A 54,570-nucleotide genomic window follows, 5' to 3' on the forward strand; every position below is an offset into this window, starting at 1 on the left:
CCGCCTGACCTCGGCCGTCCGTCGGTAGCCCGGTGGCACCGAGAAGGTCATCATCTTCGCAACCGTGTCACGCGAGATGTTGAACACCCGCGCCGCTTCCCGCTGGCTCATGCCTTCCGCGCAAGCCTGGCGAACTCTCAGATATAGGTCCACGCTGTAAATCCTCACGCCCTCCCTGCCGCCGCAGAAAGGGAATAGGTGGACGACTTTTACGCCGCCCGCAGCAGCACCAAGCCACCGCTACCGTGGACGAATTTCTCACCGCCGTTCTCAGCCTAGGCAGCAAGGCAGAGATTTCCGCCTATCCTGTTGAAATACAATGATATATTTAAACTGGTGGAGCCAAGGGGAGTCGAACCCCTGACCTCTTGAATGCCATTCAAGCGCTCTACCAACTGAGCTATGGCCCCACCGGAGGTCTCGGGCGGCGTCTCCGGCGCCCGTGTGAGGCGTCGTATAGGAGGGCGCGTCGGCGGGCGCAAGCGGAAAAATACAGCCGTCGGGAAAATTTCTCGGGGCCGGCGCAGCGCCTTTGAAAGCCCCGGTTCCGCCCCGGAAATCACCTCCCTCCGGCCTCCCATTCCGGCCGGGCCCTGTTCGGCCTGCTCGTCATCCTCCGCGCGGACGCCGATCGACATCTCCAGATCCAGGAACGGCGACCGGCGCGATTATCGCCTGGCTGGTGCGGGCAGACTTGTCAGTCCAGGGGAAAACCCTGCGGCGCCTCGTCTCAACCCCGGCCGTGCGGCTCCTCCCAGTCGATCAGAGGATTGATCGGGACGATGCGATGCGGGTTTATCGTGACGTGGCTGTAATGGTAATGCCGCACGATATGGTCGAAATGCACCGTCTCGGCGACGCCGGGCCATTGGTAAAGCTCGCGCGTCCAGCCCCAGAGGTTCGGATATTCGCGCAGCCAGCGGCGGTTGCATTTGAAATGCGTGTGATAGACCGGATCGAAGCGCAGCGCGGTGGTGAAAAGCCGCCAGTCCGCCTCGGTGATCCGGTCGCCGCACAGGTAGCGGTTGGCGCCCAGATGGCCCTCGAGCCAGTCCACCGTTTCGAACAGCGGTTGCACGGCCTCGTCATAGGCTGCCTGCGAGGTGGCGAATCCGGCCTTGTAGACGCCGTTGTTCACCCGGTCGTAGATGCGCTCGTTCATCGCGTCGATGCGCTCCCGCAGGTCGGCCGGGCAATAGTCGTCGCGATTGCCGGTCAGCCCGTCGAAGGCCGAATTGAACATGCGGATGATCTCGGCGCTTTCGTTGCTGACGATGGTGCCCTGCGCCTTGTCCCACAGCACCGGCACCGTCACCCGGCCCGAAGCCTTCGGATCCACCTTCAGGTAGATGTCGCGCAGGTAGGGCAGGCCGAACAGCCGGTCTCCGGTCGCGCCGGGGAAGTCGGTGGCGAAGGTCCAGCCTTCGGACAGCATGTCGGGATGCACGGCCGAGACGTCGATATGCGGCGCCAGCCCCTTGATCGCGCGAAAGATCAGCGTGCGATGCGCCCAGGGGCAGGCATAGGAGACATAGAGATGGTAGCGCCCGCTTTCGGGGCCAAAGCCGCCCTTGCCGCTGGGACCGGGACTCCCGTCCGGGGTGATCCAGTTGCGATAGGCGGTCACGCTGCGCTGGAAACGTCCACCGCTGCTTTCCGTGTCATACCATTCGTCATGCCAGATGCCGTCGATCAGTTGGCCCATGTCGTCCTCGCCCGTCTTGCTCCGGCCTCCAGCTTAACCGAGCGTGCCGCCGGGGCAACCGCGCCGCCCTCAGCCGCGCAGCCGCGCCTGGGCCCAGCCGGCGATCGAAGCCGCGTCCATGGCGCCGGATTGCCGCGCGATCTCGCGCCCGCCGCGATAGAGAAGCAGCGTCGGGATGCCGCGGATGCCAAGGGCGGCGGCGGCCTGCGGCTCGGCCTCGGAGTTCAGCTTGATCAGCCGCATCGCCGGTTCCAGAAGGGCGGCGGCGCGGGCGAATTCCGGCGCCATCATCCGGCAGGGGCCGCACCAGGGCGCCCAGACATCGACCAGAACCGGGATCGAACTGCGGCCGATCTGGCGCTGGAACATCCGTCCGTCCACCTCGGCCGGCTGGCCGGAAAACAGCGCCTTCCGGCATTTGCCGCAGCGCGCGGCGGCCGGATCGCGCGCGGGCGGCAGGCGGTTCACCGCGCCGCAGGCGATGCAGACGATCTGGCTGTCCGGGCCGGGCATGGTCGAACCTCGTTGTTCCGGGCGGGCAGCTTGACCATATATTCGGAATCGTGTAGGTATGCAAGAATGACCAGCGACACCCAGCCAGACTGCTCCCGACCCGATGCTGCCGGGATCGACCCGGAGGCGATGCGCGCGGCTGCGGCCGAGGCCAGCGAGTTCCTGAAATCGCTGGGCAACCAGCACCGGCTGATGATCCTTTGCGCGCTGAGTTCGGGAGAAAAGTCGGTGGGCCAGCTTGCCGCTTTTCTGGGCATCCGCGATTCGACGGTCTCGCAGCATCTGGCGCTGCTGCGCCGCGACCGCATCATCGCCGGGCGCCGGGACGGGCAGGTGATCTGGTATCGCATCGAAAGCGAGCCGGCGCGGCGGGTGATGGCGGTGCTTTACGCCAGTTTCTGCACCGGCGGCTGATCGCCGGCCGAGGCCGCCGCTCTTTCTCCGCATCGATTCGGGCATTCCGCGCGCCGCGGGGCCGGAAACGGGGGCGGCATTGCGCCAATCGGCTTGACGATGGAAGGATCTTCGATTCTTCTCGCCATCCGGAGGGTCCTGTTCCGTTCGGGCGCGCCAGCCGGGGCCATCTTCGCAACAGCTTGCGGGCCAAGCAGGGCAGACTGGTCGCGCACCCGCACCGAAACCAGCGCGAGGAGAGGAGATGAGCATGAAGATCGGCTGCCCCAGGGAAATCAAGCCGCAGGAATTCCGCGTCGGCCTGACGCCGGCCGCCGCCGCCGAAGCCGTGGCCCACGGTCATCAGGTCCTGGTCGAGACCGATGCCGGGCTGGGCGCCGGTTTCGCGGATCAGGACTATCTGGCCGCCGGGGCGCAGATCGCGCCGGACGCGGCCTCGGTCTTTGCCGCCGCCGACCTGATCGTCAAGGTCAAGGAACCGCAGGCCCAGGAACGCGCCATGCTGCGGCAGGGGCAGGTGCTCTTCACCTATCTGCATCTGGCGCCCGATCCGGCGCAGACCCGCGACCTGCTCGACTCGGGCGTGACGGCCATCGCCTATGAGACGGTGACGGATGCGCGCGGCGGCCTGCCCCTGCTTGCCCCCATGTCCGAGGTGGCGGGGCGCTTGGCGCCGCAGGTCGGCTCATGGGCGCTGCAAAAGGCCAATGGCGGGCGCGGCGTGCTGCTGGGCGGGGTGCCGGGGGTCCGGCCGGCCAATGTGCTGATCATCGGCGGCGGCGTGGTCGGCGCCGCGGCGGCGCGGGTCGCGGTCGGCATGGGCGCGAACGTGACGGTGATGGACCGCTCGCTGCCCCGGCTGTCCTGGCTGGACGACCTGTTCATGGGCAAGCTGACCACCCAGCACGCCAGCGCCGCGGCGACCGCCGAGCTGATCCAGACCGCCGACATGGTGATCGGCGCCGTGCTGGTGCCGGGCGCGGCGGCGCCCAAGCTGGTGTCGCGGGCCCAGCTGGAAACCATGCCGCGCGGCGCGGTGCTGGTCGATGTCGCCATCGATCAGGGCGGCTGCTTCGAGACCTCGCGCCCGACCACCCATCAGGACCCGATCTACGAGGTCGATGGCATCGTCCATTACTGCGTCGCCAACATGCCCGGCGCGGTGGCGCGGACCTCGACCCAGGCGCTTGGCAATGCCACGCTGCCCTTCCTGCTGGCGCTGGCCGACAAGGGCTGGCGGCGCGCGCTGGAACAGGACCCGCATCTGCGCGCCGGGCTTGCCACGCATGAGGGGCGGCTGACCTCGCCGCCGGTGGGCGAGGCGCTGGGGCTGGCGGCGGTCACTCCGGACGAGCTTCTGGCGGGCTGAACGCGGGCGGGGCGGCCGTTTCGGCGGCCTGCGGGAACAGCGCCTCGGGGCGCAGGATGCGCAGGAAGCGGCGGCCGCTCTCGATCACGCCCTCGCGGCCAAGCTTGGCCAGGTTTCGGCTGATCGCCTCGCGGTTGGCGCCGACGATATTGGCGATCTCGGCATGGGTCGGCAGGTCGCGCAGCACGCGGCCGCGCTCAAGCCCGCCGCGCTCCAGCGCGATGCGCAGCAGATAGGCGCGCAGCCGCTCCTCGACGCTGAGCGAGATCAGCGCATGCACCCGGTCGGTCAGGCCGTGGATCTGGCGCACCAGATGGCCCATGATCGCTTGCCGCACCGAGGGATGGGTCCCGATCAGCTCCAGCAGCAGCGCGCCGGGCATCTCGAACAGCGTGCAGGCGCTGCGGGCGTAAAGCGACAGCGAGCGCGGGCTGCCCGACAGCACCGACAGCTCGCCGCAGGCGCAGCCGGGCCCGATGTCGCTATAGACGATCTCGCGCCCGGCCTGCGTCCAGTGCACGGCAAGCACGCGGCCCGACAGCACGAACAGCACCGTATCGCCCGGATCGCCGCGCTCCAGGATCAGCTGTCCCTGGTCGAACTGCCGCCGCCTCAGGGCGGCCTCGATCGGGGCCAGATCCCGCGGCGTCAGCCCGGCAAACCAATCCAGATCGCCCAGCCCCAGCGTTTCCGTCATCACCCGCGCCCTGTTCCGGTGTCATGGCCTCGATCCGGCCGGTTGCAGGTCGAATATGCCGGCTCTGTGCGTTCGCGCACTGATTGTGGCCGATCGATACGGCAGGAGCAAGGCGCAACCATGACAGCCCGAGAGCCGCCGCAATGTCCAAGCCGCCATGCACAGCCGTCCATGCCCCCGATCTTCCGGCCCTGACCGGGGCGGCCCTGCATCGGCTGGCGATGACGGCGCTGCTTTTGCAGGTCCGGGCCGGCTTGCAGGGCGGGCAGCCGGGCCCGGTCTGCGGGCGCGGCACCGGCGCCATGGAGGGCGCGGCCGCCAAGGCCGAGGCCGATCTGCGCGCCATGTCGCGCTATTGCCTGGACCATCTGCTGCCCCGCACCCGCAGCCTGCTGGTCCAGGCCGGGACGCTGGCCCGCGGCCTGGCCGCGCCGCCCTGCGAGGCCGCGCAGCTGCCGGCGCTGCTGAAGGCCGCCGCGGGCGATCTGGATCGCTGCCGCTCCATCCTGCGCGGCCATACCCGCACCGCGCCGCGCGGCGCCGGGATGATCCGGTTCAGCGCGCAGCGGCTCTGGGGCGCGCTGGCGGCCGAACTGCACCGGACCGAGGGCTCCGACGGGCCGATGATACAGGCCTGCACCCGCATCGAGGAACTGGCCCAGAAGCTGGCGGCGGCGGTCGAGGCGCTGCTGGAAGCCGGGACCGAGATGCCCTTGGCGCAGCGTCACCGGCTGGGCCGGGCGCTGATCGGCGCCGCGGCCCGGGCGGCGGCGGGGAACTGGCGCGGCGAGGCGCTGCTGGGGGCGGCGGGGCCTCATGCCGGCCGGCTGTCGCGGCCGGCCGCGCTGCTCGACCGGCTGGAATTGGACTATCGCGGGCTTCGGGCCGGCAGCGTTCCGGTGGCGGCGGCGCTGGCCATCGCCACGCAGGCCAGCGCGCAATCCGCGGTCGCCGCCCGGCTGGAGCAGGACCTGCAAGAGCTGGACCGGCTGCTGGGCGGACTGGCCGCCGATTACCGCGCCATGGTCAAGCTGGCGCAGCGGGGGCAGGGCAGGGCGGCGGTGCTGCGGCGGCTGGACCTGGATGCGCCCGCCTGGCGCGAGGCGGCCCGCGCCCTTGCCGAACCGCTGGCGCTGCTTGGGCCGGCCGCCGAAGCGCCATCGCAGCCCGGACCGACGCCTGCGCCCCCGCCGATGGCGCGGGCCTGACGGGACGATCCGACAACGGCAAGGCGGCGTCGCTTTCGGTCCGGCCGGTCCGGCGCGCACCGCCGGCGCGATCCCGGTTCCGGCCGGCTGCTCCGCGCGCGGCGGCACCCGTCCGGCCGGTTCCGCCTGTCGGGGAGCCGCCCGCTTCCGGGGTTTCCGCACTTGACAGTTCAGTTCAGGGCGGATTTCACGGTCTCCGGCAGGCATTGCCGCCATGCAGGAAAGCCGGGAGCCGATGTCAGGGTGATGAGCGCGCAGTCCGATCTGTCCGGTCCCCGGCTGCTCACCGTGCTTTATGCCGATGTGCACGGCTATACCGGGCTGGTCGAGCGGGACGAGGCCGGCACCGTCGCCCGGCTGGCGCGCTCGCTGCGCCTGATCCGCCGGCTGGCCGGCGATTACGGCGGCTCGGTGGTGAATACCGCCGGCGACGGGCTGGTGGCGGTTTTCGAAAGCGTCCACCAGGCGCTGCATTTCGCGCTCGAGATGCAGCAGGAACTGTCGCAGGACGCGGCCTGGACCGGCGGGGCCGAGCCGATCGCCTATCGCATCGGCATCTCCATCGGCGAGGTCTTTGCCGGCAGCGACGGGGTCTATGGCCACAGCGTCAACCTGGCCGCGCGCATCCAGAGCTTCGCCGCGCCCGGCGGCGTCTGCATCACCGAAGCGGTCTATCGGCTGGTGCGCGGCCATCCCGACCTGGTCCTGCGCTCGCTGGGGCGCAAGCGGCTCAGGAACATGACGGCGCCGGTCGAGATCTATGCGGTCGGGCTCGCCTCGGCGGCGGCGGGGCCCCGCGCGATCCCTGCCGCGCCACCGCCTGCCGCCGGGACGCTGGCCTTGCCCGATGCCTCGCTGGCGGTCTTGCCGCTGGAAAACCTCTCGGGCGACCCGAACGACCTGCATCTGTGCCGGGGCCTTGCCGCCGATCTGATCACCAGCCTCAGCCGGTTCCGGCACCTGATGGTGATTGCCCGCCATTCCGCCTTCCTGGCGGCGGCCGAGGTCGCGTCGCTGCGCGAGATCGGCCGGCGGCTGGGGGTGCGCTATCTGCTCGCCGGCAGTTTCCGGCGCGTGGACAGCCGCATCAGGATCACTGCGGACCTGATCGAGGCCGAGACCGAGAACACGCTCTGGTCCGAACGCTACGACGGGGCGATGGCGGGCATTCTCGACATCCAGGACGATATCGCCGCCACGACCGCCGCACGCGTCGCCCTGCGCATCGAGGCGGCCGAACGGCGCCGGCTGGCCGAGCAGACCCACCCGGCGCTTTACGCCTATGGGCTGGTGCTGCGCGGGCTGGAACTGGACTTCCGCTTCCGTCCCGAGGCGAACCTGCACGCGCGCCGCCTGTTCGAGCAGGCGCAGGAGCTCGATCCGCTCTATGGCCGCAGCTATGCGGCGATGTCGCGGACCTTCAACGTGGAATGGCGCTACAACTGGAGCAGCGATCCGCAGGCGGCGCTGGACCGGGCGCTGGACCTGGCGAAGCGCGCGGTGGAATGCGACGGGTTCGACGCGCGCGGCTTTTCCGAGATGGGGCTGGCGCATCTTTACAAGAAGCAGCACGCCGAGGCGACGTCGGCCTATGAGCATGCGCTGGCGCTGAACCCCAACGACGCCGACCTGCTGGCCTATACGGGGGATTGCCTGGCCTATGTCCGGCAAGGCGAAAGGGCGGTGCGGCTGATCCGGCGGGCGATGCGGCTGAATCCCTATCACCCGGACGCCTATCTGTGGTTCCTGGGTGACGCCCATTTCCACATGGGCGAATATGCCGAGGCCATCGAGGCGCTTTCCCGCATGCGCGACGGTTCCGAGGCGCATCGGCTTCTGGCCGCCAGCCACGCGCTGCTGGGCCAGATGGACGAGGCCCGCCACCATGCGCGCGAGGTGATACGCGTGCACCCGAACTTCACCATCGCGCATTGGCGCAAGGTGCCGCCGCTGCAGCATCCCGAGGATCTTGAGCTTTATGTCGATGCGCTGCGCATGGCCGGGCTGCGCTGAACCGGGGCGGTTTTCCGGCCGGATTCCGCCGACCCGGCCGCCCGCGTCTTGAGCTTGCCCGGCGGCTTGCGCCTTAATTCCCGCATGACGGGTAAGCAACGGGCCTCTCTGCTGCGGCGTCTGAGGGTGCGCATGGCCGCCTCGATCGGGGTCGCGGCCGCGGTGCTGCTCGGCCTTTGGCTGAAGGTCGAGGAAGCGCGGGCGCCGCAGGAGCCGCCTGCGGTGGCGCTGGGGCAGCCGGTCGATCTGGGCCGGACCGAGATCACGCCGCTGTCGCTTTCGCTGGCACCGCCGGAACGCGAGGGCGAGCCCCGGCGGCTGCTGTTGCGCGCCCGGCTGCTGAACCTGACCGGAGAGACCCAGTCCGCCGTCTTCGGCTTTCCGCCGCACCCGCCCGAACTGGCTGCCGCAGGCGTGGCCTGGCCCGAGCCGGAGGTCACGCTCGACCGCGACGGCGAGCTGCTCTGGCACCTGCAGCCGCGGCTGGCCGAGCGGGTGACGCTGGCCTGGCGGGTGCCGCCGGGCTGGCAGCCCGGGCCGGTCTCGCTGACCTTCCAGCGGCAGACCTTCAAGCTCAGGGACAATCTCTATGGCAAGTCGAGCTGGCTGCTGTTCCAGCCCGCCGGCCGCATGGCGACCACGCCAGAGGGGGCGCCATGATCCGGGCGGGGCGCGTCCTGATCGTTCTGGCCGGGGCGGCGCTGCTGGGCGCCATGATGCAGAGCGCGCCGGATTATGACAGCACCGTGCAGCCGTTCCGCAGCCCTGTCGCGGCCGGCGAAACCGGCGAGGCGCGCAGCTTCCGGGCCCGCTTCACCGGCATGCGGCTGGCCGAGCGCATCGCCTTTCGCCGCTATGGCCGCGATCTGGTCCGCGACAGCGACGGCCTGTTCCTGATCGCCGAGATCGAGGCCGAGGCCAGGCTGGCCTCGCAGCGCCTCGACGCGGTCTGGCAGGGGGCGAGCGGGCGGCGCTATGCGCTGTCGCACCGCGCCGAGGACATTCCGCGCGGGCTTGAAAGCCGCTGGTTCCAGCCCGGCCTGACCGACCGCGCCATCGCCGTCTTCGAGCTGCCCGAGGACGAGGTCGCGGGCGGGGCGCTGGTGCTGACGGGCAGCACCAGCGCGGTCTTCGACAGCGCCCTGCACCTCGCCCCGCCGGCCTTGCCCGAGCGCCAGCCGATCATCCGGTTCGCGCCATGAAACACCTGCTATGGATCATCCTTGCCGCGGTGCTGCTGCTTGCCAATGTGGTGGTCGCCGGCTGGACCGAGATCGCCGACCTGCGCCGCGCGCGCGAATGGCAGGTGACGCAGGCGGGCGGGGCGGGGGCCGAGCTGCGCGGCGTGCATGTCCGGGTCGATCAGGTCTGGGCGGGAACCGCGCCCAACCTGCCCGAGCGGGCGCTGGTCCTGGTCCGCCTGGCGCTGCGCGGTCCCGAGGCGGCGCGGCATGGCTGGGCCGGCTGCGATGTCGGCCTGCGCGACGCCGCCGGCCGGCAATGGCTGCCGCTGACAAGCGCCGATGCCGAAGGGGCGGTCCGGGTGATCGCACCCGACGGCGAGAACATGGGCCGTTGCAACCCCTTGCCCCATGACGCGCCGCCCGAGGGGCAAGAGATTCTGTCGGACCAGCTTTTCCTGGTGCCTGCCGAGTTGCTGAAGGGGGCGCGGCTGCGCGTCTCGGCCTTGGGAACGCGGCCCGAGGCGCTGGAATTCCCGGTCAGGCCGGTGCTGCGCGATCTGCGCTAGCGGCCCGGGCCGCCTGCGCCCGCCCGGCCAGCTCCAGCCCGGCGGCGAGGATGCAGAACTGCAGGACGCAGACCAGCACCCCGTCCTGCTGCTGGCCCGGCGCACCGAACAGCAGGTTCAGCGGATATTGCGCCACCTGCCAGACCCGCAGGTCCTGCGGCCCGATCAGCTCGGCCAGCCCGATCCAGGCCCAGCGGCCCGCCCAGTCGGCCAGCCGCCACAGCACCAGCACCGAGACGGTCAGCGAAAACCCCGCCGATCCGGCCAGCAGCACGCCGTTTGCCACCGCATGCCAGCGCCTGACCAGCCCGGCCCAGAAATGCCCGAGAAAGTCGGTCAGCGGTTTCGGCAGCCCCTGCCAGCGGTCCAGCACCTTGCCGGCCGAGCGCCGCGTCTCCTCGGTCATGAGGTTCAGGTCGTGGCCGTAGACGATGGCACCGAGGTTGAACCAGATCAGCGGCAGCAGCGCATACCAGAACAGCCGCACCAGCCAGGGCCAGGGCTGGAAGGCGGGCGGCCAGTCCACCGGGCGGCGCGCGGCATCGACGACCTCGGCCGCGGCGGGCGGGAACAGGCTCTGCCACAAGGCGCCGGGCGAGGGCAGCTGGGCCAGCCATGCGACGAAGCCCTCCTGCCAGCCCGCGATGACGTAAAGGCCCAGCACCGCCCAGCTCGCCTCGCAGGCGACGACCAGCAGCGGCCAGATCCCGGCCTCGCTGCGCTTGTGCATGGCTTTCGCGCCGCGCCGGATCGCCCAGATCAGCAGCACCGCCGCCACCACCCACAGCGTGCTTTGCACCTCAAGCGCGGTGGGCGCCCGCTCGGGCGAGACCTCCGTGAAGTCGATGCGCTCCATCGAGGTCGAAAGGAACGCCTTGGAATAGTCGCGCAGCGTGTTCCCGAGCAGGCCCCAGCCGGCATAATAGCCGTAGAACGGGATCAGCACCGCCAGAAGCGCCCCGGCCAGCATGCCGATGCCGGGCCGGCCGTCGGCCGCCTCCGTTCCGGCGGCCGGCGCCTCGCGGCGGCGTCTTGCGCGAAAACGCAGCACCGGCAGCCCATCGCGCAGGATCACGAACATGGCGACGAACAGCACCAGTTGCAGCAGGATCACCGGCACCAGCGCGATCAGCCCGGCCAGCCGGTCGGCGAAGCCGATCTCGACCGCCAGCATCATCAGCAGCGCGCCGAGCAGGGTGCCGGCCAGCCAGGTGGCGGCCAGCACCGCGCCGTAGTTCCGAAACAGCCGCGCCGCCAGCAGGACATGCTGGCGCAGGATCTTCAGGTCCCCGGTCATGGCCGCAGGATCGCAGGATCGCCCGCGCATCGCAAGCCTGGCGCTGGCGGCGGTTCAGGATCGCGCGTCGTCGGCGTGGCGTCCCAGCCCGCCAAGACCCATGCCCATGCCCATGCCGCCGCCGCCCATCGCGGCACCGCCGCCGCCGCCCCCGCCGGTCTTGCCGCCGCCTTCGCCGCGCCCGCCCCGGGACGAACCGCCCTGCTGGCGCGCCGGGCCCTGCAGCGGAATGGTCACGTCCCCGGGCACCGGCGCCAGGTCCAGCGCCTTGCGGATGAAATCGCGCAGCGAGACGACCAGCTCGGCGGTATGGATCGGCCGGCCGGCGGCCATTTCGGCCGCGGCATGGCTGGCCAGGCGGACCTGTTCCTCGGTGCCCAGCAGGATGATGTCGGACAGCGCCGCCTCGACCGCGTCGCGGATGCGGCGGGCGCGGTCCGAGCCGCCGGCCTCTTCCGCGCCGGCGGTCTGGGCCTGCTGCCGCAGGTCGCGCAGATGCGCCGGATCGACCAGAAGCTCGCCGGTGAAAGAGCCGCCGAGCACCTTGTAGGCCGCGATCAGCGTGCGCAGGCGCTCGTTGATCTGGCGGTTCATGCGCTGCTGGCGCTGCTGGATGGTCAGCAGCATCAGCACCCGGATGCCCACGCCGATCAGCGTGAACAGCGCAAGGCCCAGCAGCGTCGTCAGGATCCCCTGCCACGAGCTGAAATCGAAATAGCGCATCATCCATCCCCCTTTGGCCCGGCACGGACCTTTATCCCATCGCTTCGGGGCGCTGCGCCAGAGGGTTGTCCGCGCCGCCGGTTATTCCAGCTTGCGGCGCAGGTCCGTCTCGCGGGCGCGCAGATCGGGGGTCGGCTCCTCGCCGCATTCCTCGCTTTCGAAGATCGCGCGCAACTCCGGCTCGCCGCTGCGGAGGGGGCCTGCCTCGCCCGGTCCAGCGCCTCCTGCCGCGAGCCGACCTTCCAGAGCCAGAAGCCCGCCACCGGCTCCCTGTCCCGGCGAAAGGCCCGTCGAGCACCACCGGCCCGGCGGCGCCGAAGCGGATGCGGTGGCCGCGGCTGCTGCGGTGCAGCCTCTCGCCGGCATCACCCCCGCCTCGGCAAGCCTTTCGTTGAAGCGGGTCATTTCCTCCAGCTCCCGGCTGGTCGGCCTCACGCCGGCCTCGCTGTCCTCGTCGGCCCTGACCAGTGCCATGGCGCGCATGATCGTCTTCTTTCTTCGATCGCAGCGGATGCAAGGGCCAACGCATGGCCGGCCAGCGCGGGAACCGACATGCGAGCCCGATTTTTTGCTCCGCTCCTTTCGGATATTCCGGCGGCCGGGCCAGGAACCGGGCGGTCAGCCAGCGGCCGGGCCACCTCTTGGATCCTCGTTCAGGCCAAGCCTGCGCATGCGGCGATAGATCGTGCTGCGGTCCACCCCCGCCTGCCGCGCCACGGCCGAGATATTGCCCTCGCATTCCGCGATCAGCCGGCGCAGCCCGGCGCGCTCGGTCCCGTCGGGGCCGGGTCGGGCGGTCGCCTGCGCCGCGCCGATCTCATCGGGCAGATCCTCGGGGCCGACCGTGGCGCCGTCGCAGAGCGCCGCGCAAAGCGTGCAGAGATTGACGATCTCGCGCACATTGCCGGGCCAGTCATGCGCCAGCAGCAGCACCATGGCCTGCGGCGAGAAGCGCGGCCTGCCCTCGGTCGCGGCGGCGATGCGGGCGATCAGCCATTCCAGGTCTGCCCGCGCCCGCACCGGCGGGATGTCCAGCACCAGCCCGTTCAGCCGGTAATACAGGTCCTGCCGGAACCGCCCCTCGGCCACCAGCCCGGCCAGGTCGCGATGCGAGGCCGAGATGACCCGGATGTCCACCGGCTCGGCGCGGGTGGCACCGACCGGCAGCACCTCGCGCTCGGACAGCACGCGCAGCAGCCGCGCCTGCAGGGCCAGCGGCATGTCGCCGATCTCGTCCAGGAACAGCGTGCCGCCATGCGCCTCGCGGATCAGGCCCTTCTTGCCGCGGGCATGGGCGCCGGTGAAGGCGTTCGGGGCATAGCCGAACAGCTCGCTTTCGATCAGCGCCTCGGGCAGGGCGGCGCAGTTGATCGCCACGAAGGAACCCCGCCGCCGGGACGAGGCATGCATGGCGCGGGCGATGAATTCCTTGCCGGTGCCGGTCTCGCCGCGCAGAATGACGCTGATCTGGCGGTCCACCACCTTGGCGGCGCGCTCGGCCAGGCGCTGCATGGCCGGGTCGCCGCCATGGATCGCGCGCAGCGGCTGGGGCAGGCTGGTCTCCGCGGCCCGGCGCGGCGGCGCGGTGGGCGGCACGGCGCGGGCAAAGATCAGCCCGCCGGCCTGCATCTCCAGCGCGCCGTCGACCGGGGCCATGGCGCGCGACAGCTTGGGCAGGTCGTCCAGGTCGCAGGCGAAGATGTCGTCGAAGCGCCGGCCGATCAGCGCCTCGGCCGGCCCGCCGGCCAGAAGCTCGCGCGCGTTGTTGGTCATGCCGCTGATGCGGCCCCCTGCGTCGATGGCGACCGCGGCCATCGGGTCCACGTCCAGGAATTCGGGCGAGGGGTTCAGCCGCAGGATCCAGTCGGCGCGGTGCCGGCGCACCAGATTGGCCATCTCGATGCGGCGGGCGCAGGATTTCATCACCTCCAGCGTCAGCGCCTGGCTCATCTTGTCCTGCGGCGCCTGCAGATGCGACAGGTCCAGCACCCCGATCAGCCCGCCGCGCGTGTCATGCACCGGCACGGCGGTGCAGGACAGCGGCGTCAGCGCCAGGTCGAAATGGTCGGTGCGATGCACGGTGATCGCCCGCCCGGTGGCGAGGCAGGCGCCCACGCCGTTGGTGCCGACATGGCTTTCATGCCATTCCGAGCCGGCGATCAGGCCGGCATGGCGCAGCTCGCGGTCCAGTTCCGCGTCGCCGATGGCATCGACGGTCACGCCGCGCGCATTGGACAGCAGCAGGACATAGCCCATCGTGTTCACGCGGCGGTAAAGGTCCTCCATGCCGTGCCGGGCCATGCCCAGCAATTCCTCGGATTCCTGGCGGTGCTGGCGCAGTTCCTGCTGGGTGACGATGCGCGGCCCGGCATGGCGGCCGGGGTCGAGCTGGTGTTCGTTCACGCAGCGCCGCCACGAGGCCAGCACATCGGCATCGCGGCGCGGCGAAGGTTCGCCCTCGGCCACGCGAATGACTTCAAGGACATGCGTCCCGGTATCCGGCATTCCCCGCATCGGCTCCTCCCAAAGCCCGGCGCGACCATAGCACGGGCCGGGCCGCGCCGGGGCAGAAATCTTGCCGCAGGCGCGGGCCGTCAGCGCGACAGGTCGATCAGGATCTTCAGCTGGCTGCCGGCCGGGTCCAGCAGCGCCTCGAACCCCTCGGCCACCGCCTCGTCCAGCGCGATGCGCTTCGTCACCACCCGCCTGGCCGGGATCGCGCCCGAGGCGATCAGCTCGATGGTGCGCGGCCAGCCATGGGTCGGATAGCACCACGAGCCGCGGATCTCGGCATCCTTGAAGGTCAGCTGGAAGAAATCCACGCTGCCCTTGCCGGGATGCAGGCCGGTCTGCACGATCACCCCCTGCTTGCGCACCGCGTCCAGGCAGGATTGCAGCGCCCGTTCATTGCCGACGCATTCCAGCGCCACGTCGCAGCCGATGCCGCCTTGGGTGCCGGCGCGCACCCGCTCGCCCACATCCTCGCGCGCGGGGTTGATGGCGACGACACCCGGCACCACCTCGGCGGCGAGCCGCAGCCGCGTGTCGTTCACGTCCGACACGAACAGCCGCGTCGCGCCGAAGGCCCGCGCGGTCAGCAGCGCCAGGATGCCGATGGGCCCGGCGCCCGTCACCAGCACCGAATCCCCGGCGGTGATCCGGCCCCGGTCGCAGGCATAGACGCAGACGGCGGTCGGCTCGACCAGCGCCGCCTCCTCGTCGCTCATGCCGTCGGGGATCTTCTCGACATTGTAATCGTTGAGCAGCGCCATCTCGGCCATGCCGCCCGAGACCCAGGACAGCCCGACCAGCGCCAGACTGCCCGAGAGGTTGTGCCAGCCGCGGTCGGCGAAATGCTCGCCGCCGCGCGGCATGATCAGCGGCTGCACCGCCACCCGGTCGCCGGGCGCCACCTTGGTCACGCCCTCGCCCACCGCCAGCACCTCGCCGCCGAATTCGTGGCCCAGCACCTGCGGGCCATGGGCGCCGGAATAGGGATGCGGCGCGGTCGGAATGAAGATCGGCCCCGAGGCGTATTCGTGCAGGTCGGTGCCGCAGATGCCGACATGGCGGTTGCGGATCAGCACCTGCCCGGGACCGGGCCGGGGCGGTTCGGGAATATCCTCGACCCTAAGGTCCCGCGCGGCATGGAAACGCAAGGCTTTCATGGTGTTCCCCCTTACAATTCGTCAAAGGCGGCCAGCGCCTTGGCGGCATAGACCGTGCCCGGCCCGCCCGACATCTCGATGGCGACGGCCAGCACCTCCAGCAGTTCCTCGCGGCTGGCGCCGTGGGCCTTGGCCTCGCTGGCGTGAAAGACGATGCAATCCTCGCAGCCGCGCCCGATGGCGACGGCGATGGCGATCATTTCCTTCATGGCGGGGCTGACCTTGCCCTCGCGGTTGGCGGCGAGCATCAGCCCGCGGAATGCGGACATGGTCTTGCCGTCGGCCTTGTAAAGCGCGGCGGCGCGCGCGTTCATCTCGGCCAGTTTCTGTTTCGCGCTCATAGCAGCACCATGCCGCCGTCGACGACCAGGCTTTGCCCGGTCATGTAATCCGACCCGGCCGAGGCGAGGAAGATCGAGACGCCGGCCAGATCCTCGGGGCGCGACGGGCGGCCCAGCAGGATGTCGGCCGAGAAGCCCTCGAAAGCCTCGTTGTCGCGTTGGGTCAGCCCCTCGTCCTTGAAGCCCTTGTCGATCAGCTTCCACATGTCGGTGGCGACCACGCCGGGGCAGATGGCGTTGACGCAGATGCCGTGCCTGCCGAAGGCGCGGGCCGCGGCCTGGGTCAGCGCCACCACGGCGAACTTGCTGGCCGAGTAATGCGCCAAGGGCTCGTAGCCCTGCTTGCCGGCAATCGAGGCGGTGTTGACGATCTTTCCGCCGCCGCCCTGGGCGATGAACTGCTTCGCCGCCTCCTGGATGCCGATCAGCACGCCCATGGCGTTCACGTCCATGACGCGGTGCCAGTCGTCCTCGGTGATGTCGTTGAACGGCTTGACCTGGGCGATGCCGGCATTGTTGAACATGGCGTCCAGCCGGCCATGTTCGGCGGCGGTGCGGGCGATCAGCGCGCGCGTGCTGGCGCGGTCGGTCACATCGACGGCAAGGCCGATGGCCTGCCCGCCCGCCTCGCGGATCTCGGCGGCGGTGGATTCGGCGGTATCGGCGGCGATGTCGGCGATCACCACCCGGGCGCCGGCCTGCGCCAGCCCTTCGGCGATGGAACGCCCGATGCCGCGGCCCGCGCCGGTGACGATGACCACGCGGCCTTCGACGGAATTGCTCATCTCTCTCCTCCCATTGCAAAGGGCCGCCCGCGAGGGGACGGCCGGATTGTCAGGCGATGAAGTCGCGGATCAGGCGGTTGACCTCGGCCGATTGCTCCATCTGCACCATGTGGCCGGCGTCCGGGATGACATGGCGCGACGCCCCCGGCAGGCTTTCGGCATGGGCGGCGGGAATGATCGCATCGGCCTCGCCCCAGATCACCTGCGCCGGCACGCCCGAGGCGGCCAGCGCCTCGGCCAGTCGCTCGGCCTGCCGGCCCTCGCGGAACAGGTTTCCGGCCAGTTCGGCCAGGAAATCCTGCACCCCGTCGAGGCGCTTGTATTTCAGCAGGTCCTCGACCATCGCGCGGCTGACCAGCGACTGGTCCCTGAACAGATGCGCCAGCACCGGCTTCAGGTCCTTGCGCCCGGCGGCCTGCACGAAGCCGTCGATGTATTCGGCATTGATCTCGGACCCGAGGCCCGCCGGACAGATCAGCGTGACCGAGGCGGCGCGCGCCGGGTGCTGCGCCGCCAGCGTGCCGGCGACCAGCCCGCCCATGGAATGGCCGGCCAGATGCGCCCTGTCCGCGCCGATATGGTCGAGGAAGGCCAGGACGGTTTCCACCATCAGCCCCAGCCCGGCCGGGCGCGCGGATTTCACCGACTGGCCATGACCGGGCAGGTCCAGCGCATAGACCGGCGCGGCTTCCGCCAGCGCGTCGATATTGAACAGCCAGTTGTCCAGATCGCCGCCGAAGCCGTGGATCAGCACCAGCGGCGCGCCCTCGCCCGGACGCTCGGCATAGCGGATGCGGCCCATGGGCAGGTCGGCATATTGATAGGCGGGTCCGGCATTCTCGTCCTCGTCGCCGGCCGAGGGCGCCTGATAGGCGGCGACATAGGCGTCGATTTCCGCGTCCGGCACCGATTCCGGCGCCATCACCGCCAGCAGCGCGCGCACCGGATAGGTCTCGCCCTCGATGCCGACGCGGCGGCGCAAGAGGCCCCCGTCGGCGGCCTCGACCACATTGGCGATCTTGTCGGTCTCGACATCCATGATCTCGTCGCCGGGCTTGATCTCGGCGCCCTCGGCCACGTGCCAGGCCGCCAGCTTGCCCTCGCGCATCGAGAGCCCCCATTTCGGCATCAGGATCGGGGTGATGTCTGCCATGTCAGTTCTCCAGCGTCTTGCGAACGGCCGCGGCGATACGCTCGGCCGAGGGCACATAGGCGTCCTCCAGCGAGGGCGAGAAGGGCACCGGCGCATGCGGCGGCGTCACCATCTGGATGGGTGCCTTGAGCGCGCCGAAGGCGTCCTGCGCCACGGTGGCGGCGATGTCGGCGGCGATGGAACAGCGCGGGTTCGCCTCGTCCACGCAGACCAGCCGGCCGGTCGCCTCGACGCTTTCCAGCACCGTGTCCATGTCGATGGGCGACAGCGTGCGCAGGTCGATCACCTCGACATCGACGCCGTCCTTCTTCAGCAGCTCGGCGGCTTCCAGCGAGCGGCCGACCATCTGGCCATAGGTGACGATGGTGGCGTCCGCGCCCTCGCGGACGATGTTCGCCTCGCCGAAGGGGATGGCATAGGGTTCCTCGGGCACGTCGCAGGTGCTGGCGTAAAGGTTCTTGTGTTCGAGGAAGATCACCGGGTCGTTGTCGCGGATCGCCTGGATCAGCAGACCCTTGCAGTCATAGGCGTTCGAGGGGCAGACCACCTTCAGCCCCGGCAGATGCGTGAAAAGCGGCGTCAGCATCTGGCTGTGCTGGCCCGCCGCGCGAAAGCCCGCGCCGCACATCGCCCGGATCACCACCGGGGTTTCCGCCTTGCCGCCGAACATGTAGCGAAACTTCGCTGCCTGGTTGAACACCTGGTCCAGGCAGACGCCGATGAAATCGACGAACATCAGTTCCGCCACCGGCCGCAGCCCCGCCGTCGCCGCGCCCACCGCCGCGCCGACATAGGCGCTTTCCGACAGCGGCGTGTCGATCATCTGCTTCGGATGCTTGGCGTAAAGCCCCTTGCTGACACCGAGGACGCCGCCCCAGGCGTCGTCCTCGCCCTGCGCGCCGGCGCCGCCGACGATATCCTCGCCCATCATGATCACGGTGGGGTCGCGGCTCATCTCCTGATCCAGCGCCTCGTTCACCGCGTCCTTCATGCTGATGATGCGTGCCATGGTTTCCCCTCCCTCAATAGGACACGTAAACGTCGGTGGTCAGTTGTTCCGGGCCGGGCAGCGGCGCGGCGATGGCCTCGACCACCGCCTCGTCGATCAGCGCCGCCACCTCGGCGTCGATGGCGTCCAGCTCGGCATCCGAGATCACCCCGGCCTCGGTCACTTTCTGGCGGAACAGCTTCAGGCAATCGTTGTGCGCGCGGTTGTATTCGTTCTCGCCCGGCGCCTTGTAGGTCTGGGCGTCGCCTTCGAAATGGCCGAAGAAGCGGACGTTCTTGCACTCCAGCAGCGTCGGGCCGGCGCCTTCGCGGGCGCGGCGGATGACCTCGCCCGCCGCCTCGTGGACGGCGAAGAAATCCAGCCCGTCCACGGTGATCCCCGGCATGCCGAAGCCGGTCGCCCGGTCCACGTAGCTGTCCGAGGCGGTGGCGTAATCGACCGAGGTCGATTCGGCATAACCGTTGTTTTCCACCACGAAAATCACCGGCAGGTTCCAGATCGCGGCCAGGTTCATGCTTTCCAGCACCGTGCCCTGGTTCGAGGCGCCGTCGCCGAAGAAGGTGATGCCGACGCCGTCATGGCCCAGCTTCTGCGCCGCCAGCGCCGCGCCGCAGACCAAGGGCGCGCCGGCGCCCAGGATGCCGTTCGCGCCCATCATCCCCAAGGACAGGTCGGCGATATGCATCGAGCCGCCCTTGCCGGCGCAGCAGCCGGTGGCCTTGCCATAGATCTCGGCCATCATCGCCTTGACGTCGACGCCCTTGGCGATGCAATGGCCATGGCCGCGATGGGTCGAGGCGATGCGGTCGCGGTCGTGCAGATGCATCATGATGCCGACCGCCGTCGCCTCCTCGCCGGCGTAAAGATGCACGAAGCCCGGGATCTCGCCGCGGGCGAAATCGACATGCAGCCGTTCCTCGAAATCGCGGATGGTGCGCATCTTGCGATAGGCTTCAAGCAGCCGCTCCTTGGGCAGCGGAAACGGATTGGACATGAACTCCTCCCTTGTCTGGTTCAGTCTGGGTTGCGGATGAACAGCCCGGCCTGCGCGGCATGGGCCATGCAGGCGGGCACGTCGATGGTGCGGAAGGCGTCGGGCACCAGCCGCACCGAGACCTGGTCGCTTTCGGTGAATGTCAGCTCGCGCTCGCCATCGAAGGCCAGCGTGCCGGCGGGGATCGAGGGGCGATGCGCCCGGCCCGGCGCCATGCGCGCGATGCCGGCGATGCCCACCCGGTCGATCAGCCCCGGCGCGATGGGGGCAAGCAACTGGCGCGGCGCATCGGGCGACAGGCGGACATGCCGGCCCTCGGGCGTGGCGCGGTCCACCGGGTCGCAGAGCCCGACGATGGCCGACATGCCGATGGCCTGCGGCAGGCCGAAGGTCACGAACAGGTCGCGGAACCCGGCGGCCTTCCAGATGGCGCGGGCCCCGACGAAGCGGTCCTCGACCACGGCGACATCGACCAGCGCGATCTCGCGCCGCTCGCCCAGCGTCACCTCCAGCCATTTGTTCGGCCGCAGCGCCACGGCCTCGGGCACCTGCCCGGTGACGGCCAGCCCCACGGCGAGGCCGGTGATCGTCGGCTCGCGCAGCTCGGGAAAGGCGTTGTTGGTGCCGGTCGAGACCCCGGCCACCGGCACCGCGCCGCAGGCCCCCACCACGACGCGGCTGGTGCCGTCGCCGCCCAGAACCACGATGGCGCCCACGCCGTCCCCGGCCATCATCCGCGCGGCGCGGGCGCTGTCTTCGGGCGTGGCGGTGACGGGCATGTCCAGATAGCGCAGGCGCGGGAAATTCCCGTGGCCGAGTCGAAGCTCGCGCTGGATGCTGCGTTCCAGGTGAAAGCGGATGCCGCCGTTTTCCGGCATGACCACCACCTCATCGACGCCGGACGCGGCCAGCCCGGCCATCATGCGCAGCACGATATTGGCGCGGTCGTTGATGGGCAGGTTGCCCGCATGCGAGATCACCCGCCGGATGTCGCGGGCCGAAATCGGATTGGCGATGATGCCGACCTTGACCATGTCTGTCCTCCCTGCCCATCATGCAAGCAACGGCCGTGCCAATTTTCTGGCGCAGGGTTTGCCGGGGTTTTCGCGCCGGGCTGTTGCATGGCCGTGCAACACTGTGGCGCCACAGGGGTGGGGGATGCAGAACCAGCAGCAGCGCCAGATCCGCGGCCTTGCGCTGAGCCAGCAGATGCGGCTGTCGCTGGACCTGCTGCATATGGATGGCGCGCGCCTGCGCCGCCGTCTGCGGCTGGAGGCGGCGCGGAACCCGTGCCTGGACCTGGTCGAGACGCCCGAGGCGCTGACGGCAAGGCAGGCGCTGGCCGCGCAGATCGGGCTGCTGCGCCTGACCCGGGACGAGGCCGATCTGGCCCGGGCGCTGGTGCATTGCCTGGACGAGCGCGGCTGGCTCGCCGACCCGCTGCCCGAGATCGCCGGCTGGCTGGCGGTGCCGGCCGCGCGGATCGAGGCGCTGCTGCCCGTCCTTCAGGGCCTCGACCCGCCCGGCATCTTCGCTCGCGATCTGGCCGAGTGCCTGCGGCTGCAATTGCGGGCGCGGGGACGGCTGGACCCGATGATCGAGCGGCTGTTGCAGCGGCTGGACCTGGCCGCCTCGGGCGATCTGGCGGCGATCCGGGCGCATTGCGGCTGCGATGCCGAGGACGCGGCCGGGATGCTGGCCGATCTGCGCGCCCTGTCGCCCTTTCCGCTCTCCGAGGACATGACACCCTCCATGGCGCCCGAACTGGAGCTGACGGCGGACGGCCGTGTCCTGCCGCTGGACGCACCGGCCCCGACGCTGCGCGCCGGCGCGGGCGCCGCCGGGCAGGCCGCCCTTGCCCGTGCCCTGATCACGGGTTGCGAGGCACGCGGCGCCAGCCTGCTGCGCATCGCCTCGGCGCTGGCCGAGGCGCAGGCGGATTGGCTGCGCGGGCAGGGGGCCTTGCGGGCGCTGACCATGGCCCAACTGGCTGGACGGCTGGGGCTTGCGACAAGCACCGTCAGCCGGGCGGTGGCGGGCGTGGCCATGCGGACACCGCGCGGCACGGTGCTGCTGCGCCAATTGCTGCGCATCCCGGCCAGCCCGCGCAATCCCGATCTGAGCCGCGGCGAGGCGCAGGAGGCGCTGCGCCGGCTGATCGCGGACTGGCCGGCGGGACAGCGGATATCGGACGCGGCGCTGGCGCAGCGGCTGGCCGGGCATGGCATCGCCCTGTCGCGCCGCACGGTGGCGAAATACCGCGCCGAGATGGGGCTGGCCGCCCGGGGCCGGCGCTGATCCCGGCCTTCAGGCGGGGCGCGCGCCGCGGTCAGCCCGGCCCGGCATGGTCCATGGGGCGGGACAGCTCGTGGCCGCGCTCGGCCAGGCTGGCCGACAGAAAGCCGATCACCGCCCGCACCCATTGCATCACCCGCAGGTCGCGATGGCAGGTCAGCCAATAGGTCCGGGTCAGCCGGACCCGGTCGGGCAGCACGATCTGCAGCTCGGGATATTTCGCGGCGATATACCAGGGCAGCACGCCGATCCCCAGCCCGTTGCGCACCGCCGCCAGCTGGTTGAAGATGCTGGAGCTTTTGACGCTGGCCCGGATGGCGGGATGGATCTCGCCCAGATAGTCCAGGCCGGGGGCGAAGATCATCTCCTCGATATAGCCGATGAAACGCAGCTGGCGCAGATCCTCGGGGCCGTCGATGGGCGGCAGGCCGCGCAGATGCTCGCGGGTGGCATAGAGATGCAGGGTGTAATCCGCCAGCCGCTCCGAGCGATAGGGGCCGCTGGTCACAGGGTCCAGCGTGATCGAGATATCCGCCTCGCGCCGCGACAGCGACAGCACCTGCGGCATGGTGACGAGTTCCAGCGAGATCAGCGGGAAGCGCGCGATGAAGGCGGGCAGCAGATGGGTCGAGAACAGGCTGCCGAAGCCTTCGGGCATGGCCAGCCGCAAGGGCCGCGCCTGTCCCGGGGCGCTGGCCTGGTCCAGCGGGATCAGCCCGGCGGCCTCCTCCATGCGCTCGGCGGCCTCGATCAGGCGCTGGCCGGCGGGCGTCGGTTCATAGCCGCGGGGGTTGCGCTCGAACAGCCGGGTGTTCAGCGCCTGCTCCAGCCGGTCGATGCGGCGCGAGACGGTGACATGCGAGGTGCCCAGATGCCGCGCGGCGCGCGACAACTGGCCTTCGCGCACAACCGCCAGAAAGAATTGCAGATCGTCCCAGCTGAGATTGGCCATCTGTTCGAAAACGCACAGGTCCTGTAAGAAATTAAACCGATCTGAACACTTGTGTCAAAGCCGAATTACCTGCATCGTTCGGATGAGCGGGCGCGGGAGTCGCCCCTCGTCATGGACAGGACAGCGTTCCCACCCGGCCCGCCAAAGCGGCCGGCGGAAGGAGCGCGCCTTCGGGAGGACATAATGCGAAAGTTTCTGCTGTCGGCCACCGCGGTCGGCCTTGTTGCCACGCCTGCCTTGGCCGAGATCTCGGACGGCAAGGTCAGGATCGGCATCCTCAACGACCAGTCGGGGGTCTATGCCGATTTCGGCGGCAAGTTTTCCTATGAGGCGGCGCGGATGGCGGTCGAGGATTTCGGCGGCACGGTGCTGGACGCGCCCATCGAGGTCGTCACCGCCGACCACCAGAACAAGCCCGACATCGCCTCGAACATCGCCCGGCAATGGTATGACACCGAACAGGTCGATGCGATCATGGAGCTGACCACCTCCTCGGTCGGCCTGGCGGTGCAGGCGCTGAGCCAGGAAAAGAAGAAGATCACCGTCAACACCGGCGCCGCCACGACCGAGCTGACCGGGGCGCAATGCACCCCCTACGGCTTCCACTGGGCCTATGACACCCATGCGCTGGCGGTGGGCACCGGCGGCGCGCTGGTGAAGGAAGGCGGCGACAGCTGGTTCTTCCTGACCGCCGACTATGCCTTCGGCTATTCGCTGGAGGAGCAGACCGGCAATTTCGTCAAGTCGCAGGGCGGCACGGTCGCGGGCGCGGTGCGCCACCCGCTGGCGACGACGGATTATTCCTCGTTCCTGCTGCAGGCGCAGGCTTCGGGCGCCAAGGTCATCGGCCTGGCCAATGCCGGCATGGACACGCAGAACGCCATCAAGCAGGCGGCGGAATTCGGCATCACCGCCGGCGGCCAGCGCCTTGCGGCGCTGCTCTTCACCCTGGCCGAGGTGCATGGCATCGGGCTGGATGCCGCGCAGGGGCTGACGCTGACGGAAAGCTTCTACTGGAACCGCAACCCGGAATCGCGCGAGTTCGGCGAACGCTTCAAGGAACGCACCGGCGTCATGCCGAACATGGTCCATGCCGGCACCTATTCGGCGGTCACCCAGTATCTCAAGGCGATCCAGGAGGCGGGCACCGACGAGACCGAGGCCGTCGCCGCCAAGATGCACGAGATGCCGGTCGACGACGTCTTCGCCCAGGGCGGCAAGGTCGGGCCCAATGGCCGGCTGATCAAGGACGTCTACCTGATGGAGGTCAAGGCCCCCGGCGACGTGACCGAGGACTGGGACTATTACAACGTCCTGGCCACCATCCCGGGGGACGAGGCCTTCCTGAAGCCCGCCGACAGCGGCTGCCCGCTGGTCCAGTGATGGCGGCATCTGTGGCAACGCAGGCCGAGCCGCGGGTGGTTTTGTCCGCCCGCGGCCTTGGGAAGGATTTCGCCGGTTTCACGGCGGTGAACAACGTCGACCTGGACGTGGAGCACGCGCGCATCCATGCGCTGATCGGGCCCAATGGCGCCGGCAAGACCACGGTGTTCAACCTCTTGACCAAGTTCCTGCAGCCGACGCGGGGCCAGATCACGCTGCTGGGCCAGGACATCACCAATACCAAGCCCGACAAGGTGGCGCGGATGGGGCTGGTGCGGTCGTTCCAGATCTCGGCGGTGTTCCCGCATCTGACGGTGCGCGAGAACGTCAAGGTGGCGTTGCAGCGGCCGGCGGGGCTGGCGGTGCAGTTCTGGCTGCCGCTCTCGTCGCTGGACCGGCTGGACGCGCGCGCCGACCAGCTGATCGAGCAGCTGGGCCTGGCGCGCTGGCGCGACCACCGCGCCGCCGACCTGTCCTATGGCAGGAAGCGCGTGCTGGAGATCGCGACGACGCTGGCCTTGGACCCCGAGGTGCTGCTGCTCGACGAGCCGATGGCCGGCATGGGGCAGGAGGACGTGGCCATGGTCGCCGGGATCATCCGCGACGTCGCCGCCGAGCGCGCCGTGCTGATGGTCGAGCACAATCTGAGCGTCGTGGCCAATATCTGCCACCACGTCACCGTGCTGCAGCGCGGCGAGATCATCGCGGCGGGCGACTATGCCGCCGTCTCGGCCGATCCGCGCGTGCGCACCGCCTATATGGGGTCCGAGGCATGAGCGCGCCGCTTCTGAACGTCCGCGACCTGCATGCCTGGTATGGCGAAAGCCATGTCCTGCACGGCGTGAACCTGACCGTCGCCGAGGGCGAGACCATCTGCATCCTGGGCCGCAACGGCATGGGCAAGACCACCACGCTGCGCGCGATCATGGGCATCCTGCGCAAGCGCACCGGCAAGATCGAATTCGCCGGGCGGGACATGACGGCGCTGCCCCTGCACCAGACCGCCCGCGCCGGCCTGGGCTTCGTGCCCGAGGAGCGCGGCATCTTCGCCAGCCTCTCGGTCGAGGAGAACCTGATGCTGCCGCCGAAGGTCGCCGAGGGCGGCATGTCAGTCGAGGAGATCTACGCGCTGTTCCCGAACCTGCAGGAACGCCGCAATTCGCAGGGCACCAAGCTGTCGGGGGGCGAGCAGCAGATGCTGGCCATGGCGCGCATCCTGCGCACCGGGGCGCGCTGCCTTTTGCTGGACGAGCCGACCGAGGGGCTGGCGCCGGTCATCATCCAGGCCATCGGCGAGGTGCTGCAAAAGCTGAAAAGCCGCGGCATGACCGTGGTGCTGGTCGAGCAGAACTTCCGCTTCGCCGCCAAGGTCGCCGACCGCTTCTACCTGATGGATCACGGCCGGATGACGGCGGAATTCCCGGTCGCGGAGCTGCAAGCGCAGATGGACATGCTGCATCGGGAACTGGGGGTGTGACATGACGATGATCTTCGGCGTTCCCATTCAGGCCCTGATGGGGCAGTTGCTGGTCGGGCTGATCAATGGCTCGTTCTACGCGCTGCTGTCGCTGGGCCTTGCGGTGATCTTCGGGCTCTTGCGGGTCATCAACTTCGCCCATGGCGCGCAATACATGCTGGGCGCCTTCGTGGCGCTGCTGCTCCTGACCGTGGGCGGCATCAACTACTGGCTGGCGCTGCTGCTGGCGCCGCTGGCGGTGGGCCTGTTCGCGGCGCTGGTGGAAAAGACCATGCTGTCGCGGCTCTACAAGCTCGACCATCTCTACGGGCTTCTCTTCACCTTCGGGCTGGCGCTGGCGATCGAGGGGACGTTTCGCTATTTCTTCGGCGCCTCGGGCAAGCCCTATGCGCCGCCCGCGCAGCTGACCGGGGCGGTGAACCTGGGCTTCATGTTCCTGCCGATCTATCGCGGCTGGGTGGTCATCGCCTCGCTGGCGACCTGCATCGGGGTCTGGCTGCTGATCGAGAAGACCAAGCTCGGCGCCTATCTGCGCGCCGCGACCGAGAACCCGATGCTGGTGCAGGCCTTCGGCGTCAACGTGCCGCTGCTGCTGACCCTGACCTATGCGCTTGGCGCCGGGCTTGCGGGTTTCGCGGGGGTGCTGGCGGCGCCGGTCTATCAGGTCAGCCCGCTGATGGGGTCGAACCTGATCATCATCGTCTTCGCCGTGGTGGTGGTCGGCGGCATGGGCTCGATCCTGGGCGCCATCGTCACCGGCTACATGCTGGGCGTGGTCGAGGGGCTGACCAAGGTCTTCTACCCCGAGGCCTCGAACATCGTGATCTTCGTCATCATGGCGATCGTCTTGATCCTTCGGCCCGCGGGCCTTTTCGGAAAGGATGCCTGACATGGCCGCAAAATCCGAAACCGTCGCCTCGGACCATGTCGCGGCCCATCCCCGCGCCGGGCAGGTCCGGCTGCTGCTGGTCGCCGTCGCGCTGGCCGGGCTCTTGGTGGCGCCGATGTTCCTCTATCCGATCTTCCTGATGAAGCTTCTGGCCTTCGCGCTCTTCGCCTCGGCCTTCAACCTGCTCTTGGGCTATACCGGCCTTCTGTCCTTCGGCCATGCCACCTTCTTCGGGGGCGCGGCCTATTTCACCGCCCATGCGGTCAAGGTCTGGGGCTGGTCGCCCGAGGCCGGCATCCTGCTGGGCGTCGCCGGCGCGGCGGCGCTGGGGCTGGTGATGGGCGCCATCGCCATCCGCCGGCAGGGCATCTATTTCGCCATGATCACCCTGGCGCTGTCGCAGATGTTCTTCTTCTTCTGCCTGCAGGCGCCCTTCACCCATGGCGAGGACGGCATCCAGTCGGTGCCGCGCGGGCATCTGTTCGGGCTGATCGACCTGAACCGGCCGATGAACATGTATTACTTCGTGCTGGCGGTGTTCGTGATCGGGCTGCTGATCATCCGGCGCTTCGTGAATTCGCCCTTCGGCATGATCCTGAAGTCGATCCGGGAAAACGAGAGCCGCGCGATCTCGCTGGGCTATTCGGTGCAGCATTACAAGCTGGGCGCCTTCGTGATGTCGGCGGCGCTGGCCGGGCTCGCCGGCGGGGTCAAGGCGCTGATCTTCCAGTTCGCGACGCTAACCGACGTCACCTGGCAGATGTCGGGCGAGGTGATCCTGATGACGCTTCTGGGCGGCATCGGCACGCTGCTCGGCCCCATCGTCGGCGCAGGGCTGGTGGTCACGCTGCAGAACTACCTCGCCACCTCCGACTTCCCGGTCACCATCATCACCGGCGTGGTCTTCATGGTCTGCGTGCTGCTGTTCCGCCGCGGCCTGGTGGGCGAGTTCTTCGCAACCAAGATCGGCAGAAGGCTCGGGTTCAGGGGCGAATCGTGATGTCGCGGCCCTCGCGTGGCTGCGGGGGCCCTGCATGGAGTATCCGATGGAAAGCTACGATTATATCGTGATCGGCGCGGGCAGCGCCGGCTGCGTGCTGGCCAACCGCCTCAGTGCCGATCCCGGCACCCGCGTGCTGCTGCTGGAGGCCGGGGGGCGCGACAATTACCACTGGATCCATATCCCGGTCGGCTATCTCTATTGCATCGGCAATCCGCGCACCGACTGGGGCTACAGCACCCAGCCCGAGCCGGGGCTGAACGGCCGGGCGCTGCTTTATCCGCGCGGCCGGGTGCTGGGCGGCTGCTCCTCGATCAACGGCATGATCTACATGCGCGGGCAGGCGGCGGATTACGACCATTGGCGCCAGCTTGGCTGCACCGGCTGGGGCTGGGACGACGTGCTGCCGCTGTTCAAGGCGCAGGAGGACCATTATCGCGGCGCCGACGCCATGCACGGCGCCGGCGGCGAGTTGCGGGTCGAGACGGCGCGGGTCCGCTGGGCGGTGCTCGACGCCTTCATGGAAGCGGCGGAACAGGCCGGCATCCCGCGGACCGAGGATTTCAACCGCGGCGACAACGAGGGCGGCGGCTATTTCGACGTGACCCAGCGCAGCGGCTGGCGCTGGAGCGCGGCCCGCGCCTTCCTGCGCCCGGTCAGGAACCGCCCGAACCTGCGCATCCTGACCGGCGCCGAGGTCGAGCGGCTGGCGATCGAGGCGGGCGAGGTCGCGGGCGTCGTCTTTCACCATCAGGGCCAGCGCCGCGAGGTCCGCGCTTCGCGCGAGACGGTGCTGGCGGCGGGCTCCATCGGGTCGGTGCAGATCCTGGAACATTCCGGCGTCGGGCGCGGCGAGGTGCTTCAGGCCGCCGGCATCGCCCCGCAGATCGAGGTGCCGGGCCTGGGCGAGAACCTGCAGGACCATCTGCAATTGCGGCTGGTCTACAAGGTCCGCGGCGTGCCGACGCTGAACGAGAAGGCCTCGCATCTGCTGGGCAAGGCGGCGATCGGGCTGGAATACCTGCTGAAACGCTCGGGTCCGATGTCGATGGCGCCAAGCCAGCTGGGCATCTTTACCCGATCCGGGCCGGACAAGGCGACGCCGGATCTGGAATTCCACGTCCAGCCGGTCAGTCTGGACAAGTTCGGCGACCCGGTGCATCCCTTCCCGGCCATGACCGCCTCGGTCTGCAACCTGCGGCCGGAAAGCCGCGGCTCGGTCCATGTCGCCGGGCCGGATTTCCGCGCCCATCCCGCGATCCGGCCGAACTACCTTTCGGCCGAGGCCGACCGCGAGGTGGCGGTGCGCGCCATCCGCCTGGCGCGCAAGATCGCCGCGCAGCCGGCCTTCAACCGCTTCAATCCCGAGGAATACGTCCCCGGCATCGCCTTCCAGACCGACGAGGACCTGGTCAAGGCGGCCGGCGCGGTCGGCACCACCATCTTCCACCCGGTCGGCACCTGCCGCATGGGCGCCGATGACGGTGCGGTGGTCGACCCCCGGCTGCGGATGCGGGCGCTTGGCCGGCTGCGCATCGCCGACGCCTCGGTCATGCCGACGATCACCAGCGGCAACACCAACGCCCCGGTGATGATGATCGCGGAAAAGGCCGCGCGGATGATGCTGGAGGATGCCAGGGCCTAGGCCGCGGCTTTGACTTTTCCGCCGGGTTGCCCATATCCTTGCGCAGGGCTGGAAATGCGAAAGGCAAAGCCATGCTCAGAATCCTCTGCCTGTCCCTTGCGCTGGGGCTTGCGGCGCCCGCCGCCATGGCGGGGCCGGCGGCGCTTGCCGAGGGGCGCGTCACCGTAACCTATGTCGCGCCGGAAACCTTCCGAGACCGCGAGTTTCGCCGCGAACGCAGCCGCGTCTCGGCGCTGGCCGAGTTCGACCGCTGGTTCGCCGAGCTTGGCGCGCGCTACCTGCCTGCCGGGCAAAGCCTGCAGGTCGAGGTGCTCGACATCGACCTTGCCGGCGAGTTCGAGCCCTGGCGCAGCGGTTTCCACGACGTGCGCTTCCTGCGCGACATCACGCCGCCGCGCATCCATCTGCGCTATCGACTGCTGCAGGGTGGTGCGGTCGTTCGCGCGGGCGAGGAGCGGCTGACCGACATGAACTATCTTTCCAACCCGCGCGGCCATGGCGACGGGCGGCGCTTCGTCCATGACAAGCTGATGCTGCAGGGCTGGTTCCGCAAGACCTTCGCGGCGCCGCAGCGGCAATCCCGCCCGGATCTGTCGGGCTGATCGGCAGGGCAGGGGCGCGGCCGGCCCCTGCCGGGCCCGCCCGCCTGCCGTCAGCGCGCCTCGTTCACGATCCTGATCTGGGTGAACTCGGCTAGCCCCTCCTCGGCGAACTCGACGCCGAGTCCGGATTGCTTGGCGCCGCCGAAGGGGATGTTCGGGCCGAAATCCAGGTGCTTGTTGATCCAGACCGTGCCGCTTTCGATGCGCTCGGCGACGCTGCGGGCCAGGTCGCGATCCTCGCCCCAGACCGAGCCGCCCAGGCCAAGCTCGATGCCGTTGGCGCTGGCCACCGCCGATTCCACGTCCTCGAAGCGGATCACCGGCAGGATCGGGCCGAATTGTTCCTCGTCCACGATGCGGTCGCCGTCCTTGACGTCGGCGACGATGGTCGGGCGGATGAAATAGCCGGGCCCCTCGGTCAGCGCGCCGCCGGCGATGATGCGGCCGTCGGCGCGGGCGGAATCGAGGAAGCCCTTGATCTTCTCGAACTGCATGCGGTTCTGCAGCGGGCCGATGGTGGTGCCCTGCTGCAAGCCGTCGCCGACCACGGCGGCCTCGGCCAGCTCGGCCAGCCGGGCGCAGACTTCCTCATAGATCGAATCGTGCACATAGGCGCGCTTGATCGCCAGGCAGACCTGCCCGGCATTCATGAAGGCGCCGGCGAAAAGCCCCGGCGCGACCTTGGCCGGATCGGCGCCCGGCAGCACGATGGCCGCATCGTTGCCGCCCAGCTCAAGCGTCAGCCGCTTGATGGTGGATGCCGCGCTGGCCATGATCTTCTGCCCGGTCGCGGTCGAGCCGGTGAACGAGATCTTGGCGACATCCGGATGCGCGGTCAGCGCCGCGCCCAGGTCGTTCTGGTCGGTGACGATGTTGACCACGCCCGGCGGCAGGATCCCGGCGATGATCTCGCCCAGTTTCAGCGTGGTCAGCGGCGTGGTCGGCGCGGGCTTGACCACCATGGTATTGCCGGCCAGCAGCGCCAGCGGCAGCTTGAAGGCCACGATCAGCACCGGGAAGTTCCAGGGAATGATCGCCCCGACCACGCCCAGCGGCTTGCGGAACTGCCGCACCAGCCGGCTGTCGCTGTCCTCGATCACCTTCACCGGCAGGTCATAGCTCGCCAGATGGCGGATGAAGGCGCAGGTATAGGCGATCTCGGCCTGCGCCTCGGGCAGGGGCTTGCCCTGTTCCTGTGTCAGCAGCCGGGCGAATTCCTCGGCCCGTGCCTCCAGACCGTCGGCGATCTGCAGGATCAGCGCGCGCCGTTCCTCGATCGGGCGGGCGGCCCAGGCGGGAAAGGCCGCCTTGGCCGCCGCCACCGCCGCGTCGAGCTGCGCCGCCGAGGCACGGGGGGCTTCGGCCAGCAGCTGTTCGTTGGCCGGGTTCACGACCTCCATGGTCATGTCGCCCGCGACCAGCTGGCCGTCGATCAGCAATCGGTATTCCGTCATTTCGTCCCTCCCCAAAAGCGTCGCGCAAGTCTGGGGCAGAAGCCGGGCCGATTCTTGCCATATCCGGCCAATTCGCCGGGGCCGAGGGGCGCGGGCCGAAATCTGGCCGGAAATGTCAAATCCGCAACTGCCTGATTTTGCGGCATGATCCGGGAAAGCGGCGGATTTGTAACGGTTTTTCGCAAGCCCCGTCCCAAGGCCCGCGCGGTGCGGCGATTCTTGGGGATCGTCCGGCGGATATGCTACACTTTGTCGCAACAGGGAAATAGCCGGGGCAAGGCGCGAGACAGCGGCCACCCGGCGCAGCCACGGGAAATGCCATGCAAGGGTCATGGATTCGCGGAGCCATCGCATTCATGCTGATCGGGTCCGAGGCGGACGGCGCCCCGGCTGCCGCTGCCCCGGTGCCGGCGATGCCCTTGCAGACCTTCGTCAACCATCTCGAACAGGAGCGCGCGGCCAGCAGCGACGGCCTGCGCTCATGGCGCTCGGGCGAGGAGATGGAGCTTTCCGCCATCGGCATCCTGGGCGACGCGGTCGCCCCGCGCCGCACGCTGGGCGAGGCGCTGCGCATCCTCGCCCGCGGCTTCCCGGTGCTGCAATCGAACAGCCGGGTCTCGCTCGAGGTGATCGGCGACGAGGCGCATGTCTGCTACCGGGTGCTCGACCCGCGGATCTGGCCGCGCCGGGCGGATGCCGAGCTGACGCTGGGGCTGATCCGCGGCATCTGCGACCGCTACGCGGTGCCGAACAGCGCGATACAGGACCTGTGCTTCGAGCATCAGCCGGATCGCGACCTGCGGGTGCTGGCGCATCACCTGGGCCGCACGCCGCGCTTCGGCCAGGACGAGAACCGCATCGTGTTTTCCGCGCGCGTGCTGGGCAACACGCTGCGCGCCGAGGCCGGAGGCGATGCCATGGCGCTGTCGAAACGGCTGGACGAGGCGCTGACCGAGCTGCGCCGGCAGACTCCGGTCGCGCAGCGGGTGCACCAGCTGATCCTGGCGCAGATGGAACGCGGGCTGGTCAACCAGGCCCATATCGCCGCGCAGCTCGGCATGTCCGAGCGTTCGCTGCGCCGGGCGCTGGCCGCCGAGGGGCAGCCGTTCCACGAGATCCTCGAAGAATGCCGCCGCGTCCACGGTTTCGCGCTACTGGTGCGCAGCGACCGGCTGTTCGGCGAGATCGCGCTGCTGCTGGGCTATTCCGATCAGACCGCCTTTTCGCGCGCCTTCTCGCGCTGGTATGGCGCTTCGCCGCGCGAGCTGAGGAAGATGGGCGCCGAGGAGGTCAGCGTGATCCGCTGATCGAACCGCCCCTCGCGCGCCGGGCCGCTATGGGCGATGAAGATGCGCGTGGCGTCGGCCCGCAGGGTCTCGATGGCGGCGAGGATGCGCCGGCAGGCGGCATCGTCGATTTCCGAGAAGGCTTCGTCGAAGATCAGCACCTCGGCCGGGCGCAGCAGCGCGCGGGCGATGGCGATGCGCTGGCGCAGCCCGCCCGACAGATTGGTGCCGGTTTCGCTGACCGGCGTGGCAAGCCCGGCCTCGGCCCGCGCCCATCCGGCCAGGTCGGCGGCCTCCAGCGCCTGCCACAGCGCGGCATCGCCCGCATCCGGCGCGGCCAGGCGCAGGTTCTCGGCCAGCGTGCCGCGCAGGATCGCCGGGCGCTGCGCCAGATGGGTGATGCGCGCGGCGAGCGCCAGCGGGCGCAGATGCGCGACCTCGGCGCCCGCAAGCCGCACCGCTCCCTCGGCCAGCGGCGCGTCGCGGGTCAGCGCGGCCATCAGCCGCGACTTGCCGATCCCCGACGGCCCATCCAGCAGCACGCGCTGGCCCGGCAGGATCACGGCCGTCACCGAATGATGCGCGGCGCCCTCGGCCCGGGCCTCGCGCAGGGCGATGGTCAGCGGGCCGGGCGGCGGTTCGGCGCCCGCGTCGGGACGGGCCGAGGCGATCACCGCGCCCAGCCGGTCCGCCGCCACCCGCGCCCGGGCCTGCGCATGGTAGAGGCCCAGAAGGTTGCGCAGCGGCCCCGACATCATCCCGGCATAGGCAAGGAAGGCGACCAGCGTGCCGATCTGCCATTCGCCGCGGACCACCTGCCAGCCGCCGACCAGCAGGATGGTGCCGCGCAGGATGGCGGTGATGGTCTGGCTGACCGCGCCCACCGTCTCGGACCAGAGCCGCTGGCGGGTCAGCCCGGCGATCTGCGCCTGCTGCGCGGCGCCGAATCTGGCCGCCCGCTGGTCCAGCGCGCCCAGTCCGCGCAGGGTGGCGCGAGCCGACAGCGTCTCGGCCATCTGCGCGGAAAGCGCGCCGCGCTGGCTGCGCACCTTCTCGGCCAGGGCGCGGGTCCGGGGGCGGGCGCGGGACAGGAACCACAGCTCGAACGGCGCGGCCAAGAGCGGCAGGACCGCCATGCGCCAGTCCAGCGCGATCATCAGCCCCAGCCCGCCGGCCAGCCGGAACAGCGCGCCGACCGCGACCAGGGCGGTGTCGAAGGCGAAGCCCTGGATCTCGGCGCAGTCCCCGTCGAGCCGCGCCATCGCCTCGCCCAGCGGCAGGTCGGGGTGGTCGGGATCGCGTGCCAGCGCCGCGCCGAACAGCCCACCGCGCAGATCGGCCAGCATCCGCGCCGAGGCGCGCAGGTGCAGCATCGAGTTCACCATCCCGAAGCCCACCGCGCCCAGGCCGAGCGCAAAGGACAGCCCGGCCCAGAAGATCAGCGCGCCCATGTCCAGCGCCATGATGCCGGCATCGATCACCTGCCGGGTCAGCATCGGCATGGCCAGCCCCAGCGCCGCCGCGGCAAGCGAGGCCGCCAGCACCACCAGCCCCGAGGGCAGGGCGCGCGCCATCACCGGCGCCAGCCAGCCCGCCGCCTCGGGGCCGAAGATCAGCCGGGCAAGGCGGGCGGCCAGCCTATCCATGGCCGCATTTCCGTTCCGGGCCGTGATGGATCGCGCGCGCTGCCAGCGCGGCGATGGCGGCCGGCCCGTCGAGCCGCCCCGTCCCCGCCATGAACGCCGCCAGATGGCCGGCGACCCGCGCCGCGCCAAGGCTGGCGCCGCCCATCCCGGGCGGGCTGTGCTCGGGCGAATTGCACCAGGCGCCGAACAGCGCCGGGCCAAGCTGCGACAGATCATCCCAGCCGCAGCGCGCATCGCCGGTGGCGGCGATCACGCCGGGATAGGCGGCGGGAAAGCAGGGCGCGCCGCGGGCCGGATGCGCCGCGACCAGAACCGCGCCGCCGGCCACCAGCGCCTCGCAGGCCCGGCGCAGCGGCGCGCGGTCGGCGCTCAGGCCCAGGCTCATGCAGATCACCTCGGGCCGGGCCTCGCCCATGGCGGCGAACCAGCGCAGCGCGGCGGCGACGCGCAGCGCGCTGGTGACAGGCCGGTCGTCGAAGACCTGCGCATGGATGACCGCCGCGCCCGGACAGGCGCGGCGGATGATCGCGGCGACGGCGGTGCCGTGGCCCAGCCGGTCGGGCCGGGCGGGGATGGCCGAGCCGTCGGCCATGAAGGCGCGGGCATCCTCGGCCGGGTCCTCGGGGCCGGGGCCGCTGTCGATCACCCCCACCCGCAGCATGTCATTCGTCCCGCGTGAACAGCCGCACCGAGGCCAGCGACATCGAGGCGTTGCCTGGCAGGTCGACCTGGCCCTTCTTCTCCAGCGTCTCGGCATCATAGGCGGCAAGGTCGCCAAGCGCGCCGCCCAGCCAGACCGTGCTGCCGTCGGTCGAGACGTTCACGGAATAATAGCTGTGCGGCAGCGCCACCCGCTTGATCGAGGCGTTCTTTTCCAGATCGAAGCTTTCCAGCACGTTATAGGCGCCGAAGGCGCGGGTCTTGGCCGGGTTCACCGCGGTCGAGAAATAGAACACGTCCATGATGCGGATTTCGCGCATCGCCATCTCGCCGGTCTCCAGGTCCATGGTCAGCAACCCGGTGCGATAGGCTGCCGGATCTGCCGGGTCGATGTCCTTGCGCGCGGTGTAGAAGGGCGTCGCCATCACCCCCGAGCTTTCGTGCTGGTTCCAGACCGCCAGCACGTCGGGCTGGGCATAGGTCTCGGCCTCCCAGCTCTGGATCGGCTTGTCCTCGATCAGCGTGCCGGTCTCGGGATCCATGACATGCAGGTCGCGGCCCAGCCCGTAAAGCTTCGAGCCGTCGCGGGCCCAGGCCAGCATAGTGATCTGGCGCGGCGCCTCGAAGGCCTTGCGCCGTTCCAGCGTCTCGGCATCGTAAAGCGCGATGCGGGTGGGCTGGACCTCGAAATGCGTCAGCTCCAGCTTCACCGGGCTTTCATAGATCGCCAGCGTCTTGCCGTCGGGGGAAAGCGCGGCGCCGAACAGGCTTTTCACCCGCTCCTCGGGGGTGGACAGGTCGATGCGGCCCAGCGTCTCGCCGGTCACGAGGTCGACCTTGACCAGGCTTTCGGACTTGTTGACCGTGGCATAGGCGATCCTGCCGTCCGGCGCGACCATCGGCACCATGGGCGTGGGGCCGGCGTCGTCGATCTCGATCACCGTCTCGACCGCCATTGTCTGGGTATCGACCACGACCAGCTTGTTGGGCCGCGCCGGGGCCAGGATGTAGTCATGCGCGGCGGCCGGGCCGGCCAGCGCCAGCGCGGCCGCAAGCATCAGGGATTTGCGCATCAGGACGAGCCTTTCGTTTCCGGGAACACCGATTGCAGCTTGCGCCAGTCCTGCATGACGTCGTCGGCGCCGGCGCTCCAGTTCGGATAGGTGTTCAGCGTGTCGGCCACCTGCGCCGGCCACCAGCAGGGATCGGCGCAGCCATACAGGTCGGCCTCCATCGGCTGGCACAGGTTCGAGACGGCGCCGAAGGCGTCCACCTCCCAGCCGGGGTCGAAGGAGGTGGTGCAGCCGACCAGCGAATTCATCGCCACGACCTCCTCCTCGCGGCCCTCGGCCTCGGCTTCAACGAAGGCCTTCGCCTTGGCGTTGGCGGGGATCAGATGTTTCATTGGAGAACCTCCCTTGCTGGGCCGGACCGGGTGATCCGGGGTTCCAATTGGCTGCGGAAGAAGGACGGGTTGGCCTGCATGATGCGGACATAGGATTCGATGCCGAAATCGACCCAGTCCCGCATCAGGTCGCAGTAATGCCAGACCGGCGCGAAGGGATCGCCTTGCCGGGCATAGCTTTCGTGATAGCAGCCGCCGGCGCAGATACTGCGGATGCGGCAGGTCTTGCAGCCAAAGGCGCTGCGGTCCTGCGCGGTCTCGATGAAGCCGGCGAGCTTGGGAATGTCGATGCCGGTTTCGACATTGCCATAGGTCGGCTGGTTCGAACCGACGAAGCGGTGGCAGAGGTGCAGCTCGCCCTCCTTGTCGACGGCCAGCATCCCCAGGCCCGCGCCGCAGGGCACCGCCTTCTTGGTGCCCTGGGCGATGTCGGTCAGCAGTTGGTGCATGTTGGAAAAGCCGATGTTCTCGCCCCGGCAGGCGGCTTCGACATAGCGCCGGCCCAGGGTCTTCATGTCCTCGAAGGCGCGCTTCAGCGCCTCCTGGTCCAGGTTGAAGACCGCGATCGGCCCCGAGGTCGCCGGGCCGAAGCCGACCTCGTGAAAGCCCAGCTCGTTCTTCAGGTGGTCGTGGATGCCGATGACGTCGGTTACGCCGCGCGTCAGCGTCACCCGCACGCCGACCGGGCGCGAGCGATAGCGCGAAAGCAGCATCCGCACATTGCGCGCCACCAGGTCATAGGTGCCCTTGCCGCCCACGGTCTTGCGGTTCGCGTCATGCAGCGCCTTCGGCCCGTCCATGCTGACCGTCAGCGCGAAGCGATGCGCGTCGAACCAGTCCACCAGTTCCGGCGTCAAGAGCGTCGCATTGGTGGTCAGCGAGAAATCGACCGTCTTGCCGAGTTCCGCCGCGCGCGGCAGGGCATAGGCGACGACCTCGCGGATCAGCGGCATGTTCGACAGCGGCTCGCCGCCGAAGAACACCACGTTCACCCGGTCGCGGGCATGGGCCTGCTTCAGCAGCAGCTCGAAACTGGCGCGCGCCGTCTGAAAGCCCATCTTCTGGCCCTTGGCGGGGGTGGTCAGGTCTTCCTTGTAGCAATAGGTGCAGGCCAGGTTGCAGCCGGTGTTCACGTTCAGGATGATCGTGGACAGCGGGATCTCCTCGACCCTGGCGATGGGGCGCGGGGTGTCCGCCGCATCGGCATCGCGCAGGATGTCGAGCGCCAGGAAGCTTTGCAGGCAGTCGGCCAGGGTGTCGGGGGCGTGATGCGCGCCCAGCTCGGCGCGCATCACATCGGGATCGACGGCGGGCGAGCGGCGGAACAGGTCGTAGACGTCGCGCGCCACGCCGTCGAGCTCGAACAGGCTGGTCGTCGGCACATGCATCAGCATGGCATGGCCGTCGACATCGACGCGGTGGGCATTGTGGCGGATGAGGGTCAGGGCTCCCATGGCGTCACCGGATCGGCGCGTCGACGAAGCGCTGCACCGTGGCGTAGAGATGCGCCTCGGCACTCAGCGGCTCGCCTCCGGCCTCGACGGTGGCCACCACCTTCAGGTTGCCGGCATTGTTGGTCTGCATCGGCCGTTCCGGGTTCGGCCCGGCATCGGCCGGCGTGAACAGGCCGGTATCGTCGATCGAGCCGGCATATTTCGCGTCCTGCATCTTTTCCGCCTCCTCGTCGAAATTGTCGGTGGCCCAGCTGGCCGGGAAGGCGCCCAGGGCGATGTCGTCCTCGGTCCCGGCTTCGCCGTCGGGGCCGTTCAGCCAGCCCATCGCCTCGAACTGCGCGGGCACCTTGGGGATCGGGCCGCCATTGCCGCCGATGCGGGCGATGGTCATGTCCGGCACGATGCTCATGCGGTCGGGCCGGTCATAGGCCACCAGTTCGACCTTCTGCCCGCCCAGATCCAGGCTGACCGGGCCGGGCGCGCCGCTGGCGGTCAGCTTCAGCACCGTCACGCCGTCCCCGGCGCTCTCCACGCTGCCGGTAACGCCTTCGGGCAGGGTCAACGCATCGCCCAGGCCGGTGCCCGCGACGCGGACCCGCGTTTCCTCGCCGATCTTCAGCCGCGCGGGGGCGGCCGCCAGCACCTGCGGCGCGCCGTCCGCCTTCACCGCCGCCAGCCTTCCGCCGATCACGTCGCTGTCGGCATGATACCAGCGGCCCGAGAAGCGGCCGTCCTCGAAGGCCATGACCTGGCGGATGGTGGTCTCGCCGTCGCTCAGCGTCGCCCGCCATTCGCCGGCGCCGAGGATGCGGCCGGTGCCAGCAAAGCTCCGGCTGCCATCGGCGAAGTCGAGGGTCATGGTCACCTCGTAATCCTCGCCCGCCTTCTTCAGCGCCAGCCGGCCGGTATAGTCGCCGCGCCCCGGCTGCCGCCCGGCCAGCACGTAATCGCCCGAGGCATCGCCGGCAAAGGCGGCCGGCGCCTCGCCCAGCGGATAGGTCTTGGCCAGGAAGGGGATGATCTCGGCCTGGGCGATGCCCCACCAGTCGCGATCCCGCGCCAGCGCCTGGTATTCCAGCGTCGGGAACTGGCCGAGGTGGAAGTTGACCAGATGCGTCCAGTCCTCGGGGGTGCGGCGCTGCAAGGCGACGCGGGCATAGGAATGGCAGCGGCCGCAGGTCTGGGTCATCAGCGTGTCGGGGCCCTCGTCCCAGGCCACCGGCTCGCGTTCCAGGATGTAGCGGCGCTCTTCGGTCTCGGAAAGCGTCAGGCCGCGGGTGTCGGACAGGTAGCGCACCACCGCCGCGCGTTCCTCGGGCTGCAGGGCGACCCCGTGGTTGCGCATCATCCGCGTCACGGTCATGTCCCAGCCCTCGGGCGTCTTGCGGGCGGCGTCGATGCGCTCCCAGCGACCGTCCTCGTGCTTGACATGGCAGGCGGCGCAGGCGTTCTCCAGCACCTCCTCTCCGGTTGCCGCAAGGGCCGGGCTGGCGGCGGCAAGGGCTGCGGCAGAGACCAGCGCGGTTCGGGTCAATGGCTTCATCTGGCGGTTTCCTCTGGCTGGCCGGGCGGGGCCCGATTGCTTCGCCATCCAGAAAAGCGCCAGCCGGGGCGGCATTCTTGTCATTCCCGGCCAAAGGCGCGGCAGATGGTCGCGCCGGGCCATTCTGGCCGGAAATGTCAGGTATCGCCTTCCCGGCCGGAGGCAGACTGCACGGCATCGCAGCACAGGAGGCGGGAATGAGGCGCCATGCCGATCTGATCGTGCTGGGGGGCGGACCTGCGGGCGCCGTCTCGGCCTGGCTGGCGGCGCGCGACGGGCTCGACGTGCTGCTGGTCGATCCCGACCGCCAGGCCCCCCGGCTGGAAGGGTTAAGCCCGCGCCTGCATCGCTGGCTGGCCCGGCAGGGGCTGCTGCGCGGCTTTTCCGCGATCCACGGCCCGCTGCGGCGGCAGGTCGATTGGGCCGGGATCAGCGACAGCAATGCCGAACATGTGGTCCTGCGCCACGCGCTCGACGCGCATCTGCGCCGGGCGGCGGCGGCGGCCGGCGCGGTTCCGGTCGTCGCCAGCGGCAGGCCCGAGGCGGGCGGGGCGGTGCTTTCGGACGGCCGGCAGCTGCGCGCGCCGCTGGTGATCGACGCGCGCGGCCGCAAGGCGCCGGCGGCGGGCGGGCGGGCGCCCGCCACGGTGGCGCTCAGCGGCTGGGTCGCGGCCGAGGCGGCGGCGTCCGGCATCCGGCTGGCTGCCTTCGCGGGGGGCTGGCTGTGGCGCGTGGCCCTGCCGGACGGCCGGGTCTGGGCGCAGGCGCTGCTGGACGCCGCCGGCCCGGGCAGCCCCGAGGAGCGGCTGCGCGCCGCCATTGCCGAGGCCGAGCCCGGGCTCGAAGCCGTTCCGGCCGGCGCGGTGCTGGCCCGCGAGGCTGCGCCGCGCCTGCCGGCCCCGGTCTCGGATCTGTCGCTGCTGCGTGTCGGCGACGCCTTCGCCGCCATGGACCCGCTGTCCGGGCATGGCCAGTTCTGGGCGGTCTCCAGCGCGCTCGCGGTCGCCGCCGTCCGCCGCACCCTGGCCGCGAGACCGGAATCGGAGGCGCTCTGCCGCCGTTTCCTGAACCGCCGCGCCTTCGAGACGAGCCTGCACCAGATGCGCGTCGGCCGCGACTTCCTGCGCGCCGAGACCCGCTTCGGCGCAGCCCCCTTCTGGTCGGCGCGGCACGCCTTTCCCGACGACCGGCCGCTGGCGGTGCCGGCCGCGCCGCGGATCGCGCCGGGCATCGTCATCGAGAACGGGCTGCTGGCGCGGCGCGAACTGCTCCGCACCCCGCGCTCGCCCGGCGGCATCGGCTGGTTCGGTGCCATTCCCGCGGCCGAAGTCTGGCGGCGCTGGCAGCAGGGCGGCGCGCCGGCGCTGCAGGCGCGCTGGGGCGAGGCGGCCCCGACCCTGGCCCGCCGCCTTCAGGCCGAGATCGGCCCCGAGCCCGCCTGAACCGCGGTCAGGGCCCGCCGCCGGCGAGGCCGGTGCGGGAACCGTCGCGGCCGCCGGGATCATGCGGATGCCGGTCGGCCTCGGCCGGGAAGGGCAGGTCGAAAGGGGCATGGCAAAGCGGACAGCGGCGGGCGGCGGCGCGCGGCACGTGCCGGCCGCATTGCGGGCAGGGCATGGGCAGGGCGGATCGGGTCATCCCGATACCCGGCTGCAAAGGCAAGCCCCGGCGCGGCCATGCCCGCCATCGTCGCACCCGCGCGCCCGAAAGAACCCGCCCGCCGGATCGCACCGGGTCGCATAATCGCCATAACCAAACTGTTTCACTGTTCAACCTGCTCAAAAAAGGAAGCGTCATCGTCCGCAACGCTTCCCTCCAACATGACGCCCCCCGCCGGCCTTTCAAGTCCCTGCCGGCTGCGGGCGGGGCGGCAAGCTGTCGCGGTCAATCCGTCCCGGTGCCACGCCCCCCGTCGAGGTCGAGCCCGCCCGAGAACACCCGGCTGGCGCGGATATCCGCCGCGGTGATGGTCGAGAGCGCCCGCGCATCGACCGGCGCGTCGCCGGAGAACAGCCGGTTGGCCTGCCGCAGCCGCGCCCGGTCCAGCGCATTGCGGATCGAACGGGCATTGGCGAAATGCGGCTGGTCGCGGCGCAGGCGGATATATTCCTCCATGGCCAACCGCCCGCCCTCGTCGAAGCCGTAGCCCTGCGCCTCCAGCATCGAGGCCGAGATCCGCCCGAGTTCCTCGTCCGTATAATCGGGAAACTCGATGTGATGGGCGATGCGCGACCGGAAACCCGGATTGGCCGAGAAGAAGCGGTCCATCCGCTTGGCATAGCCGGCCATGATCACCACCAGGTCGTCGCGGTTGTTCTCCATCACCTGCAGCAGGATCTCGATCGCCTCCTGGCCATAGTCGCGCTCGTTGTCGGGCTTGTAGAGGTAATAGGCCTCGTCGATGAACAGCACGCCGCCCATGGCCTTCTTCAGCACCTCCTTGGTCTTGGGGGCGGTATGGCCGATATATTGCCCGACCAGGTCGTCGCGGGTGACGCTGACCAGATGGCCCTTGCGCACATAGCCCAGCCGGTGCAGCAGCCCGGCCATCTTCAGCGCCACCGTGGTCTTGCCGGTGCCGGGATTGCCGGTAAAGCTCATGTGCAGCGTGGGCGTCTCATGGGCCAGTCCCAACTCGCGCCGCGCCCGGTCCACCAGCAGCAGCGCCGCCGTCTCGCGGATCCTCTGCTTGACCGGCGCCAGCCCGATCAGCTCGCGGTCCAGCTCGTCCAGGATCTCGCGCACGCCCGAGGATTCATACTCGGCCTTCAGATCGACCGTGGCGGTCTTCTCGCCCATATCGCCATCCATAAGGCTTTCTCCGTTTTCCAAATACCCCCGGGGGTCCGGGGGCAGGCAGCCCCCGGCCCGGCAGCGCCCTCAGCCGACCAGCTCATGCGTATAGCGGATATGCCGGCCGTCGGCCTCCATCCGCCAGGTCCTGAAGCTCGGCTCCGATTTCGGCCGGTTGACGATGAAGGACATCATCACCGTCTCCCATCCCCGGGTGCTGTCGAAGGCGTTGATGCGGATATAGCTGTCGCCATGCGCCTTGCGGCACTCGTCCAGTTCCATCATCACGCCCTTGGCGTCCCGAAGGTCGAACATGGGATTGCCCCACATCTCCCAATAGGTATTGCGGGGATGCGGCTCGTCGGTGAACTCGATCCCGACCGCCCAGTCCCTCGACAGGATATAGTCCACCTGGTCGCGGATCTGATTGTCGTCCAGATCCGGCAGGAAGGAAAAGCAGCCCTGAGTGATACGCATTTTCTCTCTCCCTTAGCTGACGGACGCGGTCGGAACGAAATCCGAGGTGTCGGTCGAGGTATAGTTGAAGGTGATGTTGCCCCAGGTATCCAGCGCCGCCTCCAGCGGCTTGCACCACTTGGCGGCGCGGCGCAGGACCTCGGGGCCCTCGGTTGCGATATCGACGCCCTCGTTGCGGGCCAGGACCATGGCTTCCAGCGCCACGCGGTTCGCGGTCGCGCCGGCCTGGATGCCCATCGGGTGGCCGATGGTGCCGCCGCCGAATTGCAGCACCACGTCGTCGCCGAACAGGTCCAGCAGCTGGTGCATCTGCCCGGCATGGATGCCGCCCGAGGCGACGGGCATCACCTTCTTCAGGTTGCCCCAGTCCTGCTCGAAGAAGATGCCGCGCGGCAGGTCCACTTCGTTCACCATCTCGCGGCAGACGTTGTAATAGCCCTGCACGGTCAGCGGATCGCCTTCCAGCTTGCCGACGGCGGTGCCGCAATGCAGGTGGTCGACGCCCGCCATGCGCAGCCATTTGGCGATGACGCGGAAGCTGATGCCGTGGTTCTTCTGCCGGGTATAGGTGCCGTGCCCGGCGCGGTGCATGTGCAGGATCATGTCGTTCTGCCGGCACCAGTTGCTGATCGACTGGATCGCCGTCCAGCCGACGATCAGGTCCACCATGACGATGACCGAGCCGAGTTCCTTGGCCAGTTCGGCGCGGCGATACATCTCCTCCATGGTGCCGGCGGTGATGTTGAGGTAATGGCCCTTGACCTCGCCGGTGGCGGCCGTGGCCTTGTTCACCGCTTCCATGCAGTAAAGGAAGCGGTCGCGCCAATGCATGAAGGGCTGCGAGTTGATGTTCTCGTCGTCCTTCATGAAGTCGAGCCCGCCCTTCAGCCCCTCATAGACCACGCGGCCGTAGTTCTTGCCCGACAGTCCCAGCTTGGGCTTGGTGGTGGCGCCCAGCAGGGGGCGGCCGAACTTGTCCAGCCGCTCGCGCTCGACCACGATGCCGGTGGGCGGGCCGGCAAAGGTCTTCATGTAGGCGACCGGGAAGCGCATGTCCTCCAGCCGGGCGGCCAGCAGCGGCTTGAAGCTGAAGACGTTGCCGATGATCGAGGCGGTAACATTGGCGATGGAGCCTTCCTCGAACAGGATCAGGTCATAGGCGACATAGCAGAAATACTGCCCCGGCTGGCCCGGCACCGGCTCGACCTTATAGGCCTTGGCGCGATACTGGTCGCAGGCGGTCAGCCGGTCGGTCCAGACCACGGTCCAGGTCGCGGTCGAGCTTTCGCCGGCCACCGCCGCCGCCGCCTCGATCGGGTCCACGCCATCCTGCGGGGTGATGCGGAACAAGGCCAGCACATCGGTGTCCTTGGGCTGGTAGTCGCCGTCCCAATAGCCCATCTGGGCGTATTTCAGCACCCCGGCGGCATAGCGCTTCTTCTTGTCGGTGATCTCGGACTTGCTCAATTCGTTCATCGGGCTTCCTCCTCTCAGGCGGCTTTCGCGCCGGTGATTGCCGGGTCCAGAGCCCCCGACGCATAGCGTTTGGCCATCTCGTCCATCGGGACGACCTTGATCGTGCCGGCATGGCCGGCGGTGCCGAAACGCTCGAAACGGTCGCGGCAGAGCGCGGTCAGTTCCTGCATCGCCGGGATCAGGAATTTCCGCGGGTCGAATTCCTCGGGGCGCTCGCGGGCGACCTTGCGGAAATGCCCGGTCATCGCCATGCGGCAATCGGTGTCGATGTTGACCTTGCGCACGCCGTGGCGGATGCCGCGTTCGATCTCCTCGACCGGGACGCCGTAGGTCTGGGGCATCTCGCCGCCCGCCCTGTTGATCAGATCCTGCAGGTATTGCGGCACCGAGCTGGAGCCGTGCATGACCAGATGCGTGCCGGGCAGCCGTTCATGGATCGCCTCGATCACATGCATGGCCAGGATGTCGCCATCGGGCTTGCGGCTGAACTTGTAGGCGCCGTGGCTGGTGCCGCAGGCGATGGCCAGCGCGTCGCAGCGGGTGCGGGCGACGAAATCCACCGCCTGGTCCGGGTCGGTCAGAAGCTGGCTGTGATCGAGCTTGCCTTCGGCGCCCGAGCCGTCCTCGGCCGCTGCCTCGCCGGTTTCCAGCGAGCCCAGCACGCCCAGCTCGCCCTCGACCGAGGCGCCGACGGCATGGGCGGCCTCGGAGACCTTGGCCGTCACCGCGACGTTATAGTCGTAATCGGCGGGCGTCTTCATGTCCTCATGCAGCGAGCCGTCCATCATCACGCTGGTAAAGCCGTGGCGGATCGCCGACATGCAGGTCGCGAGATTGTTGCCATGATCCTGGTGCAGGCAGATCGGGATGGCCGGGTTCATCTCGGCCAGCGCCTCGACCATGCGCCGCAGCATGATGTCGCCGGCATAGGAGCGGGCGCCGCGGCTGGCCTGCAGGATCACCGGCGCATCGACCTCGGCCGCGGCCTTCATGATGGCCAGGCCCTGTTCCATGTTGTTGATGTTGAAGGCGGGCACGCCGTAGCCATGCTCGGCGGCGTGGTCCAGAAGCTGTCGCAGCGTGATGAGGGCCATCACTTTCCTCCCTGGATAAGCTGGTTGGCAAGATCGGCGGCACGTTCGGCGGTGATGCCGAAATGCCGGTAGAGCGCCGGGGCAGGGGCCGAGGCGCCAAAGCCCGCCATGCCGATGAACCCGTCGCCGGGCCGCAGGATCAGCCCGTCCCAGCCCTGGCGGACCAGCGCCTCGATGCCGATGCGCGGGGCGCGGCCCAGCACAGCCTCGCGCTCGGCCTGCGGGCGTTCGGCGAACAGCTCGAAGCAGGGGGCGGAGACGACGGCGGCCCGCACGCCCTGCGCGGCCAGCAGGTCCGCCGCGTCCAGCGCGATCTCGACCTCCGAGCCGGTGGCGATCAGCGTCACGTCGCGCGCGCCCTCGGTCTCGCGCAGGACATAGGCGCCCTGCCGGGTCAGGTTCTCGTCGTCGGGTTCCAGCCGCACGGCGGGCAGGTTCTGGCGCGAGAGGCAGAGGACCGAGGGCGTGGCAGGCGCTGTCAGCGCGATCTCCCATGCCTCTGCGGTCTCGACCGCGTCGGCGGGGCGGAACACCATCAGGTTCGGGATCGCCCGCAGCGCCGCGACATGCTCGACCGGCTGGTGGGTCGGGCCGTCCTCGCCCAGCCCGATGCTGTCATGGGTCATCACATGGACCACCGGCACCCCCATCAGCGCCCCCAGCCGGATCGCGGGCCGGGAATAGTCGGAAAAGGCCAGGAAGGTGCCGCCATAGGGGATGAGCCCGCCATGAAGGGCGATGCCGTTCATGATCGCGGCCATGCCGTGTTCGCGAATGCCGTAATGGATATAGCGGCCCAGCCGCTCGGTGGGCGTAACCGCGACCATGCCCTTGCTGCGGGTGTTGTTCGAGCCGGTCAGGTCGGCCGAGCCGCCCACCGTGTTCGGCAGGGTGGCGTTCACGACCTCCAGCGCCATTTCCGACGCCTTGCGGGTCGCGACCTTCGGCCGGTCGGCGGCCAGTTTCGCGCTATGGTCGCGGATGGCGCTGCGCAGCGCCGCAGCATCGGGCGCGGCCAGCATGGCAGAGAAAGCGGGCTTGAGAGGGGATAGATCAAGCCGTTCCTGCCAGGCCGACCGCGCCGCTGCCCCTCGCGCGGAGACAGAGCGCCAGGAGTCCAGGATGTCCTGCGGGATTTCGAAGGGTTCGTGCGGCCAGTCCAGATGCGCGCGGGCCGCCGCGATCTCGTCGGCGCCCAGCGGCGCGCCATGCACGTCGTGGCTGCCCTGCTTGTTCGGCGCGCCGTAGCCGATCACCGTCCTGCAGGCGATGAGCGAGGGGCGCTCGTCGGCCCGCGCGGCCTCGATGGCGGTGGCCACCGCCTCGCGGTCATGGCCGTCCACCGCCTGCACATGCCAGCCCGCGGCGGCAAAGCGCGCCGGCTGGTCGGTCGAGGTCGAAAGCCCGGTGCCGCCGTCGATGGTGATGCCGTTATCGTCCCACAGCACGATCAGCCGGCCCAGCCGCTGGTGGCCGGCAAAGTCGATGGCCTCGTGGCTGATGCCCTCCATCAGGCAGCCGTCGCCGCAGATGACATAGGTCCGGTGGTCCACAAGGTCGTCGCCGAAGCGGGCGTTCATCATCCGCTCGGCCAGCGCCATGCCGACGGCGGTGGCGAGCCCCTGGCCCAGCGGGCCGGTGGTGGTCTCGATGCCCTTGGCATGGCCGTATTCGGGATGGCCGGCGGTGCGCGCGCCCAGCTGGCGGAAATTCCGCAGCTGGTCCATGTCCATGTCGTCATAGCCCAGCATGTGGTTGATCGCATAGACCAGCATCGAGCCATGCCCGGCCGACATCACGAAACGGTCGCGGTCGGGCCAGGCGGCATCCGCCGGGTCGATGCTGATGAAGCGGTTGAACAGCACCGTGGCCACGTCCGCCATGCCCATGGGCGCGCCGGGATGGCCGGATTTCGCCGCCTCGACCGCATCCATCGCCAGCGCGCGGATGGCATTGGCCATGGCGGCCTCTTGTCCGGTGTCGATGCGCTGCATCTGGTTCATTGGCTTCGTTCCTCCCTCAGGCGCGTTTCGAGTCGCCGACCAGACGCAGGATCATCGGCGTCAGGATCAGCTGCATGGCGAGGTCCATCTTCGGCCCCGGAATGACGATGGAATTGGCGCGGCTCATCCACGAGCCCTGGATCATCGAGGTCAGATAGGGAAAATCGATGCCGCGCGGGTTCCTGAAGCGGATGACGACCAGGCTTTCGTCCGGCGTCGGGATCCAGCGGGCGATGAAAGGGTTCGAGGTATCGACCACCGGCACGCGCTGGAAGTTGATGTCGGTCTGGGTGAATTGCGGGCAGATCACATGCGCATAGGCATGCATGCGGCGCAGGATCACATCGGTCACGGCCTCGGTCGAATAGCCCCGGCTGGCCTTGTCGCGGTGGATCTTCTGGATCCATTCCAGGTTGATGACCGGCACCACGCCGATCTTCAGGTCGGCCTGCCCGGCGATGTCGATGCCGTCGGTCCTGACCGCGCCATGCAGCCCCTCGTAGAACAGCAGGTCCGAATCCGGGGCGAAATCCTCCCATGCGGTGAAATTGCCGGGGGGGACGCCAAAGCGTTCGGCCTCGCGCTCGTCATGGACGTAATGCCGGGTCTGGCCGGTGCCGGTCTCGCCATAGTGGCGAAAGACCTGTTCCAGCCGCTCCAGCTCGTTGGCCTCCAGGCTGAAATGGCTGAAGGTATGGTCGCCCGCCTCGGTCCGCCGCGCCAGCTCGGCCTTCATCGCGGCGCGGTCGTAGCGGTGGAAGGCGTCGCCCTCGATGCTGACGGCGGTGATCCTCTCGCGGCGGAAGATCTGGTCGAAGGTGTTCTTGATCGTGGTGGTGCCGGCGCCCGACGAGCCGGTGACAGAGATGATCGGGTGCTTCTTGCTCATGGTGTCCCCCGGTTTTCCAGATCAGGCCCGGAACAGGCCGCGATTGCCGAACAGCGCCGAGATCTCGGTTTCGGGCAGTTCGTGATAGGCGGCGATGCGCGCGACCTTCTCGGCCGAGCCGAAGACGAAGGGCGTGCGCTGGTGCAGCGTCCCGGCGCCCTGGTCGAGGATCGCGGTGCAGCCGTCGGTGGCCCCGCCCCCGGCCTGTTCGATCAGAAAGGCGATGGGCGCGCATTCGTAGAGCATGCGCAGCCGGCCCCGCTCATAGCCCTTGCGGGTGTCGGAGGGATACAGGAACACCCCGCCCCGGATCAGGATGCGATGGGTCTCGGCCACCAGAGAGGCGATCCAGCGCATGTTGAAATTCCGCTCGCGCGGGCCGTCGCAGCCGGCCAGGCAATCGTCGATATAGGCCCGGATCGGCTTCGGCCAGTGCCGGTAGTTCGAGGCGTTGATGGCGAATTCGAAGGCGCATTCCGGCAGGTCCTGCCGGGCCGCGACCAGCCGGAAGCCGCCGCTGTCGGGGTCCAGCGCATAATGCTGCACGCCGTCGCCGAAACTGACCATCATCGCGCAGCGCGGCCCATAGATAATGTAGCCGGCGGCGATCTGCTGGCGGGCCGGGCGCAGGAAACTGGCCTCGGCCGTGGCCTCGGCCGGGTAGATCGAGAAGATGGTGCCGATCGAGACATTGGTGTCGATGTTCGACGAGCCGTCCAGCGGGTCGATGGCCACCGCCAGCCGGCCCTCGGGGTCCAGCGCGACCGCCTCTTGCTGTTCCTCCGAGGCGAGCCAGCGCACCCCGGTTCCGGTCAGCGCCTGCCGGAACAGGTCGTCGGCGATCACGTCCAGCGCCTTCTGGCCGTCGCCGTCCGCATTGGTGCCGACCGGTGCGGCCAGATCGCCGCCCCGGCGAATGATCTGCGCAAGCCGCGCGCCGGCGGCGGCGATGGCCTGCAGCGCGGGGCGCAGCTCCTGGGGAATCCGGTCGGTCTGGATGGTCTTGGCGGTCATCGGCGCTTCTCCTCGCACGCGTCCCGCCTTCTTGTTGACATGTCCTCGTTTTAAGGAACATTTAATAATACAAAAATGATTTTCGGAATTTTTGAATGGCCCGCCTCGATGCCGTCACCCTTCGCCAGCTGCGTGCGCTGCGCGCGGTGATCGACAGCGGCTCGCTGACCGGCGCGGCGGGCAGCCTTGGGCTGAGCCCGCCGGCAGTCCACAGCCAGCTGCGCGCGCTGGAGGACCTGACGGGCGCCCCCATGGTGATCCGGGGCGAGCACGGCGCCTTTCTGGCCACCGAAGAGGGGCGCGCGGTGCTGGAGGCCGAGGCGCAGATCGCCGTGGCGCTGGAGACCTGCGCGCGCCGGGTGGCGGCGCTGCAAAGCGGCCATACCGGCAACGTCTCGCTGGGGGTGGTCTCGACCGGGAAATATTTCGCGCCGCGGCTGGTCGCCGACCTGCGCCGGGCGCTTCCCGAGGTCGAGGTGACGCTGCGCATCGGCAATCGCGACACGGTGATCCAGTGGCTGGGCTCGCGCGCGCTGGATCTGGCGATCATGGGTCGGCCGCCGCGCAGCCCGGCGGTGCTGGCCGAGCTTGTCGGTCCGCATCCGCATATCATCGTGGCGCCGCCCGATCATCCTCTGGCCGCCGCCGATCCCGCCCTGCCGCAGGATCTGCTGGCCGAGACCTATCTGGCGCGCGAGCCGGGCTCGGGCACGCGCATCCTGATGACGCGCTTCCTGGACCGGATCGGCGACGGCACGCCCTGGCGCATGGTCGAGATGGGCACGAACGAGACCATCAAGCAGGCGGTGATCGCCGGGCTGGGGATCGCGCTGATCTCGCAGCATACCGTCACCGAAGAGCTGCGCTCGGGCCGGCTGGTGGCGCTGAAGGCGGTCGGGCTGCCGATTCAGCGCAACTGGTTCCTGCTGCGGCGCGAGGACATGGCGCTGTCGCCGGCGGCGCAGCGCGTGCATGACCATGTCCTGGCACTGAACGGGGCATTCCTGCCGGCGGTGGACACGTAAGGGCCGGCCGCGGGCGACATGCCTGCGGCCGGCCCTTTGGGCGGGGCGGTCAGTCCTCCAGCGGCTTGCCGGCGGTCTCGCGCGCCATCAGCATGGCGACCAGCGCCAGCCCGGCGGCGCCGACCAGATACCAGGCCGGGGCCAGCTTGCTGCCCGTGGCGCTGATCAGCCAGGTCGCGACGAAGGGCGCGGTGCCGCCGAACAGCGCGTTCGCGGCGTTGAAGCTGAAGGCGAAGCCGGAATAGCGCACCCGGGTCGGGAAGATCTCGGACAGGAAGCAGGGCAGGGTGCCGTCGTTGACGGTCAGAAGCGCCCCGAAGGCGATCTGGATCAGCACGATGGTGGCGAAGCTGGCGCCGTCGAGCATGCTGAACAGCGGCACGGTCAGGCCGATGAACAGCACCGAGGCGGTGATCAGCGCCGTCTTGCGCCCCAGCCGGTCCGACAGCATGCCCATCAGGAAGATCAGGAAGATATAGCCGGCCAGCGAAATGCTGGTGGCCAGGAAGGCCTGGGCCTTGCCCATGCCCATCTCGGTCGAGAGATAGGTGGGCATGTAGCTGAGGATCAGGTAGAAGCCCACGGCGTTGAGGCAGGTGACGCCGAAGGCGATGGCGATCTGCCGGCGATGGTTGCGAAACAGCTCGCGCACCGGCGTGGCCTCGACGTGATGGGTCTTTTCCAGCTCGCGGAATTTCGGCGTGTCCTCCAGCCGCAGCCGGATATAGAGGCCGATGAAGCCCAGCGGCAGCGCCAGCAGGAAGGGAATGCGCCAGCCATAGCTTTGCATCTGCGCCTCGGTGAGCAGCGCGAACAGCCCCGCCGACATCAGCGAGCCGGCCAGCAGCCCCGCGGCGGTCGAGGCCGGCACGATGCTGGTATAGAGCCCGCGGCGATGGGTCGGCGAATATTCGGCGATGAACGAGGTGGCGCCGGCATATTCGCCCGCCGCCGAAAAGCCCTGCACCATCCGCACCACCAGCAGCAGCACCGGCGCCAGCATGCCGATCTGGTGATAGGACGGCAGCAGGGCGATGACGGTGGTGGCGCCCGACATGATCAGGATCGACCAGGACAGCGCGGTGCGCCGGCCGACCCGGTCGCCGATCGCGCCCCAGATGATGCCGCCGAGCGGGCGGATGATGAAGGAGATGGCAAAGACGGCGAAGGTCGCCAGCAATGCGCTGGTCGGCGCGATCTCGGGGAAGAAGGCATGGGCGATGACAGTGGCGAAATAGCCGTATGAGGCATAGTCGAACCATTCGACGAAATTGCCGACGAAGCTGGCGCCCAGCACCTTCTTCACCACGTCGGGCGAGACCTCGGCGCCTTGCGGCGCGTCCTGCGGCAGTTCGGCCGCCGAGGCGAGCATTGGATTGGACATTGGTAACCCTCCCTTGGGTGTCCTTGCCGGCCTCCTCTGCCGGCAATGGTCGTTCGGCCCGGCCCGCGGGGGATGCGGGCCGGCGACGGGCGTCTGGGGGATGATCGGCATCCGGCCTGCCCGCCGGGCGGTCCGGCGGGCGGCGGGCGTCAGGCGGCCTGGGCCTTGCCCTTGACGATCAGGTGCTCGGGTCCATAGGGGAAGCCGGTGATGTTGCGGTTGCCGGCCTCCTCGATCACCAGGATGTCATGCTCGCGATAGCCGCCGGCACCGGGCATGCCCTCGGGGATGGTGATCATCGGCTCCATCGAGACGACCATGCCGGGCTCCAGCACCGTGTCGCAATCCTCGCGCAGTTCCAGCCCCGCCTCTCGGCCGTAATAGTGGCAGAGCACCCCGAAGCTGTGGCCATAGCCGAAGCTGCGATATTGCAGCAGGTTCTCGGCCGCATAGATCTCGTTGAGTTCGGCGGCGATCTCCGAGCATTTCTTGCCCGGCACCAGCAATTCCTTGCCGCGGTCGTGGACCTTGCAGTTGAATTCCCACAGCCGGATATGCGCGTCGCTGGCATGTTCAGCGAACAGCGTGCGCTCCAGCGCGACGTAATAGCCGGCGACCATCGGGAAGCAGTTCAGCGACAGGATGTCGCCGGCTTCGATCTTGCGGCTGGTGACGGGGTTGTGGGCGCCGTCGGTGTTCACGCCGGACTGGAACCAGGTCCAGCTGTCCAGCAGTTCGGCATGGGGCCAGGTTTTCGCGATCTCGCGCACCATGGCGGCGGTCGAGTGCAGCGCGACCTCGTGCTCGGGCACGCCCACGGCGGTCGCCTCGACGCAGGCGGCGCCGCCCAGATCGGCGATGCGGGCCATCTCGGTGATATGGGCGATCTCCTCGGCCGACTTGACCATGCGCAGCCGCATGGCGGGGGCGGCGATGTCGACGAACTCGACGCCGGGGAATTCGGCTTTCAGCAGGGCCAACAGGTCGATGTTCACATGGTCGAACTCGATGCCGATGCGCTTGGCGCTGCCGGCGAGCTGGCGGAGGGCATGAAAATAATTGTCCTTCTGCCAGTCGGTATAGGTGATGTTGCCGCCGAAGCTGCGCCGCCAGGGCTGGCCGCCGTCGATGCCGGCGCTGATGGTGGTCGCCTTGTCGTGGTCGATCACCAGCCCGTAGCGGCGGCCGAACTGGCAATAAAGGAAATCCGCGTAATAATTGATGTTGTGATACGAGGTGAACAGCGCCGCATCGACGCCTGCCTGCGCCATATGCGCGCGGATCGCGTCCTGGCGGCGCTGCATCTCGGTGGCCGAGAAGGTCGGGGCCGCTTTCTCGCCATTGCCGACGAAACTCTGAAGCCTGTCGCGTTGCATGGGGTTCCTTTCGTCTTTCCGGGGGTTCGGATGGCGGCAGGATCGGGCCGGGAGGGGCTCTTGTCAAAAGACGGTTTCTCATGCTTCACTTGAGAAAATCTCAAACAGTTCCGGAACGCCCATGTCGCTTCTGCCGCTGAACGCCCTGCGCGCCTTCGAGGCGGTGGCCCGGCTGAAAAGCTTCAAGGAGGCGGCGAAGGCGCTTTTCGTCACCCAATCGGCGGTCAGCCATCAGGTCCGCCACCTTGAGGAATTCCTGGGCGTGGCGCTGTTCGACCGCTCGGGGCCGCGGCCGCGCATCCTGCCCCGCGGGCAGGAGCTGGCGCGCACGCTCAGCCTGTCGCTGGCCGAGATCGAGGCCGCCTGCAGGCGGGTGCGCAGCGCCGGCCAGGCGCAGCCGCTGGTGATCGCCGCCATCCCCTCGGTGGCGATCTGCTGGCTGATCCCGCGGCTCTCGCGCTTTCGGCAGGCGCATCCCGAGGTGGCGCTGCGGGTGGTCTATGCCATGCACGGGCAGGAGATCGACTTCCGCAGCACGCATTTCGCCTTCGTCTTTTCAGAGGGGCCGCCGGCCGTGCCGGGGGTGCGGGTGATGGCCTTTCTGTCTGGCGAAAGCGCGCCGGTCTGCAACCCCTCGCTGCTGCCCGGCTTGGGAAAGGCGCCGCTCTCGGCGGCCGGGATCAAGGCGGCGGGCCTTCTGCACGATACCGACACCTCCGCCTGGCGGGCCTGGCTGTCGCTGGCGGGCGACGGGATCGCACCGGCCGAGGCCGGGCCGGTCTTCGAGGATTTCAACCTGCTGCGCGCCGCCGCCCTGGCCGGGCAGGGCGTGGCACTTTGCCCGCTGGCGATGATCCGCGACGACCTGGACAGCGGCCGGCTGGTGCAGCTTTCGTCGGTCACCGTTCTGGAGAATTTCGGCTATTACCTGCTCGCCAGCGATCCGCAGCCCGCCGATCTGGCCGAAAACGCCCTGGCCTTTCAGGACTGGGCGTTTCGGGAACGCGACGCGGGGCCCACGGACGCCTGATCCCGGTCAGGGCCGCGCCGGCTCGCGCGGCGCCACCGGGTTCAGCAGATGCGAGAAATCCGGCCGCCGCGCCAGCACATCGGCCAGGCTGTAGCCGTCCAGCACCGCCATGAAGCCCGCCAGCGCCTCGTCCAGCACCGAGGTCAGCCCGCAGGCCGGCGCGATGATGCATTGGCCGCAGCCGACGAGGTCGAAATCGTCCTCGGTATGGCGCACCAGCGCGCCGATATTGATCTCGGCCGGCGGCCGCGCCAGCCGGATGCCGCCGTGGCGGCCCCGCAGGCTGGTCAGGAAGCCGGCATGCACCAGATCGTTGATGACCTTCATCAGGTGGTTCTGCGAGATGCCGTAGGCCTGCGCGATCTCGCCGATCGAACAAAGCCGCCCGGGCTCGCGGCCCAGATACAGCAGCACGCGCATGGCGTAATCGGTATAGCGCGTCAGGCGCATCGCGGACTCCGATAAAACATGTATCCTGATTGCATGTTTCTGGCGGCAAGGATAGATGTATCCACGATACATGTTTTTCGAGTCGCGGCCGCAGACGCCGCCGCGCGACCTTGCAGGAGAAGCCGCATGCCGCAGCCACCGAGCGCGCAGACCATTGCGCTGGTCAAAGCCACAGTTCCCGCGCTCGAAGCGCATGGTCTTGATATCGTGCGTGAAATGTATGCACGCA

Annotated in this window: 54 protein-coding genes and 1 tRNA gene (1 of these 55 only partly in view); 20 read left to right on the forward strand and 35 right to left on the reverse strand. The window is 69.3% G+C overall.

The genetic code is table 11. The features are described 5' to 3' along the window. From PARJ55_RS24035 to PARJ55_RS0114595, 4 genes are all read right to left on the reverse strand, one after another. Positions 1–153 (reverse strand): helix-turn-helix domain-containing protein (locus PARJ55_RS24035; RefSeq protein ID WP_156929446.1); only part of this gene is annotated, 153 nt, incomplete at its 3' end. A 181-nt stretch (positions 154–334) separates the two neighbouring features. After that, positions 335–410 (reverse strand) — tRNA-Ala (locus PARJ55_RS0114585). A gap of 320 nt (positions 411–730) precedes the next feature. Further along, positions 731–1,705, reverse strand: a complete 975-nt coding sequence (locus tag PARJ55_RS0114590; protein WP_028713705.1) for a glutathione S-transferase family protein — start codon at positions 1,703–1,705, stop codon at positions 731–733. A gap of 69 nt (positions 1,706–1,774) precedes the next feature. Further along, positions 1,775–2,218, reverse strand: a complete 444-nt coding sequence (locus PARJ55_RS0114595) for a co-chaperone YbbN (protein WP_028713706.1) — start codon at positions 2,216–2,218, stop codon at positions 1,775–1,777. Between the two features lie 66 nt (positions 2,219–2,284). On the opposite strand from PARJ55_RS0114595, the gene PARJ55_RS0114600 reads away from it, so the two are divergent. Then, positions 2,285–2,632, forward strand: coding sequence for a metalloregulator ArsR/SmtB family transcription factor (locus PARJ55_RS0114600; RefSeq protein ID WP_051416288.1), 348 nt, complete (start codon positions 2,285–2,287; stop codon positions 2,630–2,632). A gap of 250 nt (positions 2,633–2,882) precedes the next feature. Next, complete coding sequence (gene ald / locus PARJ55_RS0114605) at positions 2,883–4,001, forward strand: alanine dehydrogenase (RefSeq protein WP_028713708.1); 1,119 nt, start codon at positions 2,883–2,885, stop codon at positions 3,999–4,001. On the opposite strand, the gene PARJ55_RS22225 is transcribed toward ald, so the two are convergent. Beyond that, positions 3,973–4,698 carry a Crp/Fnr family transcriptional regulator gene (locus tag PARJ55_RS22225; RefSeq protein WP_051416289.1) on the reverse strand — a complete coding sequence of 242 codons (726 nt, stop codon included), beginning with the start codon at positions 4,696–4,698 and terminating at the stop codon, positions 3,973–3,975. The genes ald and PARJ55_RS22225 overlap by 29 nt on opposite strands. 143 nt (positions 4,699–4,841) lie before the next feature. Between PARJ55_RS22225 and PARJ55_RS22230 the strand changes: the two genes are divergently transcribed. From PARJ55_RS22230 to PARJ55_RS0114635, 5 genes are all read left to right on the forward strand, one after another. Beyond that, the gene (locus PARJ55_RS22230; RefSeq protein WP_051416290.1) at positions 4,842–5,906 is read left to right on the forward strand and encodes a hypothetical protein; all 1,065 of its coding nucleotides are present in this window, start codon (positions 4,842–4,844) and stop codon (positions 5,904–5,906) included. 246 nt (positions 5,907–6,152) lie between these two features. Beyond that, entirely contained in the window at positions 6,153–7,919 is a 1,767-nt protein-coding gene (locus PARJ55_RS0114620) for a tetratricopeptide repeat protein (RefSeq protein WP_028713709.1), read from the forward strand. A gap of 132 nt (positions 7,920–8,051) precedes the next feature. Further along, a complete protein-coding gene (locus PARJ55_RS0114625; protein WP_028713710.1) occupies positions 8,052–8,579 on the forward strand; it encodes a hypothetical protein in 528 nt (175 codons plus the stop codon). Then, positions 8,576–9,121, forward strand: coding sequence for a hypothetical protein (locus tag PARJ55_RS23025; protein WP_051416291.1), 546 nt, complete (start codon positions 8,576–8,578; stop codon positions 9,119–9,121). The genes PARJ55_RS0114625 and PARJ55_RS23025 overlap by 4 nt, the downstream gene beginning before the upstream one ends. Then, positions 9,118–9,669, forward strand: a complete 552-nt coding sequence (locus PARJ55_RS0114635; RefSeq protein ID WP_028713711.1) for a hypothetical protein — start codon at positions 9,118–9,120, stop codon at positions 9,667–9,669. The genes PARJ55_RS23025 and PARJ55_RS0114635 overlap by 4 nt, the downstream gene beginning before the upstream one ends. Here the strand turns inward: PARJ55_RS0114635 and PARJ55_RS0114640 are convergent. From PARJ55_RS0114640 to PARJ55_RS0114690, 11 genes are all read right to left on the reverse strand, one after another. Next, entirely contained in the window at positions 9,641–10,966 is a 1,326-nt protein-coding gene (locus PARJ55_RS0114640; protein WP_036714275.1) for a hypothetical protein, read from the reverse strand. The two genes, PARJ55_RS0114635 and PARJ55_RS0114640, sit on opposite strands and share 29 nt — an antisense overlap. Before the next feature lie 54 nt (positions 10,967–11,020). After that, positions 11,021–11,692 carry a hypothetical protein gene (locus PARJ55_RS0114645; protein WP_036714262.1) on the reverse strand — a complete coding sequence of 224 codons (672 nt, stop codon included), beginning with the start codon at positions 11,690–11,692 and terminating at the stop codon, positions 11,021–11,023. Positions 11,693–11,770: 78 nt separating this feature from the next. Next, complete coding sequence (locus PARJ55_RS22240) at positions 11,771–12,172, reverse strand: hypothetical protein (protein ID WP_051416292.1); 402 nt, start codon at positions 12,170–12,172, stop codon at positions 11,771–11,773. A gap of 135 nt (positions 12,173–12,307) precedes the next feature. Next, entirely contained in the window at positions 12,308–14,203 is a 1,896-nt protein-coding gene (locus PARJ55_RS0114655) for a sigma-54-dependent Fis family transcriptional regulator (RefSeq protein WP_028713714.1), read from the reverse strand. Positions 14,204–14,283: 80 nt separating this feature from the next. Further along, positions 14,284–15,357, reverse strand: coding sequence for a 2,3-butanediol dehydrogenase (locus PARJ55_RS0114660; RefSeq protein ID WP_028713715.1), 1,074 nt, complete (start codon positions 15,355–15,357; stop codon positions 14,284–14,286). An 11-nt stretch (positions 15,358–15,368) separates the two neighbouring features. Continuing rightward, positions 15,369–15,698, reverse strand: a complete 330-nt coding sequence (locus PARJ55_RS0114665; protein WP_028713716.1) for a carboxymuconolactone decarboxylase family protein — start codon at positions 15,696–15,698, stop codon at positions 15,369–15,371. Next, positions 15,695–16,483 (reverse strand): SDR family NAD(P)-dependent oxidoreductase, encoded by a 789-nt coding sequence (locus PARJ55_RS0114670; RefSeq protein ID WP_028713717.1) that lies wholly within the window; start codon positions 16,481–16,483, stop codon positions 15,695–15,697. The genes PARJ55_RS0114665 and PARJ55_RS0114670 overlap by 4 nt, the downstream gene beginning before the upstream one ends. A gap of 49 nt (positions 16,484–16,532) precedes the next feature. Next, positions 16,533–17,636 carry an acetoin dehydrogenase dihydrolipoyllysine-residue acetyltransferase subunit gene (locus PARJ55_RS0114675; protein ID WP_028713718.1) on the reverse strand — a complete coding sequence of 368 codons (1,104 nt, stop codon included), beginning with the start codon at positions 17,634–17,636 and terminating at the stop codon, positions 16,533–16,535. Position 17,637: 1 nt separating this feature from the next. Beyond that, the gene (locus tag PARJ55_RS0114680) at positions 17,638–18,645 is read right to left on the reverse strand and encodes an alpha-ketoacid dehydrogenase subunit beta (protein WP_028713719.1); all 1,008 of its coding nucleotides are present in this window, start codon (positions 18,643–18,645) and stop codon (positions 17,638–17,640) included. A gap of 13 nt (positions 18,646–18,658) precedes the next feature. Then, positions 18,659–19,639: a thiamine pyrophosphate-dependent dehydrogenase E1 component subunit alpha gene (locus PARJ55_RS0114685; protein WP_028713720.1), complete on the reverse strand. Its 981-nt coding sequence runs from the start codon at positions 19,637–19,639 to the stop codon at positions 18,659–18,661. A gap of 20 nt (positions 19,640–19,659) precedes the next feature. After that, on the reverse strand, positions 19,660–20,673 hold the full coding sequence (locus PARJ55_RS0114690; RefSeq protein ID WP_028713721.1) for an ATP-NAD kinase family protein: 1,014 nt from the start codon (positions 20,671–20,673) through the stop codon (positions 19,660–19,662). Positions 20,674–20,797: 124 nt separating this feature from the next. On the opposite strand from PARJ55_RS0114690, the gene PARJ55_RS0114695 reads away from it, so the two are divergent. Then, positions 20,798–21,937, forward strand: coding sequence for a hypothetical protein (locus PARJ55_RS0114695; RefSeq protein WP_028713722.1), 1,140 nt, complete (start codon positions 20,798–20,800; stop codon positions 21,935–21,937). A 31-nt stretch (positions 21,938–21,968) separates the two neighbouring features. Here the strand turns inward: PARJ55_RS0114695 and PARJ55_RS0114700 are convergent, their stop codons facing one another. Then, a complete protein-coding gene (locus PARJ55_RS0114700; RefSeq protein WP_028713723.1) occupies positions 21,969–22,886 on the reverse strand; it encodes a LysR family transcriptional regulator in 918 nt (305 codons plus the stop codon). Between the two features lie 183 nt (positions 22,887–23,069). On the opposite strand from PARJ55_RS0114700, the gene PARJ55_RS0114705 reads away from it, so the two are divergent. From PARJ55_RS0114705 to PARJ55_RS22245, 7 genes are all read left to right on the forward strand, one after another. Next, on the forward strand, positions 23,070–24,269 hold the full coding sequence (locus PARJ55_RS0114705) for an ABC transporter substrate-binding protein (RefSeq protein ID WP_028713724.1): 1,200 nt from the start codon (positions 23,070–23,072) through the stop codon (positions 24,267–24,269). After that, positions 24,269–25,045 (forward strand): ABC transporter ATP-binding protein, encoded by a 777-nt coding sequence (locus PARJ55_RS0114710; protein WP_028713725.1) that lies wholly within the window; start codon positions 24,269–24,271, stop codon positions 25,043–25,045. Before PARJ55_RS0114705 ends, PARJ55_RS0114710 begins: the two co-directional genes overlap by 1 nt. Next, positions 25,042–25,746, forward strand: coding sequence for an ABC transporter ATP-binding protein (locus PARJ55_RS0114715; protein ID WP_028713726.1), 705 nt, complete (start codon positions 25,042–25,044; stop codon positions 25,744–25,746). Before PARJ55_RS0114710 ends, PARJ55_RS0114715 begins: the two co-directional genes overlap by 4 nt. Before the next feature lies 1 nt (position 25,747). Further along, positions 25,748–26,635: a branched-chain amino acid ABC transporter permease gene (locus PARJ55_RS0114720; RefSeq protein ID WP_028713727.1), complete on the forward strand. Its 888-nt coding sequence runs from the start codon at positions 25,748–25,750 to the stop codon at positions 26,633–26,635. Position 26,636: 1 nt separating this feature from the next. Beyond that, the gene (locus tag PARJ55_RS0114725) at positions 26,637–27,635 is read left to right on the forward strand and encodes a branched-chain amino acid ABC transporter permease (RefSeq protein WP_028713728.1); all 999 of its coding nucleotides are present in this window, start codon (positions 26,637–26,639) and stop codon (positions 27,633–27,635) included. A 46-nt stretch (positions 27,636–27,681) separates the two neighbouring features. Continuing rightward, on the forward strand, positions 27,682–29,280 hold the full coding sequence (locus PARJ55_RS0114730; protein WP_028713729.1) for a GMC family oxidoreductase: 1,599 nt from the start codon (positions 27,682–27,684) through the stop codon (positions 29,278–29,280). Positions 29,281–29,351: 71 nt separating this feature from the next. Continuing rightward, complete coding sequence (locus PARJ55_RS22245) at positions 29,352–29,882, forward strand: DUF3016 domain-containing protein (protein WP_198019366.1); 531 nt, start codon at positions 29,352–29,354, stop codon at positions 29,880–29,882. A 50-nt stretch (positions 29,883–29,932) separates the two neighbouring features. Here the strand turns inward: PARJ55_RS22245 and PARJ55_RS0114740 are convergent, their stop codons facing one another. Then, a complete protein-coding gene (locus PARJ55_RS0114740; RefSeq protein WP_028713731.1) occupies positions 29,933–31,336 on the reverse strand; it encodes an aldehyde dehydrogenase family protein in 1,404 nt (467 codons plus the stop codon). A gap of 356 nt (positions 31,337–31,692) precedes the next feature. Between PARJ55_RS0114740 and PARJ55_RS0114745 the strand changes: the two genes are divergently transcribed. After that, positions 31,693–32,643, forward strand: a complete 951-nt coding sequence (locus PARJ55_RS0114745) for an AraC family transcriptional regulator (RefSeq protein WP_028713732.1) — start codon at positions 31,693–31,695, stop codon at positions 32,641–32,643. Here the strand turns inward: PARJ55_RS0114745 and PARJ55_RS0114750 are convergent. From PARJ55_RS0114750 to peaA, 6 genes are read right to left on the reverse strand one after another with little or no spacing between them, the layout of a single operon-like run. Further along, on the reverse strand, positions 32,547–34,268 hold the full coding sequence (locus PARJ55_RS0114750) for an ABC transporter ATP-binding protein (protein ID WP_028713733.1): 1,722 nt from the start codon (positions 34,266–34,268) through the stop codon (positions 32,547–32,549). The genes PARJ55_RS0114745 and PARJ55_RS0114750 overlap by 97 nt on opposite strands. Then, positions 34,261–34,929 (reverse strand): S8/S53 family peptidase, encoded by a 669-nt coding sequence (locus PARJ55_RS0114755; protein ID WP_028713734.1) that lies wholly within the window; start codon positions 34,927–34,929, stop codon positions 34,261–34,263. The genes PARJ55_RS0114750 and PARJ55_RS0114755 overlap by 8 nt, the downstream gene beginning before the upstream one ends. Before the next feature lies 1 nt (position 34,930). Continuing rightward, positions 34,931–36,001 (reverse strand): quinohemoprotein amine dehydrogenase subunit beta, encoded by a 1,071-nt coding sequence (gene peaD / locus PARJ55_RS0114760; protein WP_028713735.1) that lies wholly within the window; start codon positions 35,999–36,001, stop codon positions 34,931–34,933. Beyond that, positions 36,001–36,333, reverse strand: a complete 333-nt coding sequence (gene qhpC / locus PARJ55_RS0114765) for a quinohemoprotein amine dehydrogenase subunit gamma (protein ID WP_028713736.1) — start codon at positions 36,331–36,333, stop codon at positions 36,001–36,003. Before qhpC ends, peaD begins: the two co-directional genes overlap by 1 nt. After that, positions 36,330–37,787, reverse strand: coding sequence for a quinohemoprotein amine dehydrogenase maturation protein (gene peaB / locus PARJ55_RS0114770; protein WP_028713737.1), 1,458 nt, complete (start codon positions 37,785–37,787; stop codon positions 36,330–36,332). Before peaB ends, qhpC begins: the two co-directional genes overlap by 4 nt. A 4-nt stretch (positions 37,788–37,791) precedes the next feature. Then, positions 37,792–39,330, reverse strand: a complete 1,539-nt coding sequence (gene peaA / locus PARJ55_RS0114775; protein ID WP_028713738.1) for a quinohemoprotein amine dehydrogenase subunit alpha — start codon at positions 39,328–39,330, stop codon at positions 37,792–37,794. Positions 39,331–39,527: 197 nt separating this feature from the next. On the opposite strand from peaA, the gene PARJ55_RS0114780 reads away from it, so the two are divergent. Beyond that, positions 39,528–40,772 (forward strand): NAD(P)-binding protein, encoded by a 1,245-nt coding sequence (locus tag PARJ55_RS0114780; protein WP_028713739.1) that lies wholly within the window; start codon positions 39,528–39,530, stop codon positions 40,770–40,772. A 7-nt stretch (positions 40,773–40,779) separates the two neighbouring features. On the opposite strand, the gene PARJ55_RS24040 is transcribed toward PARJ55_RS0114780, so the two are convergent. From PARJ55_RS24040 to PARJ55_RS0114820, 8 genes are all read right to left on the reverse strand, one after another. Then, a complete protein-coding gene (locus tag PARJ55_RS24040; RefSeq protein WP_156929497.1) occupies positions 40,780–40,968 on the reverse strand; it encodes a hypothetical protein in 189 nt (62 codons plus the stop codon). Between the two features lie 246 nt (positions 40,969–41,214). Beyond that, the gene (gene cbbX / locus PARJ55_RS0114790) at positions 41,215–42,141 is read right to left on the reverse strand and encodes a CbbX protein (protein ID WP_028713740.1); all 927 of its coding nucleotides are present in this window, start codon (positions 42,139–42,141) and stop codon (positions 41,215–41,217) included. Between the two features lie 69 nt (positions 42,142–42,210). Next, complete coding sequence (locus PARJ55_RS0114795; protein WP_028713741.1) at positions 42,211–42,600, reverse strand: ribulose bisphosphate carboxylase small subunit; 390 nt, start codon at positions 42,598–42,600, stop codon at positions 42,211–42,213. Positions 42,601–42,612: 12 nt separating this feature from the next. Beyond that, the gene (locus PARJ55_RS0114800; RefSeq protein WP_028713742.1) at positions 42,613–44,076 is read right to left on the reverse strand and encodes a form I ribulose bisphosphate carboxylase large subunit; all 1,464 of its coding nucleotides are present in this window, start codon (positions 44,074–44,076) and stop codon (positions 42,613–42,615) included. A 14-nt stretch (positions 44,077–44,090) separates the two neighbouring features. After that, positions 44,091–45,170, reverse strand: coding sequence for a class II fructose-bisphosphate aldolase (gene fba / locus PARJ55_RS0114805; RefSeq protein ID WP_028713743.1), 1,080 nt, complete (start codon positions 45,168–45,170; stop codon positions 44,091–44,093). Then, positions 45,170–47,173, reverse strand: coding sequence for a transketolase (gene tkt / locus PARJ55_RS0114810; RefSeq protein WP_028713744.1), 2,004 nt, complete (start codon positions 47,171–47,173; stop codon positions 45,170–45,172). Before tkt ends, fba begins: the two co-directional genes overlap by 1 nt. Before the next feature lie 16 nt (positions 47,174–47,189). Beyond that, positions 47,190–48,062, reverse strand: coding sequence for a phosphoribulokinase (locus PARJ55_RS0114815; RefSeq protein ID WP_028713745.1), 873 nt, complete (start codon positions 48,060–48,062; stop codon positions 47,190–47,192). 21 nt (positions 48,063–48,083) lie between these two features. Next, entirely contained in the window at positions 48,084–49,076 is a 993-nt protein-coding gene (locus PARJ55_RS0114820; RefSeq protein ID WP_036698003.1) for a class 1 fructose-bisphosphatase, read from the reverse strand. 95 nt (positions 49,077–49,171) lie between these two features. On the opposite strand from PARJ55_RS0114820, the gene cbbR reads away from it, so the two are divergent. Continuing rightward, positions 49,172–50,101: a LysR family regulator CbbR gene (gene cbbR / locus PARJ55_RS0114825; RefSeq protein WP_028713747.1), complete on the forward strand. Its 930-nt coding sequence runs from the start codon at positions 49,172–49,174 to the stop codon at positions 50,099–50,101. Positions 50,102–50,150: 49 nt separating this feature from the next. On the opposite strand, the gene PARJ55_RS0114830 is transcribed toward cbbR, so the two are convergent. Then, positions 50,151–51,485 (reverse strand): MFS transporter, encoded by a 1,335-nt coding sequence (locus PARJ55_RS0114830; protein ID WP_028713748.1) that lies wholly within the window; start codon positions 51,483–51,485, stop codon positions 50,151–50,153. A gap of 149 nt (positions 51,486–51,634) precedes the next feature. Beyond that, positions 51,635–52,861: an aminopeptidase P family protein gene (locus PARJ55_RS0114835; protein ID WP_028713749.1), complete on the reverse strand. Its 1,227-nt coding sequence runs from the start codon at positions 52,859–52,861 to the stop codon at positions 51,635–51,637. 121 nt (positions 52,862–52,982) lie between these two features. Here PARJ55_RS0114835 and PARJ55_RS0114840 point away from each other — a divergent pair, with 121 nt between their 5' ends. After that, positions 52,983–53,891 (forward strand): LysR substrate-binding domain-containing protein, encoded by a 909-nt coding sequence (locus PARJ55_RS0114840; RefSeq protein ID WP_028713750.1) that lies wholly within the window; start codon positions 52,983–52,985, stop codon positions 53,889–53,891. Between the two features lie 6 nt (positions 53,892–53,897). Here PARJ55_RS0114840 and PARJ55_RS0114845 read toward each other — a convergent pair whose 3' ends face one another. Next, positions 53,898–54,341 carry an Rrf2 family transcriptional regulator gene (locus PARJ55_RS0114845; RefSeq protein ID WP_028713751.1) on the reverse strand — a complete coding sequence of 148 codons (444 nt, stop codon included), beginning with the start codon at positions 54,339–54,341 and terminating at the stop codon, positions 53,898–53,900. 126 nt (positions 54,342–54,467) lie between these two features. On the opposite strand from PARJ55_RS0114845, the gene hmpA reads away from it, so the two are divergent. Next, positions 54,468–54,570: the 5' end (the start) of an NO-inducible flavohemoprotein gene (gene hmpA / locus PARJ55_RS0114850; RefSeq protein WP_028713752.1), read on the forward strand. Its footprint extends 1,106 nt past the window's final position; only the first 103 of its 1,209 coding nucleotides appear in the window; it begins with the start codon at positions 54,468–54,470; its stop codon lies beyond the right edge, outside the window.

Source organism: Paracoccus sp. J55, from assembly GCF_000513975.1.
Taxonomy (GTDB): Bacteria; Pseudomonadota; Alphaproteobacteria; order Rhodobacterales; family Rhodobacteraceae; genus Paracoccus.

Coding starts and splice junctions, on each gene's coding strand:
- PARJ55_RS0114590 (WP_028713705.1), bottom strand. CDS start 1,705: ATGGGCCAACTGATCGACGGCATCTGGCATGACGAATGGTATGACACG.
- PARJ55_RS0114595 (WP_028713706.1), bottom strand. CDS start 2,218: ATGCCCGGCCCGGACAGCCAGATCGTCTGCATCGCCTGCGGCGCGGTG.
- PARJ55_RS0114600 (WP_051416288.1), top strand. CDS start 2,285: ATGACCAGCGACACCCAGCCAGACTGCTCCCGACCCGATGCTGCCGGG.
- ald (WP_028713708.1), top strand. CDS start 2,883: ATGAAGATCGGCTGCCCCAGGGAAATCAAGCCGCAGGAATTCCGCGTC.
- PARJ55_RS22225 (WP_051416289.1), bottom strand. CDS start 4,698: ATGACGGAAACGCTGGGGCTGGGCGATCTGGATTGGTTTGCCGGGCTG.
- PARJ55_RS22230 (WP_051416290.1), top strand. CDS start 4,842: ATGTCCAAGCCGCCATGCACAGCCGTCCATGCCCCCGATCTTCCGGCC.
- PARJ55_RS0114620 (WP_028713709.1), top strand. CDS start 6,153: ATGAGCGCGCAGTCCGATCTGTCCGGTCCCCGGCTGCTCACCGTGCTT.
- PARJ55_RS0114625 (WP_028713710.1), top strand. CDS start 8,052: ATGGCCGCCTCGATCGGGGTCGCGGCCGCGGTGCTGCTCGGCCTTTGG.
- PARJ55_RS23025 (WP_051416291.1), top strand. CDS start 8,576: ATGATCCGGGCGGGGCGCGTCCTGATCGTTCTGGCCGGGGCGGCGCTG.
- PARJ55_RS0114635 (WP_028713711.1), top strand. CDS start 9,118: ATGAAACACCTGCTATGGATCATCCTTGCCGCGGTGCTGCTGCTTGCC.
- PARJ55_RS0114640 (WP_036714275.1), bottom strand. CDS start 10,966: ATGACCGGGGACCTGAAGATCCTGCGCCAGCATGTCCTGCTGGCGGCG.
- PARJ55_RS0114645 (WP_036714262.1), bottom strand. CDS start 11,692: ATGATGCGCTATTTCGATTTCAGCTCGTGGCAGGGGATCCTGACGACG.
- PARJ55_RS22240 (WP_051416292.1), bottom strand. CDS start 12,172: ATGCGCGCCATGGCACTGGTCAGGGCCGACGAGGACAGCGAGGCCGGC.
- PARJ55_RS0114655 (WP_028713714.1), bottom strand. CDS start 14,203: ATGCGGGGAATGCCGGATACCGGGACGCATGTCCTTGAAGTCATTCGC.
- PARJ55_RS0114660 (WP_028713715.1), bottom strand. CDS start 15,357: ATGAAAGCCTTGCGTTTCCATGCCGCGCGGGACCTTAGGGTCGAGGAT.
- PARJ55_RS0114665 (WP_028713716.1), bottom strand. CDS start 15,698: ATGAGCGCGAAACAGAAACTGGCCGAGATGAACGCGCGCGCCGCCGCG.
- PARJ55_RS0114670 (WP_028713717.1), bottom strand. CDS start 16,483: ATGAGCAATTCCGTCGAAGGCCGCGTGGTCATCGTCACCGGCGCGGGC.
- PARJ55_RS0114675 (WP_028713718.1), bottom strand. CDS start 17,636: ATGGCAGACATCACCCCGATCCTGATGCCGAAATGGGGGCTCTCGATG.
- PARJ55_RS0114680 (WP_028713719.1), bottom strand. CDS start 18,645: ATGGCACGCATCATCAGCATGAAGGACGCGGTGAACGAGGCGCTGGAT.
- PARJ55_RS0114685 (WP_028713720.1), bottom strand. CDS start 19,639: ATGTCCAATCCGTTTCCGCTGCCCAAGGAGCGGCTGCTTGAAGCCTAT.
- PARJ55_RS0114690 (WP_028713721.1), bottom strand. CDS start 20,673: ATGGTCAAGGTCGGCATCATCGCCAATCCGATTTCGGCCCGCGACATC.
- PARJ55_RS0114695 (WP_028713722.1), top strand. CDS start 20,798: ATGCAGAACCAGCAGCAGCGCCAGATCCGCGGCCTTGCGCTGAGCCAG.
- PARJ55_RS0114700 (WP_028713723.1), bottom strand. CDS start 22,886: ATGGCCAATCTCAGCTGGGACGATCTGCAATTCTTTCTGGCGGTTGTG.
- PARJ55_RS0114705 (WP_028713724.1), top strand. CDS start 23,070: ATGCGAAAGTTTCTGCTGTCGGCCACCGCGGTCGGCCTTGTTGCCACG.
- PARJ55_RS0114710 (WP_028713725.1), top strand. CDS start 24,269: ATGGCGGCATCTGTGGCAACGCAGGCCGAGCCGCGGGTGGTTTTGTCC.
- PARJ55_RS0114715 (WP_028713726.1), top strand. CDS start 25,042: ATGAGCGCGCCGCTTCTGAACGTCCGCGACCTGCATGCCTGGTATGGC.
- PARJ55_RS0114720 (WP_028713727.1), top strand. CDS start 25,748: ATGACGATGATCTTCGGCGTTCCCATTCAGGCCCTGATGGGGCAGTTG.
- PARJ55_RS0114725 (WP_028713728.1), top strand. CDS start 26,637: ATGGCCGCAAAATCCGAAACCGTCGCCTCGGACCATGTCGCGGCCCAT.
- PARJ55_RS0114730 (WP_028713729.1), top strand. CDS start 27,682: ATGGAAAGCTACGATTATATCGTGATCGGCGCGGGCAGCGCCGGCTGC.
- PARJ55_RS22245 (WP_198019366.1), top strand. CDS start 29,352: ATGCTCAGAATCCTCTGCCTGTCCCTTGCGCTGGGGCTTGCGGCGCCC.
- PARJ55_RS0114740 (WP_028713731.1), bottom strand. CDS start 31,336: ATGACGGAATACCGATTGCTGATCGACGGCCAGCTGGTCGCGGGCGAC.
- PARJ55_RS0114745 (WP_028713732.1), top strand. CDS start 31,693: ATGCTGATCGGGTCCGAGGCGGACGGCGCCCCGGCTGCCGCTGCCCCG.
- PARJ55_RS0114750 (WP_028713733.1), bottom strand. CDS start 34,268: ATGGATAGGCTGGCCGCCCGCCTTGCCCGGCTGATCTTCGGCCCCGAG.
- PARJ55_RS0114755 (WP_028713734.1), bottom strand. CDS start 34,929: ATGCTGCGGGTGGGGGTGATCGACAGCGGCCCCGGCCCCGAGGACCCG.
- peaD (WP_028713735.1), bottom strand. CDS start 36,001: ATGCGCAAATCCCTGATGCTTGCGGCCGCGCTGGCGCTGGCCGGCCCG.
- qhpC (WP_028713736.1), bottom strand. CDS start 36,333: ATGAAACATCTGATCCCCGCCAACGCCAAGGCGAAGGCCTTCGTTGAA.
- peaB (WP_028713737.1), bottom strand. CDS start 37,787: ATGGGAGCCCTGACCCTCATCCGCCACAATGCCCACCGCGTCGATGTC.
- peaA (WP_028713738.1), bottom strand. CDS start 39,330: ATGAAGCCATTGACCCGAACCGCGCTGGTCTCTGCCGCAGCCCTTGCC.
- PARJ55_RS0114780 (WP_028713739.1), top strand. CDS start 39,528: ATGAGGCGCCATGCCGATCTGATCGTGCTGGGGGGCGGACCTGCGGGC.
- PARJ55_RS24040 (WP_156929497.1), bottom strand. CDS start 40,968: ATGACCCGATCCGCCCTGCCCATGCCCTGCCCGCAATGCGGCCGGCAC.
- cbbX (WP_028713740.1), bottom strand. CDS start 42,141: ATGGATGGCGATATGGGCGAGAAGACCGCCACGGTCGATCTGAAGGCC.
- PARJ55_RS0114795 (WP_028713741.1), bottom strand. CDS start 42,600: ATGCGTATCACTCAGGGCTGCTTTTCCTTCCTGCCGGATCTGGACGAC.
- PARJ55_RS0114800 (WP_028713742.1), bottom strand. CDS start 44,076: ATGAACGAATTGAGCAAGTCCGAGATCACCGACAAGAAGAAGCGCTAT.
- fba (WP_028713743.1), bottom strand. CDS start 45,170: ATGGCCCTCATCACGCTGCGACAGCTTCTGGACCACGCCGCCGAGCAT.
- tkt (WP_028713744.1), bottom strand. CDS start 47,173: ATGAACCAGATGCAGCGCATCGACACCGGACAAGAGGCCGCCATGGCC.
- PARJ55_RS0114815 (WP_028713745.1), bottom strand. CDS start 48,062: ATGAGCAAGAAGCACCCGATCATCTCTGTCACCGGCTCGTCGGGCGCC.
- PARJ55_RS0114820 (WP_036698003.1), bottom strand. CDS start 49,076: ATGACCGCCAAGACCATCCAGACCGACCGGATTCCCCAGGAGCTGCGC.
- cbbR (WP_028713747.1), top strand. CDS start 49,172: ATGGCCCGCCTCGATGCCGTCACCCTTCGCCAGCTGCGTGCGCTGCGC.
- PARJ55_RS0114830 (WP_028713748.1), bottom strand. CDS start 51,485: ATGTCCAATCCAATGCTCGCCTCGGCGGCCGAACTGCCGCAGGACGCG.
- PARJ55_RS0114835 (WP_028713749.1), bottom strand. CDS start 52,861: ATGCAACGCGACAGGCTTCAGAGTTTCGTCGGCAATGGCGAGAAAGCG.
- PARJ55_RS0114840 (WP_028713750.1), top strand. CDS start 52,983: ATGTCGCTTCTGCCGCTGAACGCCCTGCGCGCCTTCGAGGCGGTGGCC.
- PARJ55_RS0114845 (WP_028713751.1), bottom strand. CDS start 54,341: ATGCGCCTGACGCGCTATACCGATTACGCCATGCGCGTGCTGCTGTAT.